This is a genomic window from Nocardiopsis sp. NPDC007018 (genome assembly GCF_040635075.1).
Classification (GTDB): Bacteria; Actinomycetota; Actinomycetes; order Streptosporangiales; family Streptosporangiaceae; genus Nocardiopsis.
On the sequence record NZ_JBEYHA010000040.1, the window covers coordinates 1 to 50,345 of the forward strand.

Consider the following 50,345-nt stretch of genomic DNA (forward strand, 5'->3'; position numbering starts at 1 on the left):
CGTCGCGACCACCGTAACAGACTGTGCCGGGAGCGCGCCCGCGTGCCGGGGCCGGTCAGGCCTCCAGGGCGGCGTCGATCAGACCCAGGGGCGGGGAGCCCAGCCGGAGCAGGGCGGCGTGGAAGCGCGCCAGGGAGAACCCGCTCCCCCACCGCTCGCGGGCCCGCTCGCGCAGCGCCAGGATCTCCAGCTTGCCGAGCGTGTACCGGCCGTAGGTGGGGTCGAAGGTGGCGCGGCGGGCCTCGGACAGGGCGGCCGGACCCTGGAGCGGAGTGTCCTCGGAGAAGCGCGCGGCGGCCTCCTCGACCGTCATCGTGCCGGTGTGCACGCCGATGGCCACGGACAGCCGGGTCACGCGGATGAGCGCCTCCAGCCACACCCCGATCTCGTAGTGGTCGGCGGTCCAGTCGGGGTCGCCGAGGCGTTCGGCCGCGTAGGCGCCGAATCCCTCCTCCAGACACATCTCCTCGGCGTAGTGGGCCCAGCCCTCGGCGAAGGTCATGGAGTGCAGGGCGCGCCGGACCGGGGTCGGGGCCTGGCGCAGCGCGCGGCTGTGGGAGAAGTGGCCGGGCGCGACCTCGTGGACGCTCACCGCGGGCAGGGTCGTGTGGCTGAACTGCTCCAGCCACTCGGCGGCCTCCCGCTCCGAGAGCCCGGCGTCGGGCGGGGTGATGTAGTAGAAGGACGGGGTGTCGGCCTCCCAGGGCCCGGACCAGGCCATCATCGCCGTGGCCCAGCGCAGCGAGGGCGGCGGTACGTCCACCCGGCACTCGCCGTCGTCGTACGGGACCAGCCCGCGCTCGGCGGTGAAGTCGAGGGCGATCCGGGTCCAGGTACGGGCCGCTTCGAGGACACCGTCCGGGTCGGGGTGCCGGCGGGTGAGTTCCCGGCTGAACTCCATCGGGTCGCGCCCGGGGGCCAGCCGACCGGTGGCCTCGGCGAGCGCGGCGCGCAGCCGGTCGCGTTCGGCGTCGGCGCGGGCGCTCAGGGCGTCGAGGTCGACCTCCATCGCCTCGCCGGTGCCCATCAGGCGGCTGAGCGCCTCCGCGCCCAGGGCGGCGCTCGCGGGTCCGTGTTCGGCGGCGTGCTCGACGTGGGCGAGCAGGCGGGCGTGCGCGGCCAGGGCGTCGCGGCGCACGTCCTCGGGGACCCGATCCGGGAGCCCCTCGGCCAGTCCCCGGACGGAGCCGAGGAGGGCGCGGGCCACCGGTGCGCTGAGCCGGTCGAGGGCGGCCACGGCGTTGTCGGCCAGGCCCGGCCAGAGCCTCAGGTGGGCGACGCGGGCCGCGTCGCGCTCGGCCTCGGGGGCGTAGGCGCGTTCGTAGCTGGCCAGGTCCATCTCGCCCACGTGGTGGAGCGGATTGGAGCGGTGGTCCTCCAGCTCGCCCAGTTCGTAGCGGAGGCCGTTCTCGACGGCGGTGAGGTGGGCCTCGTCGTAGGGGTCGTCAAGGGGGTCTCCGCCGAGCCGGTCCAGGCCCGCGCGGACCCCTTCCGGGGAGAGGTCGGCGGCCCTGCCGTCGTACTCGTGCATGCCCGCGCCGTCGCGCGCGGCACCGGGGGTGAGGTCGGCGATCGCCCGCAGTCGCGGGGGGAGTGGGGATACGTGGGACTGTGCAGACATGGGGCGACTCTAACCCGGGGGCGCCGTCGGGGCGGGCGGGTGGGCGAGTGCCCCGGTGGCACGGACGCGGAACTCCGGTCGGCCCCCGCGCGTCTCCCTGGTGTGACGACCTCCCCTCAGACCCCCGACAACGAACCGGTTCCCGACGCGGCCGCCCCCGGCGACGCGGCCGCCGGTGCGCGCGAGCGCCGGGCCGCGTGGCGCCGGTGGCTGGCTCCGCTGACCGCGACCGCGCTGCTGCTGGGGTTCGCGCCGTTCGCCGGGGTGCTCGCCTCCACCAGCGCCCAGCGGTACTCCGTCGACACGGTGCCCGACCGGCCGGTGGCCGTCGTCCTGGGCGCCGGGGTCCGTCCTGACGGTCGGCCCAGCCTGCTGTTGGCCCAACGCCTGGACCTGGCGGCGGAGCTCTACGAGAACGGAAGCGTCCGGGCCGTCCTGGTCACCGGCGACAACGGGGTCGAGCACTACAGCGAGACCGACACCATGCGCGACTACCTGGTGGCGGCGGGGATACCCGGGGACCGCGTGGTGGGCGACCACGCCGGGTTCTCCACCTGGGACTCCTGTGTCCGGGCCCGCGAGGTGTTCGGGGTCCGCGAGGCCACGGTCGTCACCCAGGAGTTCCACCTGCCGCGCGCGGTGCGCCTGTGCAGGGCCGCGGGGATCGACGCGGTCGGGGTGGGCGCGGCCAGTATGCGTGAGCGGGGCCCCGCGACGGTTTACGGCTGGGCCCGCGAGGTCCCCGCGGCGGTGGCGGCACTCGGCACGATGGTGTTCCGGCCCGACCCCCGGTTCCTCGGCGACTACGAGACCGGAGTGGACGACGCCCTCGCCGCCGACGACGCACCCTGACCCACGGAGCCGGTCGGCCCCTCGACCAGAGGCTCCGCCCACCGGCAGCGCAGCCGGTGGGCGGGGCCGGGCGGACGGTCCGGGCTCAGCGGCCTCCGCCGAAGAGCCGGCCGAACAGACCGCCGGGGGCCTCCGGTGCCTGCGGTGCCGCGGGGGCCTCCGAGGGCTCCTCGGCCTCCGGCTCGGGTTCCACACCGACCAGTGCGCAGAACTCCTCGGCGTCGTCCGGCAGCGCCCAGGCGCGCAGGGTCGCGGTGAACTCCTCGTCCTCCCACGCGGACGCGGGCAGCTCCGCGATGGCCCACAGGACCTTCAGCGTCTCCTCGTCGTAGTCGGCCTGGGCGTGCTCCTCGGCCGTGTGCCCCTTGGAGCGCGGGCCCAGCACCATCTCCAGGCCCGCCCCGGTGACCAGGGCGCGGGAGTCGTCCTCACCCTTGATCAGGCCCGGCAGGATGTCCAGGCGCAGGCGCCGGGCGCGGTCGCCGGCCCTTCCCAGCGCGAGGAAGCCCAGGACCTGCGGGGAGCGCTGGCCGCAGTGCGGCCACGACTCGTTGAACAGGCCCTCGTAGCCCACGGTCGTGCCGCCGCCGCGACCGATCCGGCGCAGGGCCTCCCTCGGGGTGTTCTCCCCGTGGATGAGGACGAGGGCCACCGAGGCGGCGAAGGAGTTGTAGAGGTTCCCGCCCGCCATCTGGTGGGTGAGGCCGATGGTGGTGTCCACGTCCCGGGGGTCGGCGACCTGACCGAGGGCGAACAGTTCGGCGGGGAGCGGCTCCCCGCCGTCCAGGCCCTGGGTCATGATCTCGCGCATGGAGGTGGGGGCCTTGGGGGCCGGGCGCAGGTCCTTGGCCAGGAGCACCTGGGAGGCGCCGGTGATCTCGGAGGAGATCCGTTCGGCGTCGGAGGGCAGGAACCCGAGCAGGTAGCTGACCCACTCTCCCGCGCGGTCGAGGCCGCTCCGGTTGGCACCGCCGTTCAGGAGGGTGACCAGGTCGGGAACGCGGGCCAGGACGGCCTCGTAGGTGTCCAGCTCGGCCTGGAGCAGCTCGGCTCCGTCGTCGGCCTCCATCACGGCCAGGCGGTTGCGCATCCGGAGGTAGTGCTGTTCGTCGGGGGCCTCCTCCATCCAGGCCCGGTACTGCTCCCGTACCTTCTCGGCGTCGTGGGAGACGGCCCAGGCCACCTCGTCACGCCACTGGGCGAGGTCGCGGTGCTGAGGGAAGCGGTCCTCCGCGTGGGCGCTGACCAGTTCGAGCAGCAGGCTCAGGGGGCGCCACCGGTCGGTGGGCGGGGTGTCCTCGGCGATCGCGATGTCGACGAGGCGGTCCACGATCGCGGGGGCGGCCCGGTGGCCGGGGGCGGGGTAGTGGACGAGGTCGTGCAGGTCGGACAGGGCGCTGTCGCTGGCCGCGACCCGTTCGAGCAGCTCGGGGACGCGCTGGCCGCCTTCGGGGACCAGGGCCTCCCAGTCCGCGTCCGCCGTGGTGTCGTGTGGTTCGTTTCCCGTGGTCGCGTTCATGTGCCGATTATCCCGGCTCGACGGGACCGCGCGCATCGGTACCCGCGTCGCACTCGTCACCGCGCTCCGGGCCCCGCGCGCCGGTCACGCGGCGCACCGGGCGCACCAGGCGCCGGAGGCTTAGGAGTCCGACTCGCTGAGTTCGGCGCGCAGCGGCTCGGGGCGCAGGACCGCGTCCTTGAGCGCCTTGGCGGCGGCGCCGACCTCGCGCACGTAACCGATGAGGGTGGAGCGGCGGCGGGCGCCGAGGCTCGGGTCGCCCACGCCGACCGCGTCGATCCCGGCCGCGCGGGCCAGTGCCACGGTGCGGGGCAGGTGGAAGGACTGCGTGACCATGGTGGCGGCGTCCACCCCGAAGGGGCCGCGCATCCGCGCGCAGGTGTCCCAGGTCCGGTACCCGAACGGGTCCGCCGTCACCAGGTGCGCGGGGACGCCGTGGGCCACAAGGTAGTCGGTCATGGTGTCGGTCTCGCGTCGGGAGACCTCGCGGTTGTCCCCGGAGACGATGACCCGGTCGACCTTCCCCGTGTCGACCAGTCGCACGGCGAGGTCGAGACGGCGGGCGAGCAGGGGCGAGGGGCCGTCGTTCCACGCCGCGGCTCCGAGGACGACGGCGACCGGGCGGTGCGGCACCGCGTCGACGGTACGGCGCCGACCCGCGCTGGCCAGGTGAATCCAGGCGTAGGGTGCCAGTGCCAGGGCGCACGCGCCCGCGACGATCGACGCGATCAAGATGCCCACGGCCCGAGTCCTCCCGCTCTTCGCGCGGCCCCTGCCGCACGGCCCCACCATCATGGCGCACGGCGGGGCCGGGCGGGCCGGTCCGGTGCTCGCCCGGAGGTCACCCGAAGAGGTCGGCCCAGCCGCCGGACTTCTTGTGCCGCACCTTGAGGCTGCCGCCCTGGTTCTTGCCCGTGATGACGAAGTGCGGGGCGTCGTGGCGCGCGATGGAGTCGACGTCCGACCGCTGGCTGCCGAACCAGGTGGCCTCGACGTTGACCTCGGCCGTGGCGCCGTCGGGGATGATGAGGTCGCCCGAGCCCCAGGAGACGTCCACCCAGACCTCCGTCACCCGCGAGGTGAGGCGCGCCTGGCGGAAGTCGAGTTTGGCCTCGCCGAAGCGGACGTTGACCTCGACCCGCTGGGGAACGGTCCACTCGCCCTTGCGCACGACGGAGTCGCCCTGGCCGGTGAGGACAAGGGCCTGTCCGCCGCCGGAGAGCGGTCCGGGCGTGCGGGGGGCGAGCCCTCCCGGGCTCGGTGCGCTGGCGGGGGCGGCGCCGAAGCTGCCCGCACCGGCGGGGAGGTCGGCCACGATGGGCTGGATGTCGGCGTAGGTCTTGGCGGCGTACACGGCGCCGAGGCGTTCGTCCAGCTCGTCGAGGTCCAGTCGTCCCTCTCCCGCGGCCTCGCGCAGGATCTCCGCGACCTGGTCGCGCTCGGTGTCCGAGATACGCAGTTGGTTCCTGTCGTTGGGGGCCACGTGCTCGTCCCGCTCCTTCCGCCCGGTTTGTCGCCACCAACGTTAGAGCATGTGCCCCCGTCCGTGGGGGCCCGGAGGGCACGGGTGGGGCGTCGGTCGGCCTGCGGGCCCGGCCGATCACGTGCCGGGGGACCGAATGTCGCACCCCCGGGGCAGGATGTTGCGTGGTTCGACGACGTGCGGCGGACCGGGAGAGGAGGTTGCGTGGTGAGGGGACCGGGCACGGCCCGCACGGCCCGGGCGGTCGTCACCGCGGACGGGTTCCGCCGAGGTGCCGTGGCTTCGGCGGTTCCGGGGCTTTGGGGACGCCGGGCACGGGGTACCGCTTCTCTAGGGTGGTCGGTGTCCCGCTCCGGAGCGGTCGACGGCCGCACTCCGTGCGCGGACCGACGACCGTGTCCTCCGGGTGGTTGAGGACTCTGCCGGGGTAGGACGGACCCCGGCAGAGTCCTGAATCACGCGTGGTGCGCCCCGGGTGGGTACACGATCTCGCACCGCACGGCCCTCCGCACAGAGCGTGTCCGCAACCGGCCAGAGTGTGAGCCCGGGCCGGTCGTCCTCTCATGTTTGCGGCGCTCCTCCGCCATGCCCGCTTCCCGGGTTTCGGCCCTCCTCCCTCCGCGGACCCATCTCCACTCCCCCATCCCGCTCCCCCCAGCAAGAACAGTGAGACACGCGCCCATGGGACAAGTTTCGGTCGGTTACATAACCCCACTTTCGGCTTCCGTCGCGCAGCGAGGAACCGCAGGTCAGCCCGGCGCCGCTCCGAGACCAGGGGCGACCTCCGAAAGGCAGTCGAACGCCCTTTCGCAAACACCACCCTGACCTGCCAAGAAGCGGCGACCCGAACGACAGGGAGCGCCGCCGAGAATCCGCCACGAAGCGGCGTTTGCCCAAATTCCGCAGCGAGCAGGTTTCAGGTGAGAGCGGAGCCCCCGGGCTCCCTCGGACGACACCATCCGCTCCGCCGTCCGCCAGAACACCACCAGGTCGAAGACCGGAGGAGACCACCACGTGTCCGCCCTTGCGATCGCCCCGACGTTCCTCAGCGACTTCAACCGCCTCGCACCCGAGGTCCAGCTCGACACCCTGGCCGTGATGCGCGCCTACCAGGCCGGTGAGCACCCCGAGACGGAGTCCGTCGCGGACGCCGCCGACCCGGGTGTCCGCATCGTCGGCATCGCCCCCGACTGGTCCGGCGTCATCGTCCCCGACCTCGCCGCCGAGGCCGAACCGGGCCGTGACGACGACACCGCCGACACGCACTACCGCCTGCTCACCGTGCGCCCGCGTGAGGAGGCGCTGCGCTTCGCCCGCGGCCTGCGGCCGCGCACGGCGTCCGGAGTCCTGCGCGAGGCCGGGGCCCCCGAGGCCGACCCCCGCCCCCTCGGGCCGCCCGAACTCGCCGACGCCCTGGGAGCCCCCTTCGACCGGTGGCGGGTCACCCTGCACCCGGACCAGCTCCGGCTCGCGAACGCGCGCTTCCGGGGATCGGCACGAATCACCGGCGGCCCCGGCACCGGCAAGACGGTCCTGGCCCTGCACCGCGCCGCCCGCCTGGCCGAGCTGGACGCCGACGAGAACCCCGGCGACCACGGCGAGTCGGTCCTGCTCACCTCCCCCAACCGCACCCTGGCCCAGTCGCTGTCCGACCGCCTCGACCAGCTGCTGCCCGACCCCGACACACGCTCCCGCGTCCGGGTGGCCACCACCGACGGTCTGGCCCACTCGATCGTGCGGGCGCACTCCGGGGTGGCCCCGCGCACGCTGGCACTGGACGAGCTGGCCGAGCGCTGGCGCGCGGCCGCGCTCACCGACGGCCTGCCCTTCTCGGGACGCTTCCTCGCGGACGAGTGGGAGCAGGTCATCCTGGCCCAGGGTCTGGAGCGGCTCCCCGACTACATCCGCTGCGAGCGCAGCGGCCGTGTGCAGCACCTGGCGCCCGAACACCGGCGCCAGGTCTGGGAGGCGGTCCGCCGCTACGTGGGCGCGATGCGGGTGGAGGGCCTGTGGTCCCAGCCGCAGCTGGCCGGTGAGGCCGCGCGTCTGCTCGGCCGGTCCGGCCCGGCGTACCGGCACGTGGTGGTCGACGAGGCCCAGGACCTGCACCCGACGCAGTGGCGGATGCTGCGCGCCGCCGTCCCGGAGGCCGCGGACGACCTGTTCGTCGTGGCCGACCCCGACCAGCGGGCGTCCGACCACCGGGTGTCGCTGGCCTCACTGGGCATCAACGTCCGGGGCCGGGGCCACCGGCTGCGGGTCAGCTACCGGCTGACCCAGGAGATCCTGGACTGGAGCACGCCGATCCTGGGCCGACGGGCCGCCCAGGGGGCGACCGACGACCCCGACACGGTCTCGGGCCACAGGTCGGTACTGCGCGGCGCCGCCCCGCAGGTGCGCGGCTTCGCGAGCCGAGCCGAGGAGTTCGGCGGCCTGGGCGAACGTGTGCGCTCCTGGATCGAGGCCGGTGTGCGTCCGGCGGAGATCGCGGTGGCCGGGCGCAACCAGTGGGTGGTGCGCGGCGTCACAAAGGAGCTGGAGGCCCTGGGGGTGCGCACCACGCCGTTGGAGGGCGCCTCCGACCCCTCCTCGGTCCGGGTCGGCACGATGCACCGGATGAAGGGACAGGAGTTCCGCTGTGTGGCGCTGGTCGGGGTGAGCGACCACCTGCTGCCGCCCAAGGCCGCGCTGGAGGCGGCCGAGGGTGACCAGGTCGCGCTGGAACACACCCACCAGCGGGAACGAACGCTGCTGTTCGTGGCCTGCACCCGCGCCCGCGACGCCCTGTACGTGTCGCACGTGGGACAGCCCAGCCGCCTCCTCGCCGAGAGCTGGTGAGGCGCGCGGCGGCGGCTCCGCGCTGAGCGGCCGAGGGTCCGACCGGGCGGGGCGGCCCGGTCGGACCGGCCGCTCCGGCGGGGGCCGCACACGGCGCGCGGGGGCGTCACGCCCGAGACGCCCCCGCGCGGTGCCGGTGCGGTCAGCCGCCGTACCGGCCGTTCAGGTCGGGGATGGTCATGACGTCGGTGTAGGCCATCGGGTTGCCCACGTCCACGTCGGTGACGTACATGATCGGGAGCAGGAGCGGGGGCGGGAAGTCCGGCGTGAAGGTCAGCGGGATGCCGAGCAACCGGACGTGCATGCGGGTCACGTGCATCTCCACGTCGCCGGTCATGTTCATGTCGGGCAGCCCGAGGCTGCGACGGGTCCCGAGGTCGTCGAACCACAGCTCCCCGCCCCGGACGTCTCCGCTGCTCATGGTGAGGCGGATGTAGCGCTGGGGCCCGTCCTGGGTGGGGCACTCCACGACACCCCGGTAGCGGGCGCCGTACATGGCGAGGCTGTCGGCGGTGAGGCCGGAGTCGCGGACCGACCCCTGGAAGCAGTCGTACTCGGTGTCGACCGTGACCTCCGGGTACAGTCCCTCGTCCCGGGCGGCCTGACAGGCCAGGACCGCGGCGAGGAGGTCCTCCTCGTCCTCGGCCAGGGCCGCCTCGCCCACGCGGGGCTCGCAGTCCACCGCGTCGCCCTCCTCCTCGGGTTCGGTCTCCTCGTCTTCCTCGTCCTCCTCGTCGGTGTCGTCCTCGGGTTCCTCGGCGCCGGGCTCGTCCGCGTCCGGGTCCGAAGGGGCGGGGGTGGGCCGACCCGGCCGCTCGGTGGGTTCGTCGGAGGGCGCCTCCGAGGGCTGCTCCTCGGACTGGTCACCGCCGTCTCCGGGGAAGAGCCAGTCCCAGGGCCAGCCCAGAGTGGGGGCGGGAGCCGAGGCGAACGTGACGGCGGCGGCGAGCGGCAGGGCGACGGCGGCCAGGTAGCGCGAACGCCCACCCGGGTCGACCGGGTCGTCGCCCGCCTCGTTCGCCGGTTCAACCGGCCCGCCCGCGCCGGAACCCGACCCACCGGTCGCCGACACCTCGGCCTCGGCGCGGTCCCCGCTCTCAACGGGGTCCCGGTCCTCGTCGGGGTCCCCGCCCTCGGTCGCGGTGTCGGAAGTCTCGATCGGCGGCCGGGCCCCGCGACGTCGGCGCGGCCGTCGGCGCGCCTCGGGAGACCACGCGAACACCAGGGCCCCTCCGACGATGCCGAGCAGCATGCCGATGACGAAGCCACCGAAGTTCGAGGTCGGGAACGACACCAGCGCCAGCATGAGCCCGACCAGGCCGAAGAACACGTGTTGGGCGGGCTGGAACCAGCTCAGCGCGCCGAGCGAGATCAGCAGGAACGCGATGAGGGGCCCGTAGACCCCGGCGATACCCGCGTAGATGACCAGGTCGATCGGAAGGACCAGGCTCTGGGCGGCGGGGGCGACCAGGAGTTCGACCCCGGCCACGACCAGCAGGAGTCCGCCCCAGAACGGTCGGGTCCGCCGCCAGCCGCGGAACCAGGACCACCCCGAGCGGATCGGTGTCAGTGCGTGGGCCATGGGCTCAGAAGCACTCGTGGTTGCCCGGCTTGATCGCCAGGTTCAGCCCGCTCAGGCGCAGGGAGCCCGAGCTCACCGCCCAGGTGGTCATCTCCATGTCGGAGACGGTGATCGTGTCGGCCTGGAGACCGAAACCACCCGCGGGCCCCTGTCCGCCCTCCGCCTTGTCCAGGGTGCTGGCGTCCCGCCCGATCTCGATGGCTCCGAACTCGGCGTTGCCCTGGAGCTGCTCGATGTCGATGACCAGGTTGCTTCCCTCGACGGGGCTGCTGGCCCCGGCGTTGATGACGAGGGTCGCCTCGCCGATGGGCAGGTCCCACAGGGAGGACATGCACAGGTTCTCCAGCTCGGCGCTGTTCACGGTGGACAGGCCGACCGCCCGGGCCGATCCGTCCACGGAGTTGGCGACGTCGCCGTACTGGCTGAAGCCGGTGCCGACGAGGGAGTCGGCGGACATCTTGAAGCTGTCCCCGGAGACCGCGAAGGAGGCGGCGAGGAGACCCTGCGTGGTCATGGCGCCGAGGACGCCGGCCGCCACGAACCCGGGAACCGCCGCGAGAGCGAACCTGCGCCAGCGGGTGCCGCCACCGCCTTCGTGCTGCTCAGGCGCGTCCTGTGGCGCTTCGGGCGCCTCTACGGGGGCCTTGGGCATGTGAACCTCCAGTGGTCCGCCGCCGGGGGGTGCGGCGAGGGGAGCGATACTTGCGCCGAAGCACGCCTCGTGTGTTATATGGAACACACCTTACTCGGCGGTAGTGACGAACATTACAATATTCAATGTCACATTTCTAGATGGTGCATTCATCGTTGCGGACTCGTATCCGGCGCATTACGGGTCCCGCGTCCGACCTGGAGAGAGACCCGAACCATGTCCCCTCAGCGCACGGAAGAACCCGCCGAAGGACCGAAGACCGTGGATGACACGTTCGACTACGACGTGGTAGTGATCGGCTCCGGTTTCGGGGGATCGGTCAGCGCCCTCCGCCTCACAGAGAAGGGTTACCGCGTCGGCGTCCTGGAGGCGGGCCGACGTTTCACACCCGAGACCCTGCCGTCATCGTCCTGGGACGTGCGGAACTTCCTCTGGGCCCCAGGCGCCGGGCTCTACGGCATCCAGCGCATCCACCTCCTGCGCGACGTGATGATCCTGGCCGGAGCTGGTGTCGGCGGCGGTTCGCTCAACTACGCGAACACGCTCTACCACCCGATGGACGCCTTCTTCGAAGACCCGCAGTGGCGCCACATCACCGACTGGAAGTCCGAGCTGGCTCCCTTCTACGACCAGGCCCGGCGCATGCTCGGCGTCCGCACCAACCCCACCGTCACCCCCTCGGACGTCCACCTCAGGGCGGTCGCCGAGGACATGGGGGTCGGTGACACCTTCCGCCTCACCCCGGTCGGTGTGTGCTTCGGCGACGGCCGGGACGGCGACGGTTCCCGGGCGGTGCCCGGTGCGTCGGTCGGCGACCCCTACTTCGGCGGCGCGGGCCCCGAACGCCGCGCCTGCAAGGAGTGCGGCGAGTGCATGACCGGCTGCCGCCACGGCGCGAAGAACACCCTCACCGAGAACTACCTGTACTTCGCCGAACGCGGCGGGGCCGAGGTGCACCCGCTGACCACCGTCGAACGGCTGCGCGAGCGCCCGCCCGCGCAGGGGGGCGGGTACGCCGTGGACACCCTGCGCACCGGCTCCGCCCGGCGCCGGTCCAACGCCCGCACGTTCACCGCGCGCCAGGTCGTGGTCGCCGCCGGGACCTACAACACCCAGACCCTGCTGCACCGGATGCGCTCCGACGGGCTGCTGCCCCGGCTCTCGGAGCGGCTGGGCACGCTGACCCGTACCAACTCCGAGGCCCTGGTGGGCGCCATGAGCAAACAGGTGCCGCCGCCGGAGGACCTCACCCACGGTGTCGCCATCACGTCCTCGATCCACCCCGACGAGAACACCCACATCGAACCCGTGCGCTACGGCAAGGGCTCCAACGCGATGGGGTTGCTCACCGCGATCCAGGTGCCGGGAGGCGGCAGCGTCCCGCGCTGGCTGCGCTTCCTCGGACTGGCCGCGCGCCACCCGACCGTGTTCCTGCGCAGCTTCTCCAACCGACGCTGGTCCGAGCGGATCATCATCGGGCTGGTCATGCAGTCCCTGGACAACTCGCTGACCACCTCGGTCCGGCGGGGCCTGTTCGGCGGCCGGAAGAAGCTCACCTCCCGGCAGGGACACGGCGAGCCCAACCCCACCTGGATTCCCGCCGGTCAGGAGGTGGCCACACGGCTGGCCGACCGGATCGACGGTTACCCGGGCGGCACGGTCGGGGACATCCTCAACATCCCGATGACCGCCCACTTCCTGGGGGGCTGCCCGATCGGTGACAGCGCGCGGACCGGCGTGATCGACCCCTACCACCGCCTGTACGGCTACCCGGGCCTGCACGTGGTGGACGGTTCGGCGGTCACCGCGAACCTGGGCGTGAACCCGTCATTGACCATCACCGCCCAGGCCGAGCGGGCGATGTCGATGTGGCCCAACAAGGGCGAGGAGGACACCCGCCCGGCACCGGGCGAGGCGTACCGGAGCGTGCGGCCGGTCTTCCCCGAGAACCCCGCGGTTCCGAGCGGGGCCTTCGCGGAGCTGCGGTTCACGAGATCGCTTCCGCTGAGCGTGGTCGAGACGGCGGCTCCGTCCGAGCCGCCGTCCGCGAGGATCGACGGCTGAGGGCTCCCGGGACGGACGGGCCCGGACATCCGCGTCGGTGTCCGGGCCCGTGGCCCGTGTCGGGGGTGGGGTCCGGCATGGGGGCGCGGTCGGGGACTCGGGCGGGGGCGGGGGCGGGGAGATCGAAGTCATGCGCTGGGGGCGGGGGGCGGTGTTCGGGCCGGAGAGCGGGTCCGGCGGTCGGTTCACCCGGTGCGGATCAGGGACCGTGGGGGCCGTCCGTGTCCTGCGTCGTCTGGTCCTCGTTCCTGAGGTGCTCCATGGCGTGGGCGAAGTGGTCGCCCATGACGTTGGTGAGGTGGTGGGCCATCTCCTGTGCCAGGACCGCGTCCACCGCCTGCTGCGCGAGGGGGCGCACCCGGCGGATGAGTTCGGCGATCTGGGCGACGTCCTCGCTCTGGATCACGGTGCCGGGGGCGTGCTCGGCGATGATGTGGTCGGAGACCTGGCGGACCATGTGCTCGGAGACGTCACCGATCCGGTCCCGCAGGTTCTCCGCGATGTCCAGCACCGCTCCCACGCTCATTCCCAGCTTGACCAGCTCGACTCCCGCGTGCAGGAGGCGCGGGCTCGGGACGCGGAAGCGCAGACCGTCGCGCTCCAGCACGCCGAGGTCGAGGGCTCGCTTTATGGTCTTGGGGGTCACCCCCTTGCCGAAGAGGTCCTTCAGGTCGGCCATACCGAGGTAGTCGGCGATCTCGTCGCTCCAGGCGTCACCGACCGCGGACTCGAAGCCGAGGATCTCGGACAGGTCGCCGCCGCGCTCCCACACCTGGAACATCTCGCCGATGTTGGCGAAGGTGTAGCCGCGACGCAGGAGCTGGCCGATCAGCCGCAGACGTGCCAGATGCGCCTCGGAGTAGATGCCCACCCGACCCTGGCGCCGGGGCGGGGCGAGGAGACCTCGGTCCTGGTACACCCGCACGTTGCGCACCGTCGTGTCGGCGAGCCGGGCGAGTTCGTCAATACGGTATTCGGCCATGCAACCCAGCCTAGAGACCCCGGAGCGCCGTACTCATCAGTAAATCCGCTCCCGGGCGCCGTTGAACGTTGACAACAGAGATTGTAACGTTCTAGGTGATCGGAGTGAACGGGGTCACACCACTCGAACCGCCCGTTCGGCGCGCCTCCGGCACGGAACCCCCTGGAGGTACCCATGTCCGTGGGAAACGCGCCGACACCCAAGCTCACCGACCGCGAGGACATCGCCAAGCGCCTCCTGCGCGGCTCGGCCAAGGCCTCCTTCGACCCCCTGGTCGAGATCGACTGGGAGGCCCCGCTCGAGGACCTGTGGGGGATGCGCCCCGAACGGGTCTCCCTCTACGGCACCCACCTGTGGGACCAACTCGGCGAGGCGGAGCGCCGGGAGCTGTCCCGGTTGGAGATGGCCAGCACCATGGCCACCGGGATCTGGTTCGAGACCATCCTCATGCAGATGCTCGTCCGGCACGCCTACCACAACGACCCCACCAGCCTCCACGTCCAGTACGCCTACACCGAGATCGCCGACGAGTGCCGCCACACCGTCATGTTCGCGAAGGCCATCGAGAAGCTGGGCTCCACCGCCTACCGGCTGGACCCGGTCGCGCACGTGTTGGGCAACGTCTTCAAGGCGCTCGCCCACGGGCCGCTGATCTTCGCGGGCGCCCTCTTCGTCGAGGAGATCCTCGACCAGCTCCAGCGGGAGATGATCGACGACGAGAGCATCGAGCCGGTCGTGCGCTCCACCTCCCGCATCCACGTGATCGAGGAGGCGCGGCACATCCGCTACGCCCGCGAGGAGTTCCACCGCGACTGGCGGCGTCGCAGACCCGTGGACCGGGCGTACTCACGGCTCGTACTGGGCCTGGTCGCCTACTACGCGACGACGCGGCTGATCCACACGAAGGTCTACGAACGGATCGGCCTGGACCCCCGGGAGGCCCGGCGGACAGCCCTGCGCAACACGCGCTTCGTCGACAGCAAGACCGAGCTGTCCCGCAAGGTCGTCCGAACGCTCGACACCGCAGGGGCGATCTCCGGTCTGGGCCGGTACTTCTGGAAGAAGGCCGGGCTGCTCGGCCGCGGCTAGGGCCTGTTGTGTGGATCATTCCGCCCGCCCGTCGCCCTCCACCACCCTCAAGGGACGCCTGGCGGCGCGGTGTTCTCACGGTGCCAGGCTGCCTCTCGCTGCGCCGATGAAGCTCGGACAGCCAAACCCGGGCGGGCCCCCGCTGTGTGACACCGCGGAGCTTGCGGAGCAGAGCACAGTAGGGGCAGCGTCGCTCATCGTCTTGCGAGAGATGGCCTGGCGGCCGCTCGCGGTGCTGGCGGCTCCGCCGCCAGAAGGCGAAAGCACCCACAAAACACGCCCTAGATCTAGACCACGAAGGGGGCGCGAACCGCCTCCGACCGGGGGCCGCGCACGGGCGCGCGGCCCCTCCGCACGCCGACGGACCCCGCACACCCCCGTCACCACCGGGAGTCCCCGACTTTACTGGCGAGTAAATTTCCGTGGTCTACCCATTGCATTGTGACAATGCTCGTTGTAACGTTCCGGCAATGACTGTGGAGGAGATCACATGACGACCCCCCTGCCGCGCCACCTGGGCCGCCTGCCCGGCCAGAACGCCATCGTCACCGGCGCCTCCGGCGCGTTCGGCAGCGCCACCGTGGCCGTCCTGCGCCACCTCGGCGTCAACGTCGTCGGGATCGACCGCAAGCCCGCCCCCGGCGTCATCGCCTGCGACATCACCGACGACGAGCAGGTACGGACCGCGATCGCCGAAGCCGTCGACCAGCTCGGCGGGAGCCTGGACCTGCTCATCCACTACGCCGGGGTCGGGCCCTCCGTGGACATCGGCCACCTGCCCGACTCCCACGCCCACCAGGCGCTGGAGGTCAACCTCCTCGGCACCTGGCGCGTCACCGCCGCCGCGATGCCCGCCCTGCTCCGGAACCGCGGCCGCGTGATCGTCACCGCCTCGCTCCTGGCCAACCTCCAGCTCCCGCTCGCCGGGGCCTACACGGTCTCCAAGCGCGCGGTGACCGCCTACGCCGACTGCCTACGCGCCGAGTACGGCACGCACGTCGGCGTCACCACGGTCTACCCCGGCTACGTGGACACCCCCATCCACGAGAGCTCCCGCGCCACCGGCGCCTCCCTCGACGGACTCGTCCCCGCCGAGGCCGAGCGCGACACCGTCATGACCGTGGTCCGCGCCGCGGGCGCCCGACGCGCCCCCCGCGACGTCGCCTGCACCGCCTTCGGGACCGCCGCGCTGCACCTGACCAAACACTTCCCCGGAACCACCGAACAGATCGTGTCGCTCCAGCTCGGCCTCCTCCTCGCCGACGGCGCCTTCGCCGACGCGGAGATCGCCCGGGGGCTGCACGCGCGCCACGGTTCCCCCCACGCCCAGACCAGCGCCTCCTGAGGAGGAACGAGATGACCGCCGAAGTCGTCGCCAAGCCGAAGACCACCGACCGCGAGGACATCGCCAAGCGCCTCCTGCGCGGCTCCGCCAAGGCCTCCTTCGACCCCCTGGTCGAGATCGACTGGGACGCGCCCGTCGACCCCGACATGTGGGCGATCCGCCCGGAGCGCATCTCCCTCTACGGCACCCACCTGTGGAACCAGCTCAGTGACGGGAAGCGCAAGGAGCTCTCGCGCCTGGAGGTCGCCAGCGTCGCCACCATCGGCATCTGGTTCGAGACCATCCTCATGCAGATGCTCGTCCGGCACGCCTACCACAACGACCCCACCAGCCTCCACGTCCAGTACGCCTACACCGAGATCGCCGACGAGTGCCGCCACACCGTCATGTTCGCGAAGATGGTGCAAAAGCTCGGTTGGGAGGCGCACCGGCTCGACCCGGTCACCTTCCACCTCGGCCGGGTGTTCAAGGCCATCGCGCACGGGCCGCTGATCTTCGCGGGCGCCCTCTTCGTCGAGGAGGTCCTGGACCAGCTCCAGCGCGAGGCCGTCCCGGACGAACAGATCCTGCCGCTGGTGCGCTCCGTGGCCCGCATCCACGTGACCGAAGAGGCGCGCCACATGCGCTACGCCCGCGAGGAGTTCCAGCGCGACTGGCCCGAGCGCGGCGCCCTCAACAAGGCCTACAGCCGGATCGTCCTGGGCCTGGTCACCTACTACTCCGCGACCCGACTCATCAACCCGAAGGTCTACGCGCAGGTCGGGCTGGACCCCAAGGAGGCCTACCGGGTCGCCAGGGCCAACCCGCACTGGGTGGAGACCAAGACCTGGGCGGCCCGCAAGGTGGTCGGCACCCTGGACACCGCGGGTGCGATCACCGGCCTGGGACGGTACTTCTGGAAGAAGGCCGGGCTGCTCGGCCGCTAGCCCCCTCCCTCCCCCCGAGAGGACCCCCTCTCCCCGAGACACCGCCGCCGGAGGCGTAACGCGCCACGTCCTCCGGCGGCGGCCCAGACGTCGGGGACCGAGAGCGAACGCGCCACACGCTCGGGCCCCGACACCCTCCCCCCGGGGGACGTCACGCGCCACGTTCCCCGGGGGCCGTACTCACCGGTCGGTACACCGGCGTCCACGGCCGCACCGGGCCGCACGAAGGGAACAGCATCGTGACCGAAGCAGTGCCGCACCACCGGGTCGCCATCATCGGTTCCGGGTTCGCCGGGATCGGCATGGCCGTGCGCCTCACCCAGGCGGGGCTACGGGACTTCGTGATCCTCGAACGGGCCGACGGCATCGGTGGGACCTGGCGCGACAACGCGTACCCGGGCGCCGCCTGTGACGTCCCCTCCCACCTGTACTCCTTCTCCTTCGCGCTCAACCCCGGCTGGAGCCGGACCTTCTCCCCGCAACCGGAGATCTGGGACTACATGAAGCGGGTCGCCGGGGAGCACGGCGTCGACCGGCACGTGCGCCACAACAGCGACGTGCTGGCGGCGCACTGGGAACCCGAGGCCAACCGCTGGCGGATCGAGACCACCAGCGGCACCGTCACCGCTCAGTTCCTGGTGAGCGGCGCCGGTCCGCTCGCCGACCCCACCTACCCCGACATCAAGGGCCTCGACTCCTTCGAGGGCAGGCTCTTCCACTCCGCCGAGTGGGACCACGACCACGACCTGAGCGGCCGGAAGGTGGCGGTGATCGGCACCGGGGCGTCCGCCATCCAGTTCGTGCCGAAGATCCAGCCGCTGGTGGGAAGGCTGTCGTTGTTCCAGCGCACGGCCCCGTGGGTGATGTTCCGGCACGACCGCGACATCACCAAGGCGGAGAGCTGGCTCTACCGCAACGTGCCCGGTGCCCAACAGATCGCCCGCAAGAGCATCTACTGGGGACGCGAGACCTACATCCTCGGGTTCGCCAAGAACCCCCGGCTGCTCGGGGTGGTGGAGCGGCTCGGCCGGGCCAACATCAACCGCAGCGTGAAGGACCCCGAGCTACGGCGCAAGCTCACACCGACGTTCCGGGCCGGGTGCAAGCGCATCCTGATGTCCAACGACTACTATCCCGCCCTGGCCCGGCCGAACGTGGACGTGGTCACCGACGGCATCGTCGAGGTCCGGGCGAACTCGGTGGTCACCCGGGACGCCTCCGGCCGGGAGACCGAGCACGAGGTGGACACCATCATCCTCGGCACCGGGTTCCAGGTCACCGACCCGCCCATCGCCCACCGCGTGTACGACGCCCGGGGGCACTCTCTCGCCGAGCACTGGGGGACGGACGTCCAGGCCTTCCGGGGCACCACCGTCAACGGCTTCCCCAACGCGTTCGTGCTGGCCGGGCCCAACACCGGGCTGGGGCACACCTCGCAGGTGTTCATGATCGAGGCACAGATCCGGTACACCATGCAGGCGCTCGGGTTCGCTTGCAGGAACCGGATCGACCGGCTGGAGCCCCGTGCGGAGGCCCAGCGCGCCTACAACGAGATGGTGGACAGGTCCATGCGCGGAACCGTGTGGGTCACCGGCGGCTGCGACAGCTGGTACCTCAACGAGCAGGGCCGCAACACCACCCTGTGGCCCACCTTCACCTGGAACTACGCGCTGCGCACCCGCTGGTTCGACCCGCACAACTACGACCTGCGCCGCGCCCCCTCCACCGGCCGGTCCGGTGCCCGGGTCCCGGAAGGAGCGTCCGCGTGAGCGGGTTCGACGACGAGGAAGAGGAGTACCAGGGCACGGTCACCGTCCTGCTGCTCCAGGAGTCCGCCGACGGCGGCGACGCCAAGCCGGCCGAGAGCTTCCAGGTCAGGGCGCACTTCGCCGGGCACTTCTCCCCGCTCACCGGCGACTACCGCTGGAAGGGGCGGCTGGCCCCGGAGCCGGGGCTGACCCGGGCCTACGAGCAAGGGGCGCGTACGGTCGTCGTGCGCACCCCCGACGGGCACGAGGGGGTCGGCAGGCTCGACACCCCCAACCTGTGGGGCGGGCACCCCGTCCACGGGTCGGGCACGCCGCCCTTCGCCGTGCCCAGCATCGATCTCGACGACTGACCCCCGAGGCCACTGGCCTCCCCCAGATCGCCCCTCCGGGCCACGCGCCGTCCCGGAGGGGCACCCACCACCCGAGCGAGAGGCAGACCCCGATGGCGACACGACACGTGGGACACGCGCAGGAGCTCCGCGTCCGCTCGGCGGACGGCACCCTGCTGCACGTCGAGGTGCGCGGCCCCTCGGACGGACCGACCGTGGTGTTCTCCCACTGCTGGTCGACGTCCCTGGCCTCCTGGGGTCCCGTGGTACGGGACCTCGACCCGGGCCTGCGGGTGGTCCTGTACGACCAGCGCGGCCACGGTCGGAGCCAGACCCCCCTCACCCGGGCGGGGTACGGCACGGAGAAGCTCGCCGACGACCTGTGCGCCGTCCTGGAGGCCACCGTTCCCGCCGGGAGCAGGGCGCTGGTGGCCGGACACAGCATGGGCGGGATGACCATCATGGCGTCCGGCCCGCGCGCCACCTTCAAGGAGCGGGTGGGGGCGGTGCTGCTCACCAACACCGGGTGCGCCGAGCTACCAGACCGGTCCACCGCCATCCCCCTGCCCGGGCCGCTGGGCAAGCTGGGCGCCAGGGTCTTCCTGACCGCGCCGCTCCCCCTGGGTCCGGCCAACGCCGGGAGCGCCAGCGTGCTGCGGTACCTCGTCATGGGGAAGGGCACCAGTCCGGCGGCCAAGCGGCTGTGCGCCCGCCTGGTGCACGGGTGCGGCGGTGTCCCGCGCGGCGAGTGGGGCCGGGTGATGACCAGGCTGGACCTGGCCGACTCCGCGCGCGAGATCGCGGTGCCCACCGTCGTGGTGGGCGGGGACGAGGACAAGCTGACCCCCCAGTGGCACGCGCACCACATCAGCGGCCTGGTCCAGGACTGCGAGGAGGTCCGGGTGGTCCCGGGCCTGGGCCACATGGGTCCGCTGGAGGTCCCCGGAGTGCTCGCGGAGCTGGTGGGGAAGCTGGTCGTTAACCACGTCACCCCGAAGAGCTGACGGCTGGAGAGTCTGACCGCAGGCGCCCTCCCCTGACGCGGGGAGACCCGGCGGCCGGAGCGGGCGCCGGGCCGCGGGATCATCTCGGCGTGCGCGGGGAGCCCGCGTCCGCATGTCGTCGGGGGACGGACACGATCAACGCAGAGGAACAGACGCCTCAGCCGTGTTCCCTTCCGGGGACGGGGATCACGTGTTCCGACACCTCCGAGTGCACCTGGTGCAGCCTGGCCTGCACGGACCGGCGCAGCTTCGCCAGACACTCCACCAGTGTGATGTCGTCCCCCACCAGCCCGCCCTTGGCCACCACCGGGGTCCCGTCGAGCGGGCCCCCGCTGAGGTGGCCGTGCACGGCCAGCGGAACGATCTCCCCGCCCACGTCGAAGGCGTGCACGTCGAGTTCGTCCAGCAGGCTCGCGGTGAGGTCCCCTCCGGTCAGGTACAGGCCGCTGGGCAGCGCCTGCGCTCCCACCGTGTCGGCGAGTTCGTTGACGACGTCGGCCACCAGCCCGGCGACCCTCCCCGGCAGTTCCGCCCTGGCCCCTGCGGGCAGCTCGCGGACCCGCGCGGCCGGGGTCACCACCCGCAGCACACAGATCTCGGGAAATCCCGAGGACGACAGGTGGTCGGTGAGCTCCCGCGCCACCTGGTCGGGGTGGTCACTGGCCGGATCGCTGAGGGCGACCGCGTCCAGGTCCACGAATCGGACCGCGCCGGTGCGGGCCACGGTGGCGAGCTGTCTGCGGGTGAGGTCGGTGGTGCTCCCCGCCACGGCGAGCAGCGGCCCCCGGGAACCGGCCTGTCCGCGCAGTCTCAGTGCGTAGGCGAGCAGGGCGCCGGTCGGTCCCGGGTCGACGGTCACCCACACGATCCCCTCGGCGTGGTGGGCGGCGGCCGCGGCCTCGGCGATGTCGGTGAGGTGCTGTTCGGTGCTGGCGTCGCAGAGCACCACGGGCTCGTCGCCGGCCAGCAGCTCGGCGGTGAGCATCTCCTGGGTGATCCGGCGCAGCGGGACGTGCCGCACGGCGAGGTCGCTCTGGGCGGCGAGGATGTCCGAGACCACACTGGTGGTGACCGGGCTCAGGGGGTCGAGCGCGAGTTCGGTACGCTCCAGCGGCACACCGTCGAGCAGCTGCACGCCGTCCTCGGTGATCCGCCCGGAACCGGGGAAGGCCGGGGCGAACAGCACCCGGACGCGGGTCCCGGCGGGGAGCCTCTCCCGAACGGCGTCGTAGGCGGCCTCGATCTCCGCGCCGACGTTGCCCCTCAGCGTGGTGTCGGTGCGCTTGACCACCAGCCCCACCGGCCACACCGCCTCGACGACGTCGGTGACCAGGTCGGCGGCCTGTTCGGCGGGCACGTGTCTGCTGTCGAGGTTGGCGACCACCACGTCGTACTCCCCCGCGACCCGGCTGACGTGCTCGGGGGTCACCGTGGCCACGCGCATCCCGGTGCGGGCGAACCGTGCGCCGGTGGCGTTGGCTCCGGTGAGGTCATCGGCGACCACGAGGACCTGGGCCACGGCGCTGCTCCTGACGTGTGGGAAGTATCTGTCTCCAACATAGGGCCATGGGGAGGGGCCGGGTGCGTCGTCCACAGGGTCGGCCGGGTGGAGCGCCCCCTGGTGCGGACGCGGCTCCGGCGGCGCGGTGCCCCGGCCCGCCGTGGCGGGCCGCAGGTACCGACCGGTCAGCTCTCCGGCAGACGCACCACCGAGGCGGTTCGGGCGGAGCGGCGGGCCGCCTCGATCACCTCCAGGCCGTGGATCACCTCGTGCGGGTCCACCGGCAGCGGTTCGCCTTCGCCCACCGCGTCACGGACACCCGCGTAGAACTCCGGGTAGGCGCCGCGCGCGCTGGGCACCGGTGTGGAGCGGCCGCCCTCGCCGAGCATCCCCCACCGCCCCTCCGGGACCACGCCCCAGTCGGCGGCGTCGGGGCGCTCCCCCGCGGTCAACCGCGCCTCCTGGCCGTCCAGGCCGAAGCTGGTGAAGGCGGCCTGGTCCCCGAGTACGCGGAACCGGGGACCGTTGCGCGCGCTGAGCGCGCTCATCCACAGGTGGGAGCGCGTGCCCCGGACATGCCTAAGGGCCAGGAAGACGTCGTCGTCGGCGCGCACGCCGGGGCGCAGGGCCCCGATCTCCGCGTAGACGGTGGCGACCGGGCCGAACAGGTTCACGGCCTGGTCGATCAGGTGCGGGCCCAGGTCGTACAGGAGGCCGGCTCCGGCGTCCGCGTCTCCCGTCTCGCGCCAGGTCCCCTTGGGAACGGGGCGCCAGCGCTCGAACCGCGACTCGAAGCGGTGCACACGCCCCAGGCTTCCCTCTTCGATCAGCTGCCACAGGGTGAGGAAGTCGGCGTCCCACCTGCGGTTCTGGTAGACGGTGAGCACGTGGCCGAGCTCATCGGCCAGGTCGGTGAGTTCCCGGGCCTGGCGCGCGGTGAGCGCGAAGGGCTTGTCCACCACGACGGCCATCCCCGCTTCGAGGGCGGCCCGGGCCAGCGGGGCGTGGGTGTCGTTGGGTGTGCTCACGACGGCGATCTCGTAGTGCCCGGCGTTCGCCCACAGGTCGGCGGCGGTGGGGTGGACGGTGATCCCGGGGTAGCGCTCCCTGGCGGCCCGGGCGCGTTCGGGCGAGCCGGTGACCACCGCGGACAGGCGCAACCCGGGTACCGCGTCGATGAGCGGAGCGTGGAAGACCTCGCCGCCCTTGCCGTAGCCGAGCAGGGCCACGTGCAGCTCGGGTCCGTCGTGTCCGGAGGAGCCCTGACCAGGGCTGGTGGGTGCGTCGGCCATGTCCCCAATGTACGGCTCCGTCGGCCCCACCGGGCGTGGGGCACACGCCGGGCCCGTTCCCGTGGCCACGAAGTCCCAGCACACACGATCGGATCGCAAGATTTCGGATCGTTACGCAAGAATTTGCGCGAGGTCTGGACTTTCCCGCCGGAGGGGACTTACATCGAGAGACGCATGACCTGAATCACACCCCGACCCCTGCGGGTGTGCGTGCCGAAGGAGTGAGACCCCCCATGCCCGGTTCGGTGACTCGACGCGCGCTGGCCGCGGGAGGCGTGGTCCTCCTCGCCTCCGGCTGCTCCTACCTGAGCGGGGGCGACGGCGGCACCGCCGACACCTCCGGCATCGACTGCGCCCCCTACGAACAATGGGAGGGCACCGGCGGCACCGTCTCGGTCTACGCCTCCATCCGGGACGAGGAGGGCGACCGCCTGGAACAGTCCTGGGCCGACTTCGCCGCCTGCACCGGCATCACGGTCCAGTACGAGGGCAGCGGCGAGTTCGAGGCCCAGCTCCCGGTGCGGCTCGACGGCGGCAACGCGCCCGACCTCGCCTTCATCCCCCAGCCGGGCCTCCTGGAGCGCGCCGCCGGGGACGGCTACGCGGTTCCGGTGTCGGACGGCGTACGCGAGAACGTCGAGTCCGGGTGGAGCGAGGACTGGCGGGGCTACGCGACCGTCGACGGCGAACTGTACGGTTCCCCGCTCGGCGCCAACATGAAGTCGATGGTCTGGTACTCACCCTCCTTCTTCGCGGAGAACGGCCACGAGGTCCCCGAGACCTGGGACGACATGATCGAGCTCAGCGACACCATCGCGGCAGACGGCACCCGGCCCTGGTGTGTGGGCTTCGAGTCCGGCGACGCCACGGGCTGGCCGGGTACCGACTGGATCGAGAACGCCCTCCTGCGCACCTCGGGCACCGACGTCTACCACGACTGGATCGCCCACGACATCCCGTTCGACGCCCCCGAGGTGGAGGAGGCCTTCGACCTGGCGGACGGGGTCATCCGCAACGAGGACTACGTCAACGGCACCTTCGGCGGCGTCGACAGCATCGCCGTCACCTCCTTCCAGGACGCCGGGATGCCCCTCCTCGACGGCGGCTGCGCCCTGTACCTGATGGGTTCCTTCTACGGAGCGCAGTTCGCGGACGACGTGGAGATCGGTGAGGACGGCGACGTCTACGGCTTCGTCCTGCCTCCGCTGGAGTCCGGGGCCGAGGTGCCCATCATGGGCGGCGGAGAGTTCGTCGTGGCCTTCGACGACCGTGACGAGGTCGTGGCGTTGCACGAGTACCTCTCCTCCGGCGCCTACGCCAACGAGCGCGCCTCCCTGGGGTCCTGGGTCTCCGCCCACCAGGATCTGGACCCCTCGGTCCTGGCAGACCCCACCGACCAGTTCACCGCGGAGGTCCTGAACGACCCGGACACCGTCTTCCACTTCGACGGCAGCGACGCCATGCCCTCCTCCGTGGGAACCAACGTGTTCTGGAGCGGCATGGTCGACTGGGTCACCGGGACCGACACCGCGACGGTGCTGGAGAGCGTCGAGTCGGCGTGGCCGTGACCGCACGGGACCCCGCCCTCCGCCCGGTTCCGTCGCCCCCTCTGAGGGCGCCGTGGCCGGGTGGGGGCCGGGGCGGGTCGACCGCCCCGGCCTGACGTCCCGCCCCGCCGACCGTGTGACGGCGGTCGGCGGGCGCACGACACCTTCCCCGCTCCTCCAGGTACCACCAGGGGTCTTCCATGGAGTTCTCCCTTCTGAACGAGCTGCCCAAGCTCGTGTGGGCGCTCATCGGGATCGCCGCCTTCCTCGGCGTCATCGGCCTGATGCTCGTCCTGCTCGACGCCCCCAGGAGCCGCCGGGACCGCTGGCAGGCGGCCTTCTTCCTCGGACCCGCGGTCCTACTGCTCCTGGGCGGCCTGGTCTATCCCGTCGTCCGCACCATCGTGCTGTCCTTCCACGACCGCTCCGGGGACGCGTTCGTCGGCCTGGCCAACTACCAGTGGATGTTCCAGCGACCGGAGATCCTCCAGGTCCTGGCCAACACCCTGCTGTGGGTGCTGTTCGCCCCGGCCCTGGCCACCGCCGTCGGGCTGCTCTACGCGGTGCTCATCGACCGGTCGCGGTTCGAGTCGCTGGCCAAGTCGATGGTCTTCATGCCGATGGCGATCTCGTTCGTCGGCGCCAGCATCATCTGGCGGTTCGTGTACGCCTACCGGCCCGCCGACCAGGAACAGTACGGGCTGCTCAACCAGATCGTCGTGTGGTTCGGGGGCGAGCCGAGGCTGTGGCTGCTCGAACAGCCGCTCAACACGTTCCTGCTGATCCTGGTCCTGATCTGGGTCCAGTCCGGGTTCGCCATGGTGGTGCTCTCGGCCGCCGTCAAGGCGATCCCGACCGAGACCGTGGAGGCGGCGCGCATCGACGGTGCGGGCGCGTGGCAGCTGTTCGCGCGGATCACCCTGCCGTCCGTGTGGCCCACGCTGGTGGTCGTGCTCATCACCATCTCCGTGCAGACCCTCAAGATCTTCGACATCGTCCGCACCATGACCGGCGGCAACTACGGCACGAGCGTGATCGCCAACGAGATGTACAGCCAGGCGTTCTCGCAGGGACAGATGGGCCAGGGGTCCGCGCTGGCCGTGGTCCTGTTCGTCCTGGTCGTCCCACTGGTCGTCCTCCAGATCCGGCGCAACCGCAAGGCCAGGGAGTTGGCATGAGCAAGACCGCATCCCGGAACCGCAGCGCCGCCGCCCGGGTGCGCGGGCGGCTCAGCGGCGGGGCGGCCAGCCTCGCCGCCCTGGTGATCGCCGTGCTGTGGACGCTGCCCACCGCCGGGCTGTTCGTCTCCTCGTTCCGGCCCGCCGACCAGATCCGAACCAGCGGTTGGTGGACGTTCCCCAGCTCCCCGGAGGTGACGCTGGACAACTACCGGGACGTGCTGTTCGGCAGCGCCAACGACGGCCGGCTGGCCAGCCACTTCGTGAACTCGTTCGTGATCACCCTGCCGTCGACGGTGTTCGTCCTGGGCCTGGCGGCGCTGGCGGCGTACGCGCTGGCCTGGATCGACTTCCGGGGCCGCGACTGGGTGTTCCTGGGCGTCTTCGCGCTTCAGATCGTGCCGATCCAGATGGCCCTGGTGCCGTTGCTGCGCTTCTTCTCCCAGGGGGTGTCGGTGGGCGGCGCGCAGGTGCTGCCCGCGTGGGAACTCACCGGGGCGATGGCCTTCACCAACGTGTGGGTGGTGCACACCGTATTCGGGCTACCGCTGGGCGTCTTCCTGATGCACAACTTCCTGTCCCAGCTACCGAGGTCGCTCTTCGAGGCGGCCCGGGTGGACGGCGCGGGGCACGGGACGATCTTCCGGAAGGTGGCGCTGCCGCTGATCGCGCCCGCCCTGGTCTCCCTGGGGATCTTCCAGTTCCTGTGGGTCTGGAACGACCTGCTGGTGGCGTTGATCTTCGCCGGGGGCGACGCCGCCACGGCGCCGCTCACCGTGCGCCTGGCCGAGTTGGCCGGGACCCGGGGCGAGGCCTGGCACCGGCTCACAGCGGGCGCGTTCGTCTCGATCGTCGTCCCGCTGCTGGTGTTCTTCCTCCTCCAGCGCTACTTCGTGCGCGGACTCCTGGCGGGCAGCGTCAAGGGGTGAGGGGTCAGGTGGCACGGTAGGCGGCCCGCGCGGCCTCCAGGGCGGTGGTGCGGTAGGCGGCGCCGAACAGGCACACGTGTACGAGCAGCGGGTGCAGCTGGTGCAGGGCCACCCGGCCGCGCCACCCCGAGGAGAGCGGGGCGACCTCGTTGTAGGCGTCGCGGACCCGGTCCAGGTGAGGCAGGCCGAACAGCGCCAGCGTGGCCAGGTCGGCCTCGCGGTGGCCGCCGTGCGCGGCCGGGTCGATCAGCACGGCGTCCCGGGCGCGCCAGAGCACGTTGCCGCTCCACAGGTCGCCGTGGATGCGGGCCGGGGGTTCGGGTTCGCCCGCCAGGTCCTCGACCGCGTCCACGACCCGTTCGATCGCGCGGGCGTCGGTGGGGGTGAGCGCGCCCAGGTCCAGGGCCCTGCGCAGGTAGGGGCGTAGGCGCTGTTCGGCGTAGAAGCGCGGCCAGTGGCGGGCGGGGGTGTTGTCCAGGGGGAGCGGCCCGATGAAGCCGGGCCAGTCCGCCCCGAAGACGTCGGCGCCGGTCAGATGGGTTCCGGCGAGTTGTCGGCCGAGCCGTTCGGCGGCGGCGGGTGTGGGGTCGTCCTGTTCGACGAGGGGCAGTACCAGCAGGCGTTCGTCCCAGCCCAGGGGGCGGATCACCGGGGAGCCGAAACACCGGCCGAGCCACTCCAGTCCGAGCGCTTCGGCCAGGAGCGCGCCGACGGGTTCGTGCCCGCGTGTCTGGGACTTGACGAACAGTCGGGTGCCGTCGGCCAGTTCGGCGTAGGAGAGGGTCCAGTCATGGCTGGTCCCGGCCTTGGCGGCGCGCCGGACGTCGGTGTCCAGCAGGGCCGCGACCCGGTCGGCGAGGGTGCCGGTCTGCGGGTCGCGGCCGGGGCGGCCCGCTCCGTCACCCGCGCCCCCGGGGCCCATGGACCGCACGATCGCCTCCCCGTCCACGCGCCTAGCCCCGCAGCCGGGTGGCGAGTTCGCTCGTCAGCCCCTTGGCCGCGGACTCGACCATGCTGAGGACGGCGGTGAACCCGTCGTCCCCGCCGTAGTAGGGGTCGGGGACCTCCGGGTTGGGGCCGACCCCGGGAGCGAAGGAGCGGAACAGTCGCAGGCGGGCGGGGTCGAACCCGAGTTCGGCGCCGTGTTCGGCCACGGCTCCGCTCAGCTCGTCGAGGTTGTCCAGGTCCATGGCCAGGACGAGGTCGCGGGTGCCCAGGTCCGCGGGGTCGAACTGGCGGGCGGTGTGGGTCGTGAGGTAGCCGTGCACGCGCAGGGTCGTGGCGGCGCGGGTGTCCATCCCGTCGCCGATGTGCCAGTGACCCGTGCCGGAGCTGTCGACCCGTACGAGGTCGTGCAGCCCGGCGCGTTCGAGGTCGGCGGAGAGCACCTTCTCGGCCATGGGCGATCGGCAGATGTTGCCCAGGCACACGACGCTGACGCGGTAGGGGCCAGAGGGGTCACGCGGTTCCGGCAGGCTCATGCCCTTACCGTAACGAAAAACCGCCACACCCACCCGGTTCGGCGCGGTGCGTGCCGGTTCCGTCCGTGTTCACCGCGGGTTCAGCCCTTGGGCAGTCGCACCACGGTGACGAAGAAGTCGTCGATCTGCCGGACGACCCGGATGAACTGCTCGAAGTCCACGGGCTTGGGCACGTAGGCGTTGGCGTGCAGCCGGTAGCTGCGGAGCACGTCCTCCTCGGCCTCCGAGGTGGTGAGCACCACGACGGGGATGTGCGCCAGGTCGTCGTCGTTCTTGACCTCCTCCAGGACCTCCCGGCCGTCCTTGCGCGGCAGGTTGAGGTCGAGAAGGATCAGGTGGGGGCGGGGGGCGTCGGCGAACTCGCCCTCACGGCGCAGGAAGCGGAGCGCCTCGACGCCGTCCGAGACCACGTGCAGCCGGTTGCCCAGCTTGTGTTCCTCGAATGCCTCCTTGGTCATCAGGACGTCACCGGGATCGTCCTCGACCAGCAGCACCTCAATGGGATGCACCAACATGACCTCGCTCAAGCTTCCAGACCCCTATACGGGTTCCGCCCCGTGACCGGGTGGAACCGTACCGCCAGCGCCGCCGGGCAGGGGGCGCGGTTCCCCCTCGGGTTCACTGCCCGCGGGGGACTCGTCCTCCGGACCGGAGTCACCGGACTCTCGTGTGGCCGTCGGCGCCTCGTCCGTGGGGGCGGGCTCGGCGACCTCGGTACCCTCGACACCACTATCGACGGCGTCGGCCGGTTCGGTTCCCTCCACGGCAACCGGCTCGTCCTTCTCCGCCTCGGTGTCTACGGGCAGGGTCCAGCATATGCGGGTTCCGGTCCGTCCGGAGTCCGTCCCCTCGGAGGTTTCGGCCTCTTCGGGGTTCTCCGGGCCGGTGTCGAGCCACATGCGACCGCCGTGGAACTCCACGATCTTCTTGCACATGGCCAGGCCAATGCCGGTTCCGGTGTACTTCTCCCTGGTGTGCAGCCGCTGGAAGATGACGAAGATGCGCTCGGCGTACTGCGGTTCGATACCGATGCCGTTGTCCGAACAGCAGAAGACCCACTCGTCGCCCTGCCGTTCCACGGTGACGCGCACCTCGGGCGCGTCCTCGCCCCGGAACTTGACGGCGTTGCCGACCAGGTTGAAGAAGACCTGGGTGAGCAGGGTGCGGTCGCCCTGGACCGTGGGCAGGGTGTCGCCGGAGATCTCGGCGCCCGCCTCCTCCAGCCGTGTCTCCAGACTGCTCAGGGCGTCGTCGAGCGCCACGTTGAGGTCGACCGGCGCGAAGTTCTTCGTGCGGCCGACCCGGGAGAAGGCGAGCAGGTCGTTGATCAGGGTCTGCATGCGCTTGGCTCCCTCGACCGCGAAGTCGATGTAGGAGTCGGCGCGTTCGTCCAGCTGCCCGTGGTACCGGCGCTGGAGCAGCTGGCAGAAGCTGGCCACCTTGCGCAGTGGCTCCTGGAGGTCGTGCGAGGCGACGTAGGCGAACTGCTCCAGTTCCAGGTTGGACCGGCGCAGCTCCTCGGTCTGGTGCTCCAGGAGGGTGGACTGTTCCTGGAGCTTGCGGCGCGCGGAGGCCACCTCGTCCAGGTCCTGCACGATGCGTTCGCGCATGGAGTCGACGTCGTGTCCGAGCTGGACGATCTCGGGCGGCCCCTGGAGGGAGATGCGGTGGGCGTAGTAGCCCTCGGAGACCTGGCGCATGTGCCCGGCCAGGTCCTCCAGGGGGCGCAGCACCCACTGCTGGAGCATCACCCACAGGAACACCGACAGGAACACCACGACCAGCCCGACCAGCACCAGCAGGGCCACGACCTGCTGCGTGGCCAGGGTCAGACCGCTCTGGGCCTCCTGGATCTCGCTGGCGAGGTAGTTGGTGGTGGCGTCGGCGGCGCGGTTGAGTTCCAAGAAGAGCACCCGACCGCGCTGGAGCTCCGCCTGGGTGGGGCTCTCGCCGCTGCGCACCTCCTCCAGGACGGGCTCGGCGAACTGCTCGCTCCAGACGTCGCCCGCCTTGATGAGCTCGTTGACCTTGGGCGCGATGTCGGGGTTCTCGTCGGCCAGGGTGGCCAGGGCGCTGCGGTGCTCGGCGAGCGACATGCGCTGCTCGACGAAGGGCTGGAGGAAGTCGCGGTCGCCGGTGAGGATGTAGCCGCGCAGGGCGTGGTCCTGGCTGAGGTAGGCCGAGCGGGTCTGCTCGACGGTGCTCAGACCGGGGGTGAGGGAGTCGACCTGGAGCACCAGGGAGTCCCTGGCCTGGAAGGCCGCGAGGGTGATCACCGACACGGCGACCACCAGCACGACGGCGACCACCGTCAGCAGGCTGGTGACCCTGCGCCGCAGGCTCCAGGAGTGCCTGCTGGAGTGGACGCGCCCGGCGGGGGCGGCGTCGACGAAGGGCGTCCCGCCGACGGAGGTCCGCGCCCCCTTACCCGGCCCCCCGTCCGGGGTGTCCTCGGTTCGGGGCTCGGTGTCCATGGCGTGGTCTTCCTCCCCGGTGGGGCTCACTCCGGCTCTCCGTGGTTGATGAGCAGCATCGCCACGTCGTCCTGGAGCGGCCCGCCGTTACTGCGTTCGGCCTCGTCCACCAGGTGTTCGGGCAGGTTGTACAGGGCCACGCCCTGGCTGAGGACCCCGTTCACCATCCGGCGCAGCCCCGCCACCTCCAGCCGGGCGGGAGGTCCGCCGTCGTAGGCGTCGACCAGGCCGTCGGTGTAGAAGAGCATGCTGGCGCCCTTGGGCAGGACCACCTCGGTCATCTCGTCCTGGTCGACCGGGAACACGCCCAGCGGCGGCTGCGGGGCGGCCTGGATCTCCTCGGCGACACCGTCCCTCACGATCATGGGCGGCGGGTGGCCGAGGACCCGCACGCGGGCGCGGTCACTGCCGGTGTCGAGGCTGATCATGCACAGCGTCGCGTACATCTCCTCCTGGGCGCGCTCGCTCACCAGGAGGTCCTCCAGGTTGGGCAGGACGCGCGCCTCGGCGACACCGCTCATGACCAGGGTGCGCCAGGCGATGCGCAGGCTGACGCCCAGGGCGGCCTCGTCGGGGCCGTGCCCGCTGACGTCGCCGATGATGACGTGGGTGGTGCCGTCCTTCTCGACCGCGTCGTAGAAGTCGCCGCCGACCAGGGCGCGCTTGCGGCCGGGCCGGTAGTAGGCGCGGTGGCTCAGGGGTGAGCGGGCGAGCAGGACCTGGGGCAGCAGGCCTCGTTCCAGTCGCATGTTCTCCCGGGCGCGCATACGGGCCTCGCGCAGCTGGCGGGCGTTCTCGTCCGCGCGGCGCCGCTCCAGCGAGTAGCGCAGGCTGCGGGCGAGCAGGGAGCCGTCGACCTGGCCCTTGACCAGGTAGTCCTGGGCGCCGGCGGCCACGGCGGCGATGCCCTCGTGTTCGTCGTCGAGGCCGGTGAAGACGACGACGGCGGCGGAGGGGGCGCCTTCGAGGACCTCGCGCAGGAGGCCGAGGCCATGGCCGTCGGGGAGGTTGAGGTCGAGCAGCACGCAGCCCCGGAAGCCGGTGAGGTGCTCCCGGGCGGCCTGGAGCGTGGAGACCCAGGTGATCCGGGTGGTGAGCGCGGTGTCCGCGAGGAGTTCCTCCGCGAGGAAGGCGTCTCCGGGATCGTCTTCGATCAGCAGGACGTCAACTGATTCGACGGTAGCCTCCACCCGGTCGTCCAGGACGGTGTCGTCACCCAGGGCGGCGCTGCCGTCTGTCGCAGCGCCGTGCGCGGCTCGGGCCGCCTCGTCACCGATCACTGTCACGTGATCGTGCCCTGTTCTCCTGGTATCCACTCATCGCCTCAAGGTTCACGGGGTCGCGGGGTCGGACGTCACGCCGTGTACCCGAGACGGACACCTCGGGTCCAACCGGTGGTTCGGACCGCACGACACCCAAACGATAAACGCCCCAGCGACCAGTTGACCAGCGGACGAGACGAGACACATCCAACGTCGGGGGGTGGAACCCCCTGGGTTCCGGGTGTGTGGGGGTCCGAGGGGACGGGCCTCCCCGGCGTGGCCGGGGGGTCGCACGGGTGGTCGGCACGTGCGGACGCGCCTGCGGGGGCGCGTACCGGAACACGGCCGCACCGTATGTCGATACACGTGCAATGGGCGGGATGTCACTATTTTTCTGACAGAGTGTCGTATCCGTCTTGACAACCCGAACCACCTAAATGACATCATGTCATAAAGATCCCGGAACGAGAGGTGCAGGTGTCGATGAGCGCCACGGCCGAGGCCCCCACGGCGGCGGAGACCGCCGAACCGTTCTCCGCGCGGCTGCGCGCCGCGACCTGGAGCGACCACGAGGCCGCCGAGCACCACGGTTTCACCCAGGCCCTCATGGAGGGACGGCTGTCCCTGGACGGCTACACGGCGATGGTCGCCCAGCACCACTTCGCCTACGTCGCGCTGGAAAGGGTCGGCCGCGAACTGGCCGACGACCCCGTCGCGGGCCGCTTCCACCGCCCCGAGCTCGAACGCGTACCCGCCCTGGAGACCGACCTCGCCCACCTCCTGGGTCCCGACTGGCGCGGTCGGGTCCATCCCACCCCCGCCACACGCACCTACGTGGCGCGCATCGAGCAGATGGCCGACCACCCCGCGGGATTCGTCGCGCACCACTACACCCGCTACCTGGGAGACGTCTCCGGGGGCCAGTTCATCCGGAGGGTCGCGGCCGGGGCGTACGGCCTCACCGACGACGCCGGAGTGTCCTTCTACGTCTTCGACGCCCTGGGGAGCCTGCCCAGGTTCCGCTCCGGGTACCGCGAACTGCTCGACTCACTGGACCTCGACGAGAGCGACGCCGACCTCCTCGTCCGGGAGACCCGGCTGGCCTACCAGCTCAACACCGAGGTCCTCGCCGACCTGGGCAGGCTCCACGCCTGAGACCGCCACGGGCCTCCCGAGCCTCCACGGGCCTCCACGGGCCTCCAGACGTGACGCACCGTACTCCGCCGCCGTGCCACCATAGGTGTCATGCCCAAGATCTCGGCTCCGACCATCGCCGCTCACCGTGCCCGCACACGGGAGCGCATCATGGACGCCGTCGAGGAGCTGACCAGGTCCCAGGGGATCGACCGCATCTCCATGACCGACGTGGCCAACGCGGCGGGCATCACCCGAACCGCGCTGTACAACTACTTCCCGGACAAACCCGCGCTGCTTCTGGCCTTCACCGAGCAGGTCAGCGGCGCGTTCGTCGAACGGTACAAACGCGAGCTGCCCTCGGGGGTCTCGGCCGCCCGCCGCCTGTCAGCCTTCGTCCGCCTCCAGCTGGAGGGCATCGTCGCGCACCCGCACCCGCCCGCCGCCGAGCTGGGCGCCAGCCTGGGACCCGACGCCTACCAGGCGCTGGCCGCCCACGTGGCACCGATGCAGCGCCTGCTCACCGAGATCCTGGAGGAGGGCGCCGCCGCCGGGGAGTTCGACCGCCTCCCCGCCGACCGCGTGGCGGGGCTGACCCTGTCCATGGTCGGGTCGCAGCGGCTGCCCCTGGTCAGCGGCGAGGTCGACATCGACGGGACGCACGCCCTGGTGACCAGGTTCGTCCTGCGCGCCCTCGGGGTCGGGACCGAAACCGTGGACACGATCCTCCCGACGAACACGTAGAGTTCGCACCCATTAACAGCCTGTAGTTAGGGCCAGGTTCTAACACTGTGCTGGCCGCTAGCGGCCAGCACCCGACGGCATGAAGGCCGCGGATGCGGGGAACGACCCGCACTGCCCGACCCCCACCCGGGCGTACCCGTCCGAACGCCGCCGAGTCCCGTTAGGCCCTCTCCCTCGTGACCCTCACGCTGATCGCCGTCGGCGCCGCCCTGGTGTCGATCGCCCTCTTCAACAAGGTGCCCCGCTTCGTGCCCGGACGCCTGCCCGAACCACGCTCCGCAGGCGGGATCGCCACGGCGCAGCGCACCGCGGCGCCGCCACGGATACGCCTGGTCTCCGCGCGGCTGACCGAGCAGGGGCGCGCGCTCCTCACGACGGTGGGCGGGAGCGCCCTGATCGTCGCGTTCTTCCTCAGCCTCTCCGGCCTCTGACCGACCTCGCCAGGCGCACCAGCAGTCCTCCCGCGACGGTGGCGGCGACCCCGCCGGTCACCGCCGCGGCGGCCGCCGCCCGCCCGCGCGCCCTGGCCCCGCGCCGGGCAGCGGACTCCGCGACCGACCGGTCCGTGGCGCGGAAGGCCCCGCCGCACAGGGCGGCGTCCAGCTCGGTCCCGCGCCAGTCCGCCTTCCAGTCGTTCAGGGGGCCCAGTCCGTCCGGCGACGGGGTGGTCCGGGGCTTCCAGCGCACCGGCTCGTCCCGGCGCTCGTGCGTCCGCAGGACCCGGGGGGCCGGACCGGAGTAACGCAGCTCGCCCGGGGCGTTCGCGATCATCTCCACGAGCAGCCGGGCACAGGCCCGGGCGTCGCCCAGCGCCGTGTGCTGCCCGGTGGGCCACGTTCCGTTGAGCAGGTGGGTGGCGCGCGGCAGAGAGTACCGCGCCAGGTCCAGTTGGGAGCGCAGAGCCCGCAGCGTGCACAGCCCCGACAAGCCACGCGGCAGCCCGGCCGGGACGAGCTCGGAGGTGAGGAAGCGCTCCTCGAAGTCCAGGTTGTGGCAGACCACCACAGCACCCGAGAGCAACTGGGTGATCCGGGGCACGATCGCCTCCGCCCGGGGGGCGCCGATCACGTCACCCTCGCCGATCCCGTGGAACTCCTGGCCGCTGACGGGGGCTCGGGGGTCCACCAGTGTGCTGAACTCCTCCACGAGGGTGCCGTCACCCCGCACCCGCACCACGGCGATCTCCACCAGACGGGCGCCCTCGCGCGGGTCCAGGCCGGTGGTCTCCACGTCGAGTACCGCGTACTCCAGGTCCGCCGCCCGCGTGCCGACCCTTCTCCGGGTCAGTGCGCCCGTCCGCAGCGTTCCCATCGTCTGCCCCTACTCCCTGTGGTCGATCAACGTCGGTTCACGACCCTACTGCCCGGACCCGACACCGCCCGCCCCCCGGGAACGCCGACAGCACACCGCCGAACGGGAAGAAGGAGGGGTGTGTGTACGTTTTGACGCGTGCCCGGCACCAACGGACACCCACCACACAGCCCGTACGGCGAGGAGAAGCCGCATGAACCAGCCCCCGCTGCCCAGCTACGCCCCGCTGGCGGAGATCGTCCGCTCCGGGATGCGCGAGGGCGTGCACTACGGAGCGGTGATCGGACTCTCCGCCGACGGTGAGATCGCCTACGCGCGCGGCCCCGTGCACGATCCCATGTTCCCCCGCTCCTCCGCCAAGCCCTTCCAGGCGCTGGCGGTGTTGCGCGCCGGCGCCCGTCTGGAGGGCCGGTCCCTCGCGATCGCGGCGGGCAGCCACGGTGGTGAGGAGTTCCACGCCGCGGAGGCCGAGCGCATGCTCGCCGACGTCGGGCTGACCGCCGACGCCCTCCGGTGTCCACCGGCCGTCCCCGGCGCTCCCGCCGCGAGACGGGCATTCGTCGCCGCGGGCCGCGAGCCCGAGCCCCGGTACATGAACTGCTCGGGCAAGCACGCGGCCATGCTCGCCGCCTGCGTCGCACGCGGGTGGAGCACGGAGGACTACCTCGACCCGGAGCACCCCCTCCAGCTCATGGTCCGGGAGGCGACCGAGGACATGTGCGGGGAGACCGTCGCGCACACCGCGGTGGACGGCTGCGGTGCGCCCCAGCTGGCCGTCACGCTCACCGGACTGGCACGCGGTGTCCAGGGGATGCGACTGTCCCCCGAGGGCACCCACGAGCGCGCCGTCGTCGAGGCGATGAGCGCGCACCCCGAGTACGTCTCGGGACCCGAGCGCGTCGACACCGACCTGATGACCCGCCTGCCCGGACTGGTCTCCAAGATCGGCGCCGACGGCGTCCTCGTGCTCAACGCCCCGACCGGTGAGACCGTGGCGGTCAAGATCAGCGACGGTGACGCCGAAGAGCGCTCGCGCGTGCTGGTGGGGCTCACCGCCCTGGACGCCCTCGGAGTGGACGTCGGCCCGGTCGGCGACCGTCTCACCACCCCCGTGTACGGCGGCGGCCGCAGGGTCGGTGAGGTCCGGGCGCTGTAGGACCCCCGTGCGGTCCCGGGGCGGGGCGCGGGGAGGACGTGGAGTTCGTGAACAGGAGAGATCGGTGTCGGACAGCCTGAACGAGATCGTCATCGCCGGTGCGGGCATGGCCGGCCTGCACGCGGCCGAGGCCCTGCGCGAACGGGGGTTCGAGGGTCGTCTGATCCTGGTCGGCGACGAACCGCACCGGCCCTACTCCCGGCCCCCGCTCAGTAAGGAGGCCCTGACCGGGGTCGGGCTGGACCCCGCCAACGGCGGCCCGGGGTGGCTCGCCGGACACCGCGCGCTCCAGCTGCGCGAGGACTCCGTCATCGACGGACTCGACCTGGACTTTCGGCCGAACACCCGAGCGGTGGGGCTGGACCCGGCCGCGCGCGAGGTGCGCGTGCGGGGGCCGGAGGGCACGGTCGCGCTGCGCTACGACGGGCTGGTGGTGGCGACCGGCGCCCGTGCCCGCAGGCCCGATACCGACCTGGCCGGGGTGCACGTGCTGCGCACCCTGGACGACGCCGAGGCGGTCCGGGCCGCCTTCGACTCCGCGGGGCACCTTGTGGTGGTCGGCGCGGGTTTCGTCGGCGCCGAGGTGGCCGCGAGCGCCCGTGCGGTGGGGATGGAGGTCACGCTGGTCGAGGCCGCCCCGACCCCCCTGACCCGGGTGGTCGACCCCCGAATCGGGGAGGTCCTCACCGAACTGCACCGGGAGAACGGCGTGGACCTGCGCCTGGGTGTGGGTGTGAGCGGGTTCGAAGGCGCCGGCCGGGTGGAGCGGGTCCGCCTGTCGGACGGCTCCGGCGTCGACGCGTCCCTGGTGGTGGCCGGTGTGGGCGTACACCTGAACACGGAGTGGCTGCGCGGTTCGGGTGTCGACCTCTTCGAAGACGGTTCGGTGGTCTGCGACGCCTACTCCGCCGCATCGGTGCCGAAGGTGTACGCGGTCGGTGACCTCGCCAACTGGCCGCACCCGCGCTTCGGCGGCCGGATCAGACTGGAGCACTGGACCAACGCGAGCGAGCAGGGTGAGGCGGCGGCCCGCAACCTGCTCGCCGGGGCAGGGCGGACGCCGTTCACCCCCGTGCCCTATTTCTGGTCGGACCAGTACCGCAAGAAGATCCAGCTCCTGGGGCAGGGCGCACCCGCTGATCAGGTCGCCTTCGTGCACGGGTCTCCGGAGGACCGAAAGTTCGTGGCGTTCCTGGGGCGCGGGGGGATGCTGACCGGGGTCCTCGGACTGCGCTCCACCCCGCGCACCATGCGCTATCGCGGCCTGCTGGAGAAGCCCACCTCCTGGGAGGAGGCGCTGGCCGCGGCAGGGGTCACCCCGTCACGGTGACGGCCTGCTTGGGGCACAGCCGCGCGGCCTTGAGGACCTTCTCCCGAAGCTCCTCACCCGGCTCCTCGGTCAGGAGGTACAGGAAGTCGTCGTCCCTGACCTCGAAGACCTCGGGGGCTGCGGCCATGCACAGGGCGTTGCTCTCACACTGGTCGTAGTCGACCTCGACTCGCATCTCGTCCTTCTCTCTCGGGCTGGGCCCTTGGGGGTCTGCGGGTGGCAACACCCTAGCCACAGGTCTCCTCGGCCCGGAAACCCCTCCACTGCGGAGGAACCAGTCCCGCGCGGGCGTCATCACACCCCACGTCCGTCCCCTGAGGAGCAGTGTCGTGAGAGGTGGGCCATGAGCACGGACGAGACCGTCCCGCGCGAGAGCGGCACGGACCCGGAGGCGGCGGGTGCGCGGGCGCCGGACACGACCGGGGCCGCCACCTCGGACGACGGCACGGAGGGAACCAGCAGGGGTACCGGTGGGGAAGGCGGTGGTGCCCCCGTCCCGGACGGCAGTGCGGAGCGGACCCCCGCCACCGAGGGTGCGCGGGGCGCCGAGGGGCCCGTCTTCGAGGAGGCCCGTGCCGGGGACACGGGCCGGGGCCCGGGAACGGCCGCCCCGGCACCTCCCTGGCCACCCCCGCCGCCCCCGTTCACGCCTCCACCGCCACGCCCGCCCCTGCCGGACGCCCAGGTGTGGTTGTCCCCGGCGGCGGTGGGCACGGGCGCGGTGGCGCTGGCCCTGGCCACGTTCGACCGCCCGGGAGTCGGCGTGGTGATCACCGGGGCGCTGGCCGCGTCCGTCGCGATCACCGCCCTGGTGACCCGCCCCCGTGCTCCGGAGCGGTCCGGGGCCACCGAGGGGATCGAGCCGCCGCAGGAGCCGTCGGGAGCGGAGGGACCCGACCGGCGCCGACGGGGATGGTCGGCCGTGTACGGCGGCCTGGCCGCCGTCCTCCTGGCCACGGCGGCGCTGCGGGACGCGGGTTGGGTCCTGGCCTGGACGCTGACGGCGGCGTTCCTCCTGGCCTCGCTCGCGTTCTCCGTGCACAACCCCGCTTCGCGCGGGAGCGCGTCCGGGGTGGTCGCGGGGGCGACGGCCCTGGTGCGTGACGCCGTCGCCGCCCCGAGGTTCCTGGTACGCCCGCTGGTCCGGTTCAGGTCGTCGAACCGGCTCCTCGTGCCCGCACTGGCCACGGTCGGGGCCACCCTGGTGCTGCTCGTGGTCTTCGGCGGGCTGTTCGCCCTGGCGGACCCCGTCTTCGCCACGCACCTCGAAAGGCTGTTCGTCGCGCCCGACGTGCGTCTGGGCTGGCTGCACCCGGCCTCAGCGTTGGCGACCGTCCTCCTCACGGGCTCGGCGGTGCTGGCCGCCCGACGCCGTCCCCGCCCCGTCGCTGCGCCGCTGGCGCGCCGGACGGAGGAACCGGACGAGCGGTCGGCCTGGCCGGTCTGGGTGTGGGCGGTCCCGCTCGGGTCCCTGGCCGCGCTGTTCTCGGCCTTCCTCGGGGTGCAGGCCACCGCCATGTTCGGCGGCGACGACTACGTGCAGCGGGTCGCGGGGGTCATCTACGCCGAGTACGCCCGACAGGGCTTCTTCCAGCTGGTGATGGTGGGTCTGCTGGTCCTGGGCGTGGTCGCGCTGACGGTTCGGCTCGTGCCCGCCCCCCGCATCCCGCGCAACGCGCTCCTCGGCGTACTGTGCCTGCTCACGCTGGTCATCCTGGCCTCGGCGATGGCCCGCCTCCAGTTGTACATCGACGTGTTCGGGCTGACCCGGCTGCGGGTGGCGGCCGAAGCGTGGATCGTGTGGATCGCGCTGCTGTTCGGCCTGATCATGGTGGCGGGACTGCTCAACTGCCTGGGCCGCCCGACGCGCTGGCTGCCCCGCGCGACGGTGGCCCTGGGCGCGGCCGCCCTGGCCGTGTTCGCCTACAGCGACCCCGACCTGCGCATCGCCGAGAGCCACCACGACCTGGATCTCCAGAGCGTGGACACCCGCTACCTGCGCGGGCTGTCGGCCGACGCGGTGCCCGGGCTGCTCGAACTGGACGGGCCCGACCGCACCTGTGCCCTCGAACTGATCGACGCCCGGCTGCGGGACGCCGAGGAAGTCGGGGCCCGCAACCTCTCGCGGGAGCGGGCCCGGGACCTGCTGGCCGAACACGGTCCCCTGGACCCGGTGTCCGCGGACGGCGACCGCCCCGCGTGTTGGGTGCCGGACCGCGGCTGAGCGGCGGGGCCGCGCCGGGTGGCGCGGCCCCCTCCGGCTCACTCCTTGGCGAAGCGGTCCGTGGCCTCGATGAGGAGGTCGAGGATGCCGGGCTCGCTGAAGGCGTGACCCGCGTCGTCGACGATGTGGAAGTCGGCCTCCGGCCACGCGCGGTGCAGGTCGTAGGCGGTACGCACCGGGGTGCACACGTCGTAGCGGCCCTGGATGATCACGCCGGGGATGTGCCGGATGCGCTCGGCTCCCTCGATGAGCTGCTCCGGGGTGAAGAACCCCTTGTTGTGGAAGTAGTGGTTCTCGATCCGCGCGAAGGCGAGCGCGTAGTCCTCGTCGGCATGGTGTTCGCGCAGCGCGGGGCTGGGCCGCAGGGTGATCGTCGACCCCTCCCAGACGCTCCACGCGCGGGCGGCCGCCAGGCGCACCTCGCGGTCCGGTGACTCCAGCCGGCGCGCGTAGGCGCCGATGAGGTCCCCGCGCTCTTCCTCCGGGATGGGCTCCAGGTAGGACTCCCACAGGTCGGGGAAGAGGTGGGAGGCGCCCTCCTGGTAGAACCAGCGCAGTTCCTGGTCGCGCAGGGTGAAGATGCCGCGCACGATCAGCTCGGTGACGTGGTCGGGGTGCTTCTGGGCGTAGGCCAGGGCCAGGCAGCTGCCCCAGGAGCCGCCGAAGACCTGCCAGGCGTCCACGCCGATCATCTCGCGCAGGCGCTCGATGTCCTCGACCAGCGCCCAGGTGGTGTTGGTGGACAGGTCGGCGTCCATCCGGCTGGCGTGCGGTGTGGACCGGCCGCAGTTGCGCTGGTCGAACAGCAGCACGCGGTACCGCTCCGGGTCGAAGAGCCTGCGGTGGTCGGGTGTGCAGCCGCCGCCCGGGCCACCGTGCAGGAACACCACCGGCTTGCCCGCCGGGTTTCCGCACAGCTCCCAGTAGACGCGGTGTCCGTCGCCGACGTCGAGCATGCCCGAGTCGTACGGCTCGATGGGCGGGTACAAGGTGCGCAAGGCGTGGCCCTTTCGTGGGTGGGTGACTGGACTCGGGTCAGATCCGGTCGAGGAGCTCGGCCTTCTTGCCGCTGAACTCGCTGTCGGTCAGCAGTCCCTCGGCGTGGAGGCGGCCGAGCTCCCGGATCTTGGCGAAGATCTCGTCGCTCGCCTCGTCGCGGGCGGGCGGGGCCGGCTCCAGGGCGGGGACACCGTCGTCGGCCTCGTCCTCGGTCTCCCCCGCGGCCAGCGCGATGTGGGTGTTGACGGTGGCCGCCATCAGCAGGCTCTCCTCGCTGCCCTTCAGCCCGTGTGACGCGAGGGTGAAGAAGTCGTTCTCCAGTCCCGAGGCCTCGGGCATCGTCACTCCGCGCAGCACGACCCGGAGGAAGCCCTCGTCGAAGTCGCGCTGGGGGTACCACCGCAGCGACTCGATCTCCGAAACGGGGAACTCGCGCGACTTCTCCTGGCCCTTGGCCGTGCTGGCCATCCAGCCGTCCCACACGAGCCGCACGCGTTCGCCGTCGAAGGTCGCCGAGCCCTCGCCGGTGCGCGCCTGGTAGGGCAGGCCCACCACCAGGGCCTTGGCCACCTGTGCCGGGTCGAGCGGGGCGGTGAGGGTCTCGCGGGCGTAGCGGGAGGACTCGGTGATGCGGTCGGCGCAGTACTCGGCCACGAGTTCGCGCTCGTGTGGTCCCGTCAGGACGAGGGGCGAGGAGGCTCCCGACGCACCCGCGGTCTCCAGTGGCGCGTAGGGGTCGGCCCCGTCCACGAGCCGAATCCGCAGCCGCCATCCGTGTTTGCGGTCGCCCGGGGTGAACTCCACGTCGCGGACCGCGCTCAACGGGACGGCGCAGTGCCCCAACGCCCTGAACAGGGCGGGAACCTTGCGCCCGGTTCCGAAACCGATGCGCACCGTCTCCTCGTCGAACCGCCAGATGGCGTGGTGTCCGTGCAGTTCCTCCATGGGAGACCATCCTAGGGGTGCCGGTCGTGGCGGACACCCCTGGCCTGCCGTGCCCCTCGGAGCCGCTCGGCGGTCCGCCGTGGCGGTGAGGGGTCGGAGCGTGGCGTTGCGGGTAGAACCGCAGGGGCACACCCCGTCCCGCCACCCGCCCGGTGGCCGGGAGCACGTGGGCGGTGCGCCCGGCGCGCCGCCCCCGAACCGGAGGCCTTCGATGACGCACGAGATGTCCGAGGGGGCACGGGAGTTCCGCGCCGCGCGGGACCTGCTCCTTCAGCACCGGGATGACCAGGAGACGGCCCACCGCGAGTTCACGTGGCCGCGTCCGGAGCGGTTCAACTGGGCTCTGGACCACTTCGACCACGTGGCCGCCACACGGCCGGACCGGACGGCTCTGTGGCTGGTGGAGGCGGACGGGTCCGAGGTCCACCACACCTACCGCGAACTGTCGGAGCGCTCCAACCAGGTGGCCAACTGGCTGCTCGGCCAGGGCGTCCACCCGGGTGACCGGATCATGCTCATGCTCGACAACCAGGTGGAGCTGTGGGAGGTGCTGCTCGCCGCGATCAAGCTGGGGGCCGTGGTCACTCCGACCGCCACGAACCTCTCAGACGCCGACCTGGTGGACCGACTGGACCGCGGCGAGGTGGCGCACGTAATCTGCTCGCCCGCGCAGACCGCGCGGTTCGAGCCCCTCCAGGGCCACTGGACGAGGATCTGCGTCGGCTACATGGAGGGGTGGCTCAGCTATCCGGACTCGGAGCACTCGGGGCTGGACTTCACCCAGCCGGCTCCGACCTCCCCCGACGACCCCCTGCTGCTCTACTTCACCTCCGGCACCACCGCCCGGCCGAAGCTGGTCACCCACTCCCAGAGCTCCTATCCCGTGGGACACCTGTCCACCATGTACTGGCTGGGGGTCCAGCCGGGCGACGTGCACCTGAACGTGTCGGCCCCCGGATGGGCCAAGCACGCCTACAGCAGCGTGTTCGCGCCCTGGAACGCGGAGGCGACGGTGCTGGTGGTCAACCAGGAGCGGTTCGACCCGGCCTTCCTGCTGGACGCGGTGGTGCGCTGCGGCGCGCACACGCTGTGCGCGCCGCCCACGGTCTGGCGGATGCTGGCCCAGGTGGACCTGGCGGAGTGGAGGGTGCCGCTGCGCGAGACGGTCTCGGCCGGGGAACCGCTCAACCCGTGGATCGTCGAGCACGTCCGCCAGGCGTGGGGCCTCACGGTCCGCGACGGTTTCGGGCAGACCGAGACCACCCTGCTGGTCGGGAACGGCCCCGGTCAGGTGGTGGTGCCCGGGTCGATGGGGCGCCCCGCACCCGGCTACGACATCGTCCTGGTCGACCCGGAGACGGAGGAGCCCTCGGACACCGGCGAGATCTGCGTGGACCTGTCGGACCGCCCGGTGGGGACGATGACCGGTTACGCGGACGCCCCCGACGACACCCGTGAGGCGACCCGCCGCGGCCTGTACCACACCGGCGACATCGCGACTCGGGATTCGCGTGGATTCCTCACCTATATCGGCCGGTCCGACGACGTGTTCAAGGCGTCGGATTACCGCGTCTCACCATTCGAACTCGAAAGCGTGCTCATCGAACACGAATACGTGGCGGAGGCCGCGGTCGTGCCCTCCCCCGACCGGCTGCGGCTCGCGGTGGCCAAGGCCTACGTGACCCTGGCCGAGGGCGTCGCACCCGACGCCGTGACCGCCCGCGCCATCCTGGAGTACGCCCGAAGACGCCTCTCACCCCACAAGAGGGTCCGCCGCCTGGAGTTCGCCGACCTGCCCAAGACCGTCTCGGGCAAGATCCGGCGGGTGCGCCTGCGCCGGGCCGAGGCCGCGCGCGGAACGCAGGAGGACGGAACCCGCCATCCGCACGAGTACTGGGAGGAGGACCTCCCGGGCCTGAAAGACTGACGCCGTAAGACGCGCTCCGCCGATCGGAAATGGCCGCCGGCGCCATTGTGTCTCGCCGGTTGGGACGCCGGTGAGCCCATGCACGCCGTGTGGCCTTTCCCATCCCCGGAATACCCGGACAATTCCCACCTCGGCCGCACCGGCCCGCCGGGACCGCGCTACGGTCGGTGTGCGGCACGAGCATCTGTCGCCAGGCGATCGACGTGATGGGACCGGGGAGAAGATGACGAGCACCAACGACACACGGGTGGCGAGCTACACACCGCTCATCGCCCCTCAGGACCTGCTCGCCGAACTCCCCATGAGCGAGGAGAGCACCGCCCTCGTCGAGAGTTCGCGCGCCGAGGTCAAGCGGGTCCTGGACGGCACCGACGACCGCCTGCTGGTCGTCGTCGGACCCTGTTCGGTGCACGACACCGAGTCCGCGCTGGACTACGCGCGCCGCCTGCGCGACCTCGTGCCCTCGGTCAGCGGCGAGCTGTGCGTGGTGATGCGCGTGTACTTCGAGAAGCCCCGCACCACGGTGGGATGGAAGGGCCTGATCAACGACCCGGGCCTCGACGACACCTACGACGTGCACCGTGGCCTGCGCACCGCCCGCGAGCTCCTGCTCGACATCAACGCCCTGGGCCTTCCCGCCGGGACCGAGTTCCTCGACCCGATCACCCCGCAGTACATCGCCGACGTGGTCTCCTGGGGCGCGATCGGGGCCCGCACCACCGAGAGCCAGGTGCACCGCCAGCTCAGCAGCGGCCTGAGCACCCCGGTGGGCTTCAAGAACGGCACCGACGGCGACGTGCAGGTGGCCGTGGACGCCGTGGGCGCGGCCGCCGCCTCCCACACGTTCTTCGGTGTGGACCCGGCCGGGGCCGGATCGGTCGTGGTCACCGAGGGCAACCCGGACTGCCACGTGATCCTGCGCGGCGGCCGTAGCGGCCCCAACCACGACCCGGCGTCGGTGGCCTCCGCCCTGGACGTCATCGAGGGGTCGGGGCTGCCGCGCCGCCTGATGATCGACGCCAGCCACGCCAACAGCGGCAAGGACCACGTCCGCCAGGCGGGTGTGGCCCGCGAGATCGCCGCCCAGGTCGCCGAGGGCCAGAAGGGCGTCATCGGCGTGATGCTGGAGAGCTTCATCGTGGAGGGCGCCCAGAAGCTGGGTGACCCGGCACGGCTCACCTACGGCCAGTCCATCACCGACAAGTGCATGAGCTGGGAGACGACCGAAGGCGTGCTGGAGAACCTGGCCGAGGCGGTGCGCCAGCGCCGCAAGAACGCGGCCTGACCCCGCCTCCGAGGGGCACGGCGCGAGGACGGCGCGCCGGGCCCCTCGTTCCGCGTCGGGGCCGGGTCAGGCCCGGGTGTCCTTGACGACCTGACCGCCCTGCACGACCAGCACCACGTTGGCCCGGTCGCCCAGCAGGGCGATGTCGGTGAGGGGGTCTCCCTCGCACACCACGAGGTCGGCGAGCTTGCCTGCCTCGACGGTGCCGGTCCGGTCGGCGGTGCCCACCAGGGCGGCGGCGTTGCTCGTACCCGCCTGGATCGCCTCCATCGGGGTCAGTCCCACGGACACCAGCTGGGCGAGCTCGCGCAGGTTGCGCCCGTGCTCGGAGATGCCCGCGTCGGTGCCCATCGCGACCCTGACCCCCCGGCTGACGGCGTGCGAGATCCTGCGGTAGGTCTCCTCGGCCAGCGCCCGCTTGGTCTCGACCGCCTTGCGGGTCATGAGGTGGGCCCGGTCCTCGAAGTCGAAGGTGGTCAGTGTCGGCACGAGGAACGTGCCGCGCTCCAACATGAGGTCGATGCCCTCGTCGTCGACGAGGTAGCCGTGCTCGATGCTGGCGGCCCCGCCGCGCACCGCGTTCCTGATCCCCGCCGCGCCCTGGGCGTGCGCCGCGACCGGCCGACCGCCGTGCCGGGCGGTCTCGGCCACGATCACGGCGATCTCCTCCTCCGTGATCCCCTCGTCGGTGGGGCCGTCCGAGGGGCTGGAGAGTCCGCCCGTGGCGCACACCTTGATGACGTCGGCCCCGTCCCGGACCAGGCGCCGGGTGGCCACCCGGACCTCTTGCGGGGAGTCGGCGATCTCGACGGCGGTGTGCTCGCAGTCGTGCGGGTTCGCGCCGGAGGGCAGTGTGAAGTCGGCGTGGCCGCCGGTGTGGCTCATCAGGCGCAACGCCATGCTCAGACGCGGTCCCCGGATCAGTCCGCGCTCCTGGGCGAGACGGAACCCGGCGTCGGCACCGCCCAGGTCGCGGGCGCCGGTGACGCCCGCCTCCAGGGTGACGCGCATCCGTTCGGCGGACTCGAACGCGTGCAGGCTGCGGGAGACGCCCGCGTTGTTGGCGGCCAGGGCGCGGCCGTCGGAGAACCCGAAGTGCACGTGGGTGTCGACGAAACCGGGCAGCAGGGTGCGCCCGCCCAGGGTCTCGACGGTGTCGCCGGGCAGGGGCGCGGGCGCGTCGGCCGCGGGCCCCGCGTAGGCGATCAGGCCGCCCTCGACCAGGACGGCGGCGTCGGGCACCGGTGCCGCTCCGGTGCCGTCGATGAGGGTGAGGTCCCGGTACAGGGTCCTGGCGCCGGTCATGGGTGCTCTCCTTCTTCTCGTGCTTCTGGTTCGGGGGGCGTGGCTAGAGGCGTGCGTACATGCCGGGGCCGATGGGCAGTCCGCCGAAGTAGAACACCGCGAAGACGGCGACCCACATCACCAGGAAGACCAGGGAGAAGGGCAGACAGCGCGCGATCACGGTGCCGATGCCCGCTCTGGGCTCGTAGGACTTGAGGAAGCCGAGGACGATGATCACGTACGGGTTGAGCGGCGAGAGCACGCTGGAGGTGGAGTCGCCGATCCGGTAGGCGGCCTGCACGAACCCGGGTTCGTAGCCCAGGAGGGCGAACATCGGCACGAACACCACGGCGAACAGGGCCCACTGGGCGGAGCCGGAGATGATGAGGAAGTTGATCAGCCAGGCCAGCAGGACGAAGCAGAGGATGGCGCCGAACCCGGTGAACCCGGTGGCCTCCAGGGTCTGCGCGCCCTTGATGGCGATCCACGTGGACAGGCCGGTCCAGTTGAACAGCTCCAGGAACTGCGCCATGACGAAGGCCAGGACGATGAAGCCCGACATCTCCTTGACCGTGTGCCCCATCATCCGCGCCACGTCGGCGCCGCCCCGGATCGCCCGGGTGGAGACACCGTAGGCGACGCCGGGCACGGCCAGGGTGAGGAAGACGAGGAAGACCACCGAGCCGAGCAGCGGGGAGGTGGGGAGGAAGACGCCGTCCTCGTTGCGCATGGGCGAGCCCGCGGGGAGCGTGACCGCCAGGACCGCGATCACCGTGGTCACCAGGGAGATCCCGGCCCAGCGCAGCCCTGCTCGCTCGCTCGCGGTGAGCTCGGAGTCCATCTTCAGGTCGGGACGGTCCTCGCCCTCCCCGCTGACGGCGGCATCCGCTCCCGTCTGTTCACGGCTGACCCCCCGGCGTTCCAGAGCGGGTTCGAGGACGCGGTCGATGAGGAGACCGGCCACGGCGCTGAGCACGACCGCGATGGTGAACGTGAGGAAGTGGTTGGAGATCGGGCTGACGTGGGTGGTGCCCAGGCTCTCCACCGACGCGGCGGCGGTGTTGGTGATGCCGGACAGCAGGGCGTCGGTGCTCGTGATGAAGGGGCTACAGCTGAACGCGGCCATGGCGGCGGCGAAGGAGCCCAGCAGCCCGGCGACGGGGTGTCGTCCCGCCGCCTTGAAGACCATCGCGGCCAACGGGGGGATGACCACCATCGCGGCGTCGCTCATGATGCTGCCCGAGACGGCGACCAGGGCGGCCACGTAGGGGAGCATCCACTTCGGCGCGCCGCCGAAGGCCCGGCGGACCAGGGTGTTGAGCAGGCCGGTCCGCTGGGCGATCCCGACGCCAAGCAGGATGGTCAACACCACGCCCAGCGGCGGGAACCCGATGAAGTTGGGAACCAGGTGGGTGGTGAACCAGGTGAGGCCCCCGGCGGTGAAGAACCCCCGGATCGGCTGGACGCCCTCCTCGCTTCCGGGCACCTCGTAGGTGGCGCCCATCGCCGAGAGGACCGAGGAGGCCACGGCGACCACGGCGAAGAGCAGGAGGAAGAGGACGAAGGGGTCGGGGATCTTGTTGCCGAGACGCTCGATGGTGTCGAGGCCGCGGGTGAGGAGTCCGGGGCGCGCCTCGACGGCGCCGCTCCGCTTCGATCGCGGGGTGCTCATGGGTCACCTCTGGTGGTGGAGGGAGGGGTGGGGCGGGGACCGTGGAGGCCGGGTCAGGACGCGGCGCCCGGTCGGCGACCGGTGGTGTCCTTGTGGACCGCGCCGTCCTTGATGACGACGGTGACGTTGTCGGGGTCACCGGGCAGGGTGCGGCGAGGGGGTCGCCCGAGCAGACGACGACGTCCGCGCGCTTGCCGGGTTCGAGGGTGCCGATCTCGTCTCCGAGACCGAGCAGCGCCGCCGCGTCGCGGGTGCCCGCGAGGAGGGCTCCCATGGGGCTCAGGCCGTGTTCCACCAGGAGCGCCAGTTCCCGCAGGTTGCGACCGTGCGGACAGATGCCCGCGTCGGTGCCCAGGGCCACGCGGACCCCCGCCCGCAGAGCGGCGGTGATGTTCTCGCTCAGGTGCTCCTGGAGTCGGAGCTTCTTGGCGACCGCGTAGTCGGCGGACCTCGCCGGGTCGGGCGGGGTGGTGGCGGTGGACAGGGTGGGCACCAGGTAGGCGCCGCGCTCCAGCATGAGTTCGACGCCCTCGTCGTCGATCTCGTACCCGTGCTCCACGCTGGTGACCCCCGCGGTGAGGGCGTTGCGGACGCTGCGGGCGCTCTGCGCGTGGGCGGCCACGGGGATGTCGTGGCTGGCGGCCTCGCGCACGATCACGGACATCTCCTCGATGTTGAGCCCGTCGTGCCAGGGTGTGTCCTGGGGGCTCCACACCCCGCCGCTGGCCATCACCTTGATGACCCCGGCGCCCTTGCGCATGACCTCGCGGGTGGCGCGCAGGGCCTCGGCGGGACCGTCGGTGTTGATCGAGACGGCGCCGTCGGGGCCCAGGACCGTGCCGTAGTCGAAGCCGCAGCAGGTGCGGAAGTCACCGTGCCCGCCGGTGGGGCCGAGCGCCCGGTAGGCGGTGGTCACACGGGGGCCGGGGACGATGCCCTCGTCGACGGCCCGCACCACGGCCTGGTCGAGACCGGCCAGGTCGCGGACGCTGGTGACCCCGGCGTCGAGGGTGGCGCGCAGGCGCGGGATCGCGGTGAAGTACCCGTAGTGCGGCGGCTGGTCGATCAGGTCGGCCGGGTTCATGCCGTCGCCGGACATGGTCATGTGCACGTGCGTGTCGACGAAGCCCGGCAGGATCGTGCCCCCTGCGGCGTCGACCACTCGGTGCGGTCCGCCGATCAGCGGTGCCCGGTCGGCGGGGCCGACCCAGTCCACCCGGCCTCCACGCAGGACCACCGTTCCGTCGGGCAGGGGCGCGGACCCCGTCCCGTCGATCAGGCTCCCGTTCCGGACCACGACGGTCCTGTCAGCAGGGGTCATCGACGCCACCTTCCTCCCGGCGCCGGGCCCGGGCCCACGGTGGGGTGTCCGGGCGCGACGGCGCGTGAACCAACGGGGAACTCGCAGCTCAGGGCCGCGTTTCTGATCTTGCGGAAACCTACGCGGATGCTCCGGCAACCTTCGGGAATCGCCGGAAATCCCTACTGAGGAGGTGGATTCTGCCGGAATCGAGCATGCCCAACGAGTTCGACCTGACTCTGATCAACGCCCTCCAGTTGGCGCCCCGGGCCACCTGGGCCGAGCTCGGGCCGGTCCTGGACGCGGACCCGACCACGCTCGCCCGCCGGTGGAGGCGCCTGGAGGAGGAGGGGCTGGCGCGCATCGCCGCGTTTCCGCGCCGCCGGGTGATGGCCCGTCGGAACCTCAGCTATGTGGAGTTGAGCTGCCGCAACGGATCAGTGGAACGGGTCGCCGCGGCCCTGGCCGAGGACCGTGACACCCTGAGCATCCAGTTCGTGGCCGGGTCGCACCAGCTCATGCTCACCGTGGTGCCGGGCGCCGGGCTGGCGGACTACCTGCTGAACTGGGTGGGCGCTATCCCCGACGTGGTCTCCTACCGGGTCCACGTGGTCACCGAGGTGCCCCGGGAGGCCTACCTGTGGCAGGTTCGGGCCCTCTCCCCCGGCCAACGGCGCCGGTTGCGGGCGCTGTCACCCGCTCTGCGCGACCCGGCGGGCAACGAACGCGTCACCGAACTCGACCAGGCCATCGTGGACCTGCTGTGCGCCGACGCCCGACTCGGCTACCAGGCCATCGCCGAGCGCCTCGACGTCGCGCCCACCACCGCGGCGCGGAGGATCAACCGGCTGCTGCGGGACGGCCTCCTCGGGCTGCGCTGCGACATCTCCCGCGCGCACATGGGGTGGCCCAGCGCCGCCACCCTGTGGGGTACGGTCGACCCCCAGGTGCTGGACGGCGTGCCCGACCTGGGAGAACGCATTCCCGAGGTACGGCTGTGCACGACCATCGCGGGCCCGGATAACACCCTGTTCATCCTGTGGCTGCGCGACGCGCCCGACCTCACCCGGGTGGAGCGCCGACTGTTGGAGGAGCTGCCGGGGCTGCGCATCGCCGACCGGCGGATGACGCTGCGCACGTTCAAGTTCATGGGCGGCGTGACCGACGCCGAACAGCGTTTCGTGCGCTCGGTGCCGGTCCAGCTACGCTCCCCGACAGACCCCTAGATGAGTAATTCCCAGGGGTGCGTGGTCTGAGCATGAGGCGAGGGAGCCCATGGTCTTGTTGTGACGCAACACCTGAACTCCCTCGCCCA

The 50,345-nt window shown here is 71.9% G+C and carries 41 protein-coding genes and 1 pseudogene; 21 read left to right on the top strand and 21 right to left on the bottom strand.

Annotated elements, in window-relative coordinates; all coding sequences use genetic code 11:
- Positions 1-55 precede the first annotated feature (55 nt).
- Positions 56-1,621 carry a DUF885 family protein gene (locus ABZ635_RS19800; protein ID WP_357767119.1) on the bottom strand — a complete coding sequence of 522 codons (1,566 nt, stop codon included), beginning with the start codon at positions 1,619-1,621 and terminating at the stop codon, positions 56-58.
- A 219-nt stretch (positions 1,622-1,840) separates the two neighbouring features.
- Between ABZ635_RS19800 and ABZ635_RS19805 the strand changes: the two genes are divergently transcribed.
- Positions 1,841-2,473, top strand: a complete 633-nt coding sequence (locus ABZ635_RS19805; RefSeq protein ID WP_357767225.1) for an ElyC/SanA/YdcF family protein — start codon at positions 1,841-1,843, stop codon at positions 2,471-2,473.
- A gap of 85 nt (positions 2,474-2,558) precedes the next feature.
- On the opposite strand, the gene ABZ635_RS19810 is transcribed toward ABZ635_RS19805, so the two are convergent.
- From ABZ635_RS19810 to ABZ635_RS19820, 3 genes are all read right to left on the bottom strand, one after another.
- The gene (locus tag ABZ635_RS19810; RefSeq protein ID WP_357767122.1) at positions 2,559-3,992 is read right to left on the bottom strand and encodes a hypothetical protein; all 1,434 of its coding nucleotides are present in this window, start codon (positions 3,990-3,992) and stop codon (positions 2,559-2,561) included.
- 120 nt (positions 3,993-4,112) lie between these two features.
- Positions 4,113-4,733 (bottom strand): ElyC/SanA/YdcF family protein, encoded by a 621-nt coding sequence (locus ABZ635_RS19815; RefSeq protein WP_357767125.1) that lies wholly within the window; start codon positions 4,731-4,733, stop codon positions 4,113-4,115.
- Between the two features lie 100 nt (positions 4,734-4,833).
- A complete protein-coding gene (locus ABZ635_RS19820; RefSeq protein ID WP_357767128.1) occupies positions 4,834-5,475 on the bottom strand; it encodes a DUF1707 domain-containing protein in 642 nt (213 codons plus the stop codon).
- A gap of 1,014 nt (positions 5,476-6,489) precedes the next feature.
- On the opposite strand from ABZ635_RS19820, the gene ABZ635_RS19825 reads away from it, so the two are divergent.
- Complete coding sequence (locus ABZ635_RS19825; protein ID WP_357767131.1) at positions 6,490-8,313, top strand: UvrD-helicase domain-containing protein; 1,824 nt, start codon at positions 6,490-6,492, stop codon at positions 8,311-8,313.
- Between the two features lie 142 nt (positions 8,314-8,455).
- Here ABZ635_RS19825 and ABZ635_RS19830 read toward each other — a convergent pair whose 3' ends face one another.
- Positions 8,456-9,895: a DUF6114 domain-containing protein gene (locus ABZ635_RS19830; RefSeq protein WP_357767133.1), complete on the bottom strand. Its 1,440-nt coding sequence runs from the start codon at positions 9,893-9,895 to the stop codon at positions 8,456-8,458.
- 4 nt (positions 9,896-9,899) lie between these two features.
- Positions 9,900-10,547, bottom strand: a complete 648-nt coding sequence (locus ABZ635_RS19835; RefSeq protein WP_357767136.1) for a DUF6230 family protein — start codon at positions 10,545-10,547, stop codon at positions 9,900-9,902.
- A gap of 216 nt (positions 10,548-10,763) precedes the next feature.
- On the opposite strand from ABZ635_RS19835, the gene ABZ635_RS19840 reads away from it, so the two are divergent.
- Positions 10,764-12,611 (top strand): GMC family oxidoreductase, encoded by a 1,848-nt coding sequence (locus ABZ635_RS19840; protein WP_357767138.1) that lies wholly within the window; start codon positions 10,764-10,766, stop codon positions 12,609-12,611.
- Positions 12,612-12,810: 199 nt separating this feature from the next.
- On the opposite strand, the gene ABZ635_RS19845 is transcribed toward ABZ635_RS19840, so the two are convergent.
- Positions 12,811-13,593: a MerR family transcriptional regulator gene (locus ABZ635_RS19845; protein ID WP_357767141.1), complete on the bottom strand. Its 783-nt coding sequence runs from the start codon at positions 13,591-13,593 to the stop codon at positions 12,811-12,813.
- Positions 13,594-13,767: 174 nt separating this feature from the next.
- On the opposite strand from ABZ635_RS19845, the gene ABZ635_RS19850 reads away from it, so the two are divergent.
- The 6 genes from ABZ635_RS19850 (at position 13,768) to ABZ635_RS19875 (ending at position 20,055) form a co-directional block, all read left to right on the top strand.
- Positions 13,768-14,682 (top strand): diiron oxygenase, encoded by a 915-nt coding sequence (locus tag ABZ635_RS19850; RefSeq protein ID WP_357767144.1) that lies wholly within the window; start codon positions 13,768-13,770, stop codon positions 14,680-14,682.
- Between the two features lie 490 nt (positions 14,683-15,172).
- A complete protein-coding gene (locus ABZ635_RS19855) occupies positions 15,173-16,027 on the top strand; it encodes an SDR family NAD(P)-dependent oxidoreductase (protein WP_357767147.1) in 855 nt (284 codons plus the stop codon).
- 11 nt (positions 16,028-16,038) lie between these two features.
- A complete protein-coding gene (locus ABZ635_RS19860; RefSeq protein ID WP_357767150.1) occupies positions 16,039-16,953 on the top strand; it encodes a diiron oxygenase in 915 nt (304 codons plus the stop codon).
- 239 nt (positions 16,954-17,192) lie between these two features.
- Positions 17,193-18,722, top strand: coding sequence for an NAD(P)/FAD-dependent oxidoreductase (locus ABZ635_RS19865; RefSeq protein WP_357767153.1), 1,530 nt, complete (start codon positions 17,193-17,195; stop codon positions 18,720-18,722).
- The gene (locus ABZ635_RS19870) at positions 18,719-19,072 is read left to right on the top strand and encodes a DUF4873 domain-containing protein (protein ID WP_357767156.1); all 354 of its coding nucleotides are present in this window, start codon (positions 18,719-18,721) and stop codon (positions 19,070-19,072) included. Before ABZ635_RS19865 ends, ABZ635_RS19870 begins: the two co-directional genes overlap by 4 nt.
- Positions 19,073-19,164: 92 nt before the next feature.
- On the top strand, positions 19,165-20,055 hold the full coding sequence (locus ABZ635_RS19875; RefSeq protein WP_357767158.1) for an alpha/beta hydrolase: 891 nt from the start codon (positions 19,165-19,167) through the stop codon (positions 20,053-20,055).
- 157 nt (positions 20,056-20,212) lie between these two features.
- Here ABZ635_RS19875 and ABZ635_RS19880 read toward each other — a convergent pair whose 3' ends face one another.
- A complete protein-coding gene (locus tag ABZ635_RS19880) occupies positions 20,213-21,574 on the bottom strand; it encodes a four-carbon acid sugar kinase family protein (RefSeq protein WP_357767161.1) in 1,362 nt (453 codons plus the stop codon).
- A gap of 167 nt (positions 21,575-21,741) precedes the next feature.
- On the bottom strand, positions 21,742-22,848 hold the full coding sequence (locus ABZ635_RS19885; protein ID WP_357767164.1) for a Gfo/Idh/MocA family oxidoreductase: 1,107 nt from the start codon (positions 22,846-22,848) through the stop codon (positions 21,742-21,744).
- 233 nt (positions 22,849-23,081) lie between these two features.
- Here ABZ635_RS19885 and ABZ635_RS19890 point away from each other — a divergent pair, with 233 nt between their 5' ends.
- The 3 genes from ABZ635_RS19890 (at position 23,082) to ABZ635_RS19900 (ending at position 26,502) form a co-directional block, all read left to right on the top strand.
- Entirely contained in the window at positions 23,082-24,416 is a 1,335-nt protein-coding gene (locus tag ABZ635_RS19890) for an ABC transporter substrate-binding protein (protein ID WP_357767167.1), read from the top strand.
- Positions 24,417-24,595: 179 nt separating this feature from the next.
- Entirely contained in the window at positions 24,596-25,573 is a 978-nt protein-coding gene (locus tag ABZ635_RS19895; RefSeq protein ID WP_357767170.1) for a sugar ABC transporter permease, read from the top strand.
- A complete protein-coding gene (locus ABZ635_RS19900) occupies positions 25,570-26,502 on the top strand; it encodes a carbohydrate ABC transporter permease (protein WP_357767173.1) in 933 nt (310 codons plus the stop codon). Before ABZ635_RS19895 ends, ABZ635_RS19900 begins: the two co-directional genes overlap by 4 nt.
- A 4-nt stretch (positions 26,503-26,506) precedes the next feature.
- Here the strand turns inward: ABZ635_RS19900 and ABZ635_RS19905 are convergent, their stop codons facing one another.
- The 5 genes from ABZ635_RS19905 to ABZ635_RS19925 all read right to left on the bottom strand — a co-directional run bounded on the left by ABZ635_RS19905 (position 26,507) and on the right by ABZ635_RS19925 (position 31,743).
- Positions 26,507-27,424, bottom strand: a complete 918-nt coding sequence (locus tag ABZ635_RS19905; protein ID WP_357767228.1) for a fructosamine kinase family protein — start codon at positions 27,422-27,424, stop codon at positions 26,507-26,509.
- Positions 27,425-27,455: 31 nt separating this feature from the next.
- Complete coding sequence (locus tag ABZ635_RS19910) at positions 27,456-27,983, bottom strand: low molecular weight protein-tyrosine-phosphatase (RefSeq protein ID WP_357767176.1); 528 nt, start codon at positions 27,981-27,983, stop codon at positions 27,456-27,458.
- Between the two features lie 80 nt (positions 27,984-28,063).
- Positions 28,064-28,498, bottom strand: a complete 435-nt coding sequence (locus ABZ635_RS19915) for a response regulator (protein WP_026129711.1) — start codon at positions 28,496-28,498, stop codon at positions 28,064-28,066.
- 24 nt (positions 28,499-28,522) lie between these two features.
- Positions 28,523-30,487, bottom strand: a complete 1,965-nt coding sequence (locus ABZ635_RS19920) for an ATP-binding protein (RefSeq protein ID WP_357767180.1) — start codon at positions 30,485-30,487, stop codon at positions 28,523-28,525.
- Positions 30,484-31,743, bottom strand: coding sequence for a SpoIIE family protein phosphatase (locus ABZ635_RS19925; RefSeq protein ID WP_357767183.1), 1,260 nt, complete (start codon positions 31,741-31,743; stop codon positions 30,484-30,486). The genes ABZ635_RS19920 and ABZ635_RS19925 overlap by 4 nt, the downstream gene beginning before the upstream one ends.
- Positions 31,744-32,202: 459 nt before the next feature.
- On the opposite strand from ABZ635_RS19925, the gene ABZ635_RS19930 reads away from it, so the two are divergent.
- From ABZ635_RS19930 to ABZ635_RS19940, 3 genes are all read left to right on the top strand, one after another.
- Positions 32,203-32,874, top strand: coding sequence for a biliverdin-producing heme oxygenase (locus ABZ635_RS19930; RefSeq protein ID WP_357767185.1), 672 nt, complete (start codon positions 32,203-32,205; stop codon positions 32,872-32,874).
- 90 nt (positions 32,875-32,964) lie between these two features.
- Positions 32,965-33,597 carry a TetR/AcrR family transcriptional regulator gene (locus tag ABZ635_RS19935; protein ID WP_357767188.1) on the top strand — a complete coding sequence of 211 codons (633 nt, stop codon included), beginning with the start codon at positions 32,965-32,967 and terminating at the stop codon, positions 33,595-33,597.
- 176 nt (positions 33,598-33,773) lie between these two features.
- Complete coding sequence (locus tag ABZ635_RS19940; protein WP_357767190.1) at positions 33,774-34,028, top strand: hypothetical protein; 255 nt, start codon at positions 33,774-33,776, stop codon at positions 34,026-34,028.
- Here ABZ635_RS19940 and ABZ635_RS19945 read toward each other — a convergent pair.
- Positions 34,009-34,908, bottom strand: coding sequence for a 3'-5' exonuclease (locus ABZ635_RS19945; RefSeq protein ID WP_357767193.1), 900 nt, complete (start codon positions 34,906-34,908; stop codon positions 34,009-34,011). The genes ABZ635_RS19940 and ABZ635_RS19945 overlap by 20 nt on opposite strands.
- A 193-nt stretch (positions 34,909-35,101) precedes the next feature.
- Between ABZ635_RS19945 and ABZ635_RS19950 the strand changes: the two genes are divergently transcribed.
- Both ABZ635_RS19950 and ABZ635_RS19955 read left to right on the top strand, forming a co-directional pair.
- Complete coding sequence (locus tag ABZ635_RS19950) at positions 35,102-36,064, top strand: asparaginase (RefSeq protein ID WP_357767195.1); 963 nt, start codon at positions 35,102-35,104, stop codon at positions 36,062-36,064.
- Positions 36,065-36,128: 64 nt separating this feature from the next.
- Entirely contained in the window at positions 36,129-37,394 is a 1,266-nt protein-coding gene (locus tag ABZ635_RS19955) for an FAD-dependent oxidoreductase (protein WP_357767198.1), read from the top strand.
- Here the strand turns inward: ABZ635_RS19955 and ABZ635_RS19960 are convergent.
- On the bottom strand, positions 37,378-37,569 hold the full coding sequence (locus tag ABZ635_RS19960; RefSeq protein WP_357767201.1) for a ferredoxin: 192 nt from the start codon (positions 37,567-37,569) through the stop codon (positions 37,378-37,380). The genes ABZ635_RS19955 and ABZ635_RS19960 overlap by 17 nt on opposite strands.
- Before the next feature lie 168 nt (positions 37,570-37,737).
- Between ABZ635_RS19960 and ABZ635_RS19965 the strand changes: the two genes are divergently transcribed.
- Positions 37,738-39,618: a DUF4173 domain-containing protein gene (locus ABZ635_RS19965; protein ID WP_357767204.1), complete on the top strand. Its 1,881-nt coding sequence runs from the start codon at positions 37,738-37,740 to the stop codon at positions 39,616-39,618.
- Between the two features lie 38 nt (positions 39,619-39,656).
- On the opposite strand, the gene pip is transcribed toward ABZ635_RS19965, so the two are convergent.
- Together pip and ABZ635_RS19975 are read right to left on the bottom strand one after the other, a co-directional pair.
- On the bottom strand, positions 39,657-40,616 hold the full coding sequence (pip, locus tag ABZ635_RS19970; RefSeq protein ID WP_357767206.1) for a prolyl aminopeptidase: 960 nt from the start codon (positions 40,614-40,616) through the stop codon (positions 39,657-39,659).
- Between the two features lie 37 nt (positions 40,617-40,653).
- On the bottom strand, positions 40,654-41,562 hold the full coding sequence (locus ABZ635_RS19975) for a DUF4429 domain-containing protein (protein ID WP_357767208.1): 909 nt from the start codon (positions 41,560-41,562) through the stop codon (positions 40,654-40,656).
- Positions 41,563-41,773: 211 nt separating this feature from the next.
- Here ABZ635_RS19975 and ABZ635_RS19980 point away from each other — a divergent pair, with 211 nt between their 5' ends.
- Both ABZ635_RS19980 and ABZ635_RS19985 read left to right on the top strand, forming a co-directional pair.
- A complete protein-coding gene (locus ABZ635_RS19980) occupies positions 41,774-43,489 on the top strand; it encodes an AMP-binding protein (RefSeq protein ID WP_357767211.1) in 1,716 nt (571 codons plus the stop codon).
- A gap of 223 nt (positions 43,490-43,712) precedes the next feature.
- Positions 43,713-44,774, top strand: a complete 1,062-nt coding sequence (locus ABZ635_RS19985) for a 3-deoxy-7-phosphoheptulonate synthase (RefSeq protein ID WP_357767213.1) — start codon at positions 43,713-43,715, stop codon at positions 44,772-44,774.
- 66 nt (positions 44,775-44,840) lie between these two features.
- Here ABZ635_RS19985 and ABZ635_RS19990 read toward each other — a convergent pair whose 3' ends face one another.
- From ABZ635_RS19990 to ABZ635_RS20000, 3 genes and pseudogenes are all read right to left on the bottom strand, one after another.
- A complete protein-coding gene (locus ABZ635_RS19990) occupies positions 44,841-46,079 on the bottom strand; it encodes an amidohydrolase family protein (RefSeq protein ID WP_357767216.1) in 1,239 nt (412 codons plus the stop codon).
- 43 nt (positions 46,080-46,122) lie between these two features.
- On the bottom strand, positions 46,123-47,730 hold the full coding sequence (locus tag ABZ635_RS19995; RefSeq protein WP_357767219.1) for an AbgT family transporter: 1,608 nt from the start codon (positions 47,728-47,730) through the stop codon (positions 46,123-46,125).
- A 202-nt stretch (positions 47,731-47,932) separates the two neighbouring features.
- Positions 47,933-49,051, bottom strand: a pseudogene (locus tag ABZ635_RS20000) (amidohydrolase family protein); the annotation flags it as partial.
- A 194-nt stretch (positions 49,052-49,245) separates the two neighbouring features.
- Here ABZ635_RS20000 and ABZ635_RS20005 point away from each other — a divergent pair.
- Complete coding sequence (locus ABZ635_RS20005) at positions 49,246-50,256, top strand: Lrp/AsnC family transcriptional regulator (protein ID WP_357767222.1); 1,011 nt, start codon at positions 49,246-49,248, stop codon at positions 50,254-50,256.
- The last annotated feature ends 89 nt before the right edge of the window (positions 50,257-50,345 follow it).

Coding starts and splice junctions, on each gene's coding strand:
- ABZ635_RS19965 (WP_357767204.1), top strand. CDS start 37,738: ATGAGCACGGACGAGACCGTCCCGCGCGAGAGCGGCACGGACCCGGAG.
- ABZ635_RS19885 (WP_357767164.1), bottom strand. CDS start 22,848: ATGGCCGACGCACCCACCAGCCCTGGTCAGGGCTCCTCCGGACACGAC.
- ABZ635_RS19980 (WP_357767211.1), top strand. CDS start 41,774: ATGACGCACGAGATGTCCGAGGGGGCACGGGAGTTCCGCGCCGCGCGG.
- ABZ635_RS19860 (WP_357767150.1), top strand. CDS start 16,039: ATGACCGCCGAAGTCGTCGCCAAGCCGAAGACCACCGACCGCGAGGAC.
- ABZ635_RS19935 (WP_357767188.1), top strand. CDS start 32,965: ATGCCCAAGATCTCGGCTCCGACCATCGCCGCTCACCGTGCCCGCACA.
- ABZ635_RS20005 (WP_357767222.1), top strand. CDS start 49,246: ATGCCCAACGAGTTCGACCTGACTCTGATCAACGCCCTCCAGTTGGCG.
- ABZ635_RS19905 (WP_357767228.1), bottom strand. CDS start 27,424: ATGGGCCCCGGGGGCGCGGGTGACGGAGCGGGCCGCCCCGGCCGCGAC.
- ABZ635_RS19945 (WP_357767193.1), bottom strand. CDS start 34,908: ATGGGAACGCTGCGGACGGGCGCACTGACCCGGAGAAGGGTCGGCACG.
- ABZ635_RS19975 (WP_357767208.1), bottom strand. CDS start 41,562: ATGGAGGAACTGCACGGACACCACGCCATCTGGCGGTTCGACGAGGAG.
- ABZ635_RS19960 (WP_357767201.1), bottom strand. CDS start 37,569: ATGCGAGTCGAGGTCGACTACGACCAGTGTGAGAGCAACGCCCTGTGC.
- ABZ635_RS19830 (WP_357767133.1), bottom strand. CDS start 9,895: ATGGCCCACGCACTGACACCGATCCGCTCGGGGTGGTCCTGGTTCCGC.
- ABZ635_RS19930 (WP_357767185.1), top strand. CDS start 32,203: ATGAGCGCCACGGCCGAGGCCCCCACGGCGGCGGAGACCGCCGAACCG.
- ABZ635_RS19840 (WP_357767138.1), top strand. CDS start 10,764: ATGTCCCCTCAGCGCACGGAAGAACCCGCCGAAGGACCGAAGACCGTG.
- ABZ635_RS19900 (WP_357767173.1), top strand. CDS start 25,570: ATGAGCAAGACCGCATCCCGGAACCGCAGCGCCGCCGCCCGGGTGCGC.
- ABZ635_RS19850 (WP_357767144.1), top strand. CDS start 13,768: ATGTCCGTGGGAAACGCGCCGACACCCAAGCTCACCGACCGCGAGGAC.
- ABZ635_RS19845 (WP_357767141.1), bottom strand. CDS start 13,593: ATGGCCGAATACCGTATTGACGAACTCGCCCGGCTCGCCGACACGACG.
- ABZ635_RS19890 (WP_357767167.1), top strand. CDS start 23,082: ATGCCCGGTTCGGTGACTCGACGCGCGCTGGCCGCGGGAGGCGTGGTC.
- ABZ635_RS19995 (WP_357767219.1), bottom strand. CDS start 47,730: ATGAGCACCCCGCGATCGAAGCGGAGCGGCGCCGTCGAGGCGCGCCCC.
- ABZ635_RS19810 (WP_357767122.1), bottom strand. CDS start 3,992: ATGAACGCGACCACGGGAAACGAACCACACGACACCACGGCGGACGCG.
- ABZ635_RS19910 (WP_357767176.1), bottom strand. CDS start 27,983: ATGAGCCTGCCGGAACCGCGTGACCCCTCTGGCCCCTACCGCGTCAGC.
- ABZ635_RS19800 (WP_357767119.1), bottom strand. CDS start 1,621: ATGTCTGCACAGTCCCACGTATCCCCACTCCCCCCGCGACTGCGGGCG.
- ABZ635_RS19895 (WP_357767170.1), top strand. CDS start 24,596: ATGGAGTTCTCCCTTCTGAACGAGCTGCCCAAGCTCGTGTGGGCGCTC.
- ABZ635_RS19915 (WP_026129711.1), bottom strand. CDS start 28,498: ATGTTGGTGCATCCCATTGAGGTGCTGCTGGTCGAGGACGATCCCGGT.
- ABZ635_RS19855 (WP_357767147.1), top strand. CDS start 15,173: ATGACGACCCCCCTGCCGCGCCACCTGGGCCGCCTGCCCGGCCAGAAC.
- ABZ635_RS19950 (WP_357767195.1), top strand. CDS start 35,102: ATGAACCAGCCCCCGCTGCCCAGCTACGCCCCGCTGGCGGAGATCGTC.
- ABZ635_RS19875 (WP_357767158.1), top strand. CDS start 19,165: ATGGCGACACGACACGTGGGACACGCGCAGGAGCTCCGCGTCCGCTCG.
- ABZ635_RS19985 (WP_357767213.1), top strand. CDS start 43,713: ATGACGAGCACCAACGACACACGGGTGGCGAGCTACACACCGCTCATC.
- ABZ635_RS19990 (WP_357767216.1), bottom strand. CDS start 46,079: ATGACCGGCGCCAGGACCCTGTACCGGGACCTCACCCTCATCGACGGC.
- ABZ635_RS19835 (WP_357767136.1), bottom strand. CDS start 10,547: ATGCCCAAGGCCCCCGTAGAGGCGCCCGAAGCGCCACAGGACGCGCCT.